The sequence below is a fragment of the Burkholderia gladioli genome, assembly GCF_000959725.1.
Classification (GTDB): Bacteria; Pseudomonadota; Gammaproteobacteria; order Burkholderiales; family Burkholderiaceae; genus Burkholderia; species Burkholderia gladioli.
The window spans coordinates 57,672-113,612 of record NZ_CP009322.1; the positions used below are offsets into that span (position 1 = coordinate 57,672).

51 protein-coding genes (1 of these 51 cut by a window edge) are annotated in these 55,941 nt (G+C 69.4%); 24 read left to right on the forward strand and 27 right to left on the reverse strand.

All coding sequences use genetic code 11. From position 1 onward, the window contains the following. The first annotated feature begins 32 nt into the window (after positions 1-32). Both BM43_RS01610 and BM43_RS01615 read left to right on the forward strand, forming a co-directional pair. Positions 33-275, forward strand: a complete 243-nt coding sequence (locus tag BM43_RS01610; RefSeq protein WP_013689375.1) for a DUF3717 domain-containing protein — start codon at positions 33-35, stop codon at positions 273-275. A gap of 189 nt (positions 276-464) precedes the next feature. Further along, positions 465-1,889: a DHA2 family efflux MFS transporter permease subunit gene (locus BM43_RS01615; RefSeq protein WP_036054454.1), complete on the forward strand. Its 1,425-nt coding sequence runs from the start codon at positions 465-467 to the stop codon at positions 1,887-1,889. A 7-nt stretch (positions 1,890-1,896) separates the two neighbouring features. Here BM43_RS01615 and BM43_RS01620 read toward each other — a convergent pair whose 3' ends face one another. From BM43_RS01620 to BM43_RS01630, 3 genes are all read right to left on the reverse strand, one after another. After that, entirely contained in the window at positions 1,897-2,673 is a 777-nt protein-coding gene (locus BM43_RS01620; protein WP_230676363.1) for a 2OG-Fe(II) oxygenase, read from the reverse strand. A 117-nt stretch (positions 2,674-2,790) separates the two neighbouring features. Next, positions 2,791-4,371 carry an inorganic phosphate transporter gene (locus BM43_RS01625; RefSeq protein ID WP_036054451.1) on the reverse strand — a complete coding sequence of 527 codons (1,581 nt, stop codon included), beginning with the start codon at positions 4,369-4,371 and terminating at the stop codon, positions 2,791-2,793. A 179-nt stretch (positions 4,372-4,550) separates the two neighbouring features. Beyond that, positions 4,551-5,438, reverse strand: coding sequence for a DMT family transporter (locus BM43_RS01630; RefSeq protein ID WP_036054447.1), 888 nt, complete (start codon positions 5,436-5,438; stop codon positions 4,551-4,553). A gap of 184 nt (positions 5,439-5,622) precedes the next feature. On the opposite strand from BM43_RS01630, the gene BM43_RS01635 reads away from it, so the two are divergent. Further along, positions 5,623-6,981 carry an aminotransferase-like domain-containing protein gene (locus tag BM43_RS01635; protein WP_036056962.1) on the forward strand — a complete coding sequence of 453 codons (1,359 nt, stop codon included), beginning with the start codon at positions 5,623-5,625 and terminating at the stop codon, positions 6,979-6,981. 90 nt (positions 6,982-7,071) lie between these two features. On the opposite strand, the gene BM43_RS01640 is transcribed toward BM43_RS01635, so the two are convergent. Both BM43_RS01640 and speB read right to left on the reverse strand, forming a co-directional pair. Further along, positions 7,072-8,415 (reverse strand): MFS transporter, encoded by a 1,344-nt coding sequence (locus BM43_RS01640; protein ID WP_036054444.1) that lies wholly within the window; start codon positions 8,413-8,415, stop codon positions 7,072-7,074. Positions 8,416-8,467: 52 nt separating this feature from the next. Next, complete coding sequence (gene speB / locus BM43_RS01645; RefSeq protein ID WP_036029109.1) at positions 8,468-9,424, reverse strand: agmatinase; 957 nt, start codon at positions 9,422-9,424, stop codon at positions 8,468-8,470. A 159-nt stretch (positions 9,425-9,583) separates the two neighbouring features. On the opposite strand from speB, the gene BM43_RS01650 reads away from it, so the two are divergent. Beyond that, positions 9,584-10,498 (forward strand): LysR family transcriptional regulator, encoded by a 915-nt coding sequence (locus BM43_RS01650; RefSeq protein WP_036054442.1) that lies wholly within the window; start codon positions 9,584-9,586, stop codon positions 10,496-10,498. Positions 10,499-10,567: 69 nt separating this feature from the next. Here the strand turns inward: BM43_RS01650 and BM43_RS01655 are convergent, their stop codons facing one another. Continuing rightward, positions 10,568-11,032 carry an Lrp/AsnC family transcriptional regulator gene (locus BM43_RS01655; protein ID WP_025100722.1) on the reverse strand — a complete coding sequence of 155 codons (465 nt, stop codon included), beginning with the start codon at positions 11,030-11,032 and terminating at the stop codon, positions 10,568-10,570. Positions 11,033-11,215: 183 nt separating this feature from the next. Between BM43_RS01655 and BM43_RS01660 the strand changes: the two genes are divergently transcribed. Continuing rightward, positions 11,216-11,848, forward strand: a complete 633-nt coding sequence (locus tag BM43_RS01660; protein WP_036054440.1) for a LysE family translocator — start codon at positions 11,216-11,218, stop codon at positions 11,846-11,848. A 22-nt stretch (positions 11,849-11,870) separates the two neighbouring features. Here BM43_RS01660 and BM43_RS01665 read toward each other — a convergent pair whose 3' ends face one another. The 4 genes from BM43_RS01665 to BM43_RS01675 form a co-directional block, all read right to left on the reverse strand. Next, positions 11,871-12,128 (reverse strand): PAAR domain-containing protein, encoded by a 258-nt coding sequence (locus tag BM43_RS01665; RefSeq protein WP_036054438.1) that lies wholly within the window; start codon positions 12,126-12,128, stop codon positions 11,871-11,873. Between the two features lie 27 nt (positions 12,129-12,155). Continuing rightward, positions 12,156-12,764 carry a hypothetical protein gene (locus tag BM43_RS01670; protein WP_124083623.1) on the reverse strand — a complete coding sequence of 203 codons (609 nt, stop codon included), beginning with the start codon at positions 12,762-12,764 and terminating at the stop codon, positions 12,156-12,158. A gap of 20 nt (positions 12,765-12,784) precedes the next feature. Beyond that, on the reverse strand, positions 12,785-12,940 hold the full coding sequence (locus BM43_RS42545; protein ID WP_308729544.1) for a hypothetical protein: 156 nt from the start codon (positions 12,938-12,940) through the stop codon (positions 12,785-12,787). A gap of 228 nt (positions 12,941-13,168) precedes the next feature. Continuing rightward, a complete protein-coding gene (locus BM43_RS01675; protein ID WP_036054436.1) occupies positions 13,169-14,341 on the reverse strand; it encodes a gamma-butyrobetaine dioxygenase in 1,173 nt (390 codons plus the stop codon). Between the two features lie 139 nt (positions 14,342-14,480). On the opposite strand from BM43_RS01675, the gene BM43_RS01680 reads away from it, so the two are divergent. The 3 genes from BM43_RS01680 to BM43_RS01690 all read left to right on the forward strand — a co-directional run bounded on the left by BM43_RS01680 (position 14,481) and on the right by BM43_RS01690 (position 19,142). Continuing rightward, entirely contained in the window at positions 14,481-15,392 is a 912-nt protein-coding gene (locus BM43_RS01680; RefSeq protein WP_017920667.1) for a LysR substrate-binding domain-containing protein, read from the forward strand. Between the two features lie 228 nt (positions 15,393-15,620). Continuing rightward, complete coding sequence (locus BM43_RS01685) at positions 15,621-17,234, forward strand: S53 family peptidase (RefSeq protein ID WP_036054434.1); 1,614 nt, start codon at positions 15,621-15,623, stop codon at positions 17,232-17,234. A gap of 231 nt (positions 17,235-17,465) precedes the next feature. After that, positions 17,466-19,142, forward strand: coding sequence for a S10 family peptidase (locus BM43_RS01690; protein WP_036054432.1), 1,677 nt, complete (start codon positions 17,466-17,468; stop codon positions 19,140-19,142). A gap of 123 nt (positions 19,143-19,265) precedes the next feature. Here BM43_RS01690 and BM43_RS01695 read toward each other — a convergent pair whose 3' ends face one another. From BM43_RS01695 to BM43_RS01720, 6 genes are all read right to left on the reverse strand, one after another. Continuing rightward, positions 19,266-20,837, reverse strand: a complete 1,572-nt coding sequence (locus tag BM43_RS01695) for an amidase (RefSeq protein WP_036054430.1) — start codon at positions 20,835-20,837, stop codon at positions 19,266-19,268. A gap of 164 nt (positions 20,838-21,001) precedes the next feature. Next, on the reverse strand, positions 21,002-22,174 hold the full coding sequence (locus BM43_RS01700) for a porin (RefSeq protein ID WP_036054427.1): 1,173 nt from the start codon (positions 22,172-22,174) through the stop codon (positions 21,002-21,004). A 320-nt stretch (positions 22,175-22,494) separates the two neighbouring features. Beyond that, positions 22,495-23,124 carry a LysE family translocator gene (locus BM43_RS01705; RefSeq protein WP_013689392.1) on the reverse strand — a complete coding sequence of 210 codons (630 nt, stop codon included), beginning with the start codon at positions 23,122-23,124 and terminating at the stop codon, positions 22,495-22,497. A gap of 44 nt (positions 23,125-23,168) precedes the next feature. Then, the gene (nadE, locus tag BM43_RS01710) at positions 23,169-24,023 is read right to left on the reverse strand and encodes an ammonia-dependent NAD(+) synthetase (RefSeq protein WP_025100713.1); all 855 of its coding nucleotides are present in this window, start codon (positions 24,021-24,023) and stop codon (positions 23,169-23,171) included. A 118-nt stretch (positions 24,024-24,141) separates the two neighbouring features. Beyond that, positions 24,142-25,026 (reverse strand): DMT family transporter, encoded by an 885-nt coding sequence (locus BM43_RS01715; RefSeq protein WP_036054425.1) that lies wholly within the window; start codon positions 25,024-25,026, stop codon positions 24,142-24,144. Positions 25,027-25,251: 225 nt separating this feature from the next. Next, complete coding sequence (locus tag BM43_RS01720; protein ID WP_025100711.1) at positions 25,252-25,431, reverse strand: hypothetical protein; 180 nt, start codon at positions 25,429-25,431, stop codon at positions 25,252-25,254. 199 nt (positions 25,432-25,630) lie between these two features. Here BM43_RS01720 and BM43_RS01725 point away from each other — a divergent pair, with 199 nt between their 5' ends. Then, positions 25,631-26,392, forward strand: coding sequence for a DeoR/GlpR family DNA-binding transcription regulator (locus tag BM43_RS01725; RefSeq protein WP_036054316.1), 762 nt, complete (start codon positions 25,631-25,633; stop codon positions 26,390-26,392). A 208-nt stretch (positions 26,393-26,600) separates the two neighbouring features. Further along, a complete protein-coding gene (locus BM43_RS01730; RefSeq protein ID WP_036054314.1) occupies positions 26,601-28,400 on the forward strand; it encodes a phospholipase D-like domain-containing protein in 1,800 nt (599 codons plus the stop codon). A 61-nt stretch (positions 28,401-28,461) separates the two neighbouring features. On the opposite strand, the gene BM43_RS01735 is transcribed toward BM43_RS01730, so the two are convergent. Further along, positions 28,462-29,154: a TetR/AcrR family transcriptional regulator gene (locus BM43_RS01735; protein ID WP_036054312.1), complete on the reverse strand. Its 693-nt coding sequence runs from the start codon at positions 29,152-29,154 to the stop codon at positions 28,462-28,464. A 141-nt stretch (positions 29,155-29,295) separates the two neighbouring features. On the opposite strand from BM43_RS01735, the gene BM43_RS01740 reads away from it, so the two are divergent. Continuing rightward, positions 29,296-30,033, forward strand: coding sequence for a polysaccharide lyase family 7 protein (locus BM43_RS01740; protein WP_052409092.1), 738 nt, complete (start codon positions 29,296-29,298; stop codon positions 30,031-30,033). A gap of 27 nt (positions 30,034-30,060) precedes the next feature. Here BM43_RS01740 and BM43_RS01745 read toward each other — a convergent pair whose 3' ends face one another. The 4 genes from BM43_RS01745 to BM43_RS01760 form a co-directional block, all read right to left on the reverse strand. Then, positions 30,061-30,261: a DUF1289 domain-containing protein gene (locus tag BM43_RS01745; protein WP_036054311.1), complete on the reverse strand. Its 201-nt coding sequence runs from the start codon at positions 30,259-30,261 to the stop codon at positions 30,061-30,063. Positions 30,262-30,264: 3 nt separating this feature from the next. Beyond that, a complete protein-coding gene (gene dmeF / locus BM43_RS01750; protein ID WP_036054307.1) occupies positions 30,265-31,266 on the reverse strand; it encodes a CDF family Co(II)/Ni(II) efflux transporter DmeF in 1,002 nt (333 codons plus the stop codon). A 9-nt stretch (positions 31,267-31,275) separates the two neighbouring features. Then, complete coding sequence (locus BM43_RS01755; protein ID WP_013689401.1) at positions 31,276-31,548, reverse strand: metal/formaldehyde-sensitive transcriptional repressor; 273 nt, start codon at positions 31,546-31,548, stop codon at positions 31,276-31,278. Positions 31,549-31,768: 220 nt separating this feature from the next. Continuing rightward, complete coding sequence (locus tag BM43_RS01760; RefSeq protein ID WP_036054305.1) at positions 31,769-33,040, reverse strand: NAD(P)/FAD-dependent oxidoreductase; 1,272 nt, start codon at positions 33,038-33,040, stop codon at positions 31,769-31,771. A 276-nt stretch (positions 33,041-33,316) separates the two neighbouring features. On the opposite strand from BM43_RS01760, the gene amaB reads away from it, so the two are divergent. After that, positions 33,317-34,852, forward strand: a complete 1,536-nt coding sequence (gene amaB / locus BM43_RS01765; protein WP_042283984.1) for an L-piperidine-6-carboxylate dehydrogenase — start codon at positions 33,317-33,319, stop codon at positions 34,850-34,852. Positions 34,853-34,945: 93 nt separating this feature from the next. Here the strand turns inward: amaB and BM43_RS01770 are convergent, their stop codons facing one another. Further along, positions 34,946-35,950 (reverse strand): LacI family DNA-binding transcriptional regulator, encoded by a 1,005-nt coding sequence (locus BM43_RS01770; RefSeq protein ID WP_013689404.1) that lies wholly within the window; start codon positions 35,948-35,950, stop codon positions 34,946-34,948. A 224-nt stretch (positions 35,951-36,174) separates the two neighbouring features. Between BM43_RS01770 and ptsP the strand changes: the two genes are divergently transcribed. From ptsP to BM43_RS01805, 7 genes are all read left to right on the forward strand, one after another. Beyond that, complete coding sequence (gene ptsP / locus BM43_RS01775) at positions 36,175-38,742, forward strand: phosphoenolpyruvate--protein phosphotransferase (protein ID WP_036054303.1); 2,568 nt, start codon at positions 36,175-36,177, stop codon at positions 38,740-38,742. After that, the gene (gene pfkB, locus BM43_RS01780) at positions 38,739-39,806 is read left to right on the forward strand and encodes a 1-phosphofructokinase (protein ID WP_042283981.1); all 1,068 of its coding nucleotides are present in this window, start codon (positions 38,739-38,741) and stop codon (positions 39,804-39,806) included. Before ptsP ends, pfkB begins: the two co-directional genes overlap by 4 nt. Further along, the gene (locus tag BM43_RS01785; RefSeq protein ID WP_036054302.1) at positions 39,794-41,620 is read left to right on the forward strand and encodes a PTS fructose-like transporter subunit IIB; all 1,827 of its coding nucleotides are present in this window, start codon (positions 39,794-39,796) and stop codon (positions 41,618-41,620) included. Before pfkB ends, BM43_RS01785 begins: the two co-directional genes overlap by 13 nt. A gap of 274 nt (positions 41,621-41,894) precedes the next feature. After that, on the forward strand, positions 41,895-43,316 hold the full coding sequence (locus tag BM43_RS01790; protein WP_036054301.1) for an MFS transporter: 1,422 nt from the start codon (positions 41,895-41,897) through the stop codon (positions 43,314-43,316). Positions 43,317-43,742: 426 nt separating this feature from the next. Further along, the gene (locus BM43_RS01795; RefSeq protein ID WP_036054290.1) at positions 43,743-45,389 is read left to right on the forward strand and encodes a beta-N-acetylhexosaminidase; all 1,647 of its coding nucleotides are present in this window, start codon (positions 43,743-43,745) and stop codon (positions 45,387-45,389) included. Positions 45,390-45,489: 100 nt separating this feature from the next. Then, complete coding sequence (locus BM43_RS01800) at positions 45,490-46,212, forward strand: hypothetical protein (RefSeq protein ID WP_036054289.1); 723 nt, start codon at positions 45,490-45,492, stop codon at positions 46,210-46,212. A 71-nt stretch (positions 46,213-46,283) separates the two neighbouring features. Further along, entirely contained in the window at positions 46,284-46,763 is a 480-nt protein-coding gene (locus tag BM43_RS01805) for a nuclear transport factor 2 family protein (RefSeq protein ID WP_036056933.1), read from the forward strand. A 167-nt stretch (positions 46,764-46,930) separates the two neighbouring features. On the opposite strand, the gene BM43_RS01810 is transcribed toward BM43_RS01805, so the two are convergent. Continuing rightward, entirely contained in the window at positions 46,931-47,272 is a 342-nt protein-coding gene (locus BM43_RS01810) for an ArsR family transcriptional regulator (protein WP_025101097.1), read from the reverse strand. Between the two features lie 78 nt (positions 47,273-47,350). On the opposite strand from BM43_RS01810, the gene BM43_RS01815 reads away from it, so the two are divergent. From BM43_RS01815 to BM43_RS01825, 3 genes are all read left to right on the forward strand, one after another. Continuing rightward, positions 47,351-48,250, forward strand: coding sequence for a hypothetical protein (locus BM43_RS01815; RefSeq protein WP_025101098.1), 900 nt, complete (start codon positions 47,351-47,353; stop codon positions 48,248-48,250). Positions 48,251-48,416: 166 nt separating this feature from the next. Beyond that, positions 48,417-48,647, forward strand: a complete 231-nt coding sequence (locus tag BM43_RS01820) for a hypothetical protein (RefSeq protein WP_013689413.1) — start codon at positions 48,417-48,419, stop codon at positions 48,645-48,647. Positions 48,648-48,914: 267 nt separating this feature from the next. Then, a complete protein-coding gene (locus tag BM43_RS01825) occupies positions 48,915-50,060 on the forward strand; it encodes a DUF2827 domain-containing protein (protein ID WP_036054288.1) in 1,146 nt (381 codons plus the stop codon). Positions 50,061-50,132: 72 nt separating this feature from the next. On the opposite strand, the gene BM43_RS01830 is transcribed toward BM43_RS01825, so the two are convergent. Continuing rightward, positions 50,133-51,014, reverse strand: a complete 882-nt coding sequence (locus tag BM43_RS01830; protein ID WP_036054286.1) for an AraC family transcriptional regulator — start codon at positions 51,012-51,014, stop codon at positions 50,133-50,135. A gap of 234 nt (positions 51,015-51,248) precedes the next feature. On the opposite strand from BM43_RS01830, the gene BM43_RS01835 reads away from it, so the two are divergent. After that, positions 51,249-52,097 carry an oxidoreductase gene (locus tag BM43_RS01835; protein ID WP_186141766.1) on the forward strand — a complete coding sequence of 283 codons (849 nt, stop codon included), beginning with the start codon at positions 51,249-51,251 and terminating at the stop codon, positions 52,095-52,097. 115 nt (positions 52,098-52,212) lie between these two features. Here BM43_RS01835 and BM43_RS01840 read toward each other — a convergent pair whose 3' ends face one another. Continuing rightward, positions 52,213-53,259: an aldo/keto reductase gene (locus tag BM43_RS01840; RefSeq protein WP_013689417.1), complete on the reverse strand. Its 1,047-nt coding sequence runs from the start codon at positions 53,257-53,259 to the stop codon at positions 52,213-52,215. A 114-nt stretch (positions 53,260-53,373) separates the two neighbouring features. Here BM43_RS01840 and BM43_RS01845 point away from each other — a divergent pair, with 114 nt between their 5' ends. Then, the gene (locus BM43_RS01845; RefSeq protein ID WP_036054283.1) at positions 53,374-54,297 is read left to right on the forward strand and encodes a LysR family transcriptional regulator; all 924 of its coding nucleotides are present in this window, start codon (positions 53,374-53,376) and stop codon (positions 54,295-54,297) included. Positions 54,298-54,328: 31 nt separating this feature from the next. Here the strand turns inward: BM43_RS01845 and BM43_RS01850 are convergent, their stop codons facing one another. Then, on the reverse strand, positions 54,329-54,853 hold the full coding sequence (locus tag BM43_RS01850; protein WP_036054281.1) for a DUF4019 domain-containing protein: 525 nt from the start codon (positions 54,851-54,853) through the stop codon (positions 54,329-54,331). A 49-nt stretch (positions 54,854-54,902) separates the two neighbouring features. Beyond that, positions 54,903-55,941, reverse strand: the 3' portion of a protein-coding gene (locus BM43_RS01855; protein WP_036054279.1) for a DUF2827 domain-containing protein. 113 nt of this gene lie beyond the right edge of the window; 1,039 of the gene's 1,152 nt are visible here — the last part of the coding sequence; its start codon lies off the right edge, out of view; the stop codon is at positions 54,903-54,905.

The window sequence follows — 55,941 nt, forward strand, 5'->3', positions numbered from 1 at the left end:
CAGCTATCCAACGGGATAATCAGCAAGGAACCATGACTGCAACTTCCAGCGATAAGACGACCCAGCCGATTTCCATCGTAAGGATCGAATCCGCGATCAATGCATGGCGTGAAATTCATCTGCCCGCCGAGATCGACGAGGACTACGCGCTCGACAGCGCGAGCAGTTGTCTCGCTGAGGTATATGGTTCGATGATTTTCCATGGCGAATCGAGCGTCGAACTCGAGCTGCTGACACAGGACCAGCGCGACGCGCTGCTGGCGACCGAGGTCTGAGCGTCGCCGCGCGCGGCACCTGCGTCGCGCGTTTCCCGAATTCCTGGATGAATGCACCCCTGATGGACCCGCGTCGTCGATAAAACCCGCATCGACACGCGGGCGAAAGCTCGCGTGCGTATCATTCGGAGTACCATCGCCGCTCGGCACGCCTCGCCGGCTCCCACTATCCTCCGCTCGATCAAGCGCATGACCGACTCCAACGTGGATCGTCGCCCGACGACAGGTTTCCTCCCGTATCTCGTGGCCGCCACGTTCTTCATGGAGTATCTCGACACGACCGTCATCGCCACCGCCTTGCCGCAGATGGCCAGGTCGTTCGGCGTCGGCCCGAATGCGCTCAGTCTCGGCATGACCGCCTACATGCTGGCGCTCGCCGTGTTCATTCCGATCAGCGGCTGGATCGCCGATCGTTTCGGCTCGCGCACCGTGTTCGGCTCCGCCATCGCCGTGTTCACCATTGCATCCGTGCTGTGCGGCATGTCCGACGGCGTCGGCACCTTCACGGCCGCGCGTCTGCTGCAGGGCATCGGAGGCGCGATGATGGTGCCGGTCGGCCGCATGATCGTGGTACGCAGCACCGACAAGGCCCAGCTGATGCGCGCCATCGCGACCATCACCTGGCCGGGCATCGTCGCTCCCGTGGTCGGGCCGCCCGTCGGCGGCTTCATCACCACCTACGCATCCTGGCGCTGGATCTTCCTGCTCAACGTGCCGCTCGGCATCGCCGCGCTCGCCTGCGTGCTGCTGCTGGTGAGGAACGAACGCGCCGAGGAGGCACGTCCGCTCGACTGGCTCGGCTTCATCCTGTCGGGCGCGACACTGACCTGCGTGCTGTGCGGCACCGAAGCGCTCGGCCAGCAGGATGCGCACTTCATGGAAGCGCTGGGCCTGATCATGGCCGCCGTCGTGTTCGGTGCGCTCGCCTGGTGGCACGCGCAGCGCACGCCGCATCCCTTGCTCGATTTCAGCACGCTGAAGGTGCCGACCTTTTCCGTGACCATCTTCACCGGCTCGATCACGCGGATCGCGATCAACGCGGTGCCCTACCTGCAGCCGCTGCTGTTCCAGGTCGGCTTCGGCATGTCGCCATTCCAGTCCGGCCTGCTGCTGCTGGCCAGCGCGACCGGCAATCTCGGCATGAAGGCGCTGACCTCGTGGATTCTCGACCGCTTCGGCTTCCGCCGCGTCGCGCTGGTCGACGTCACGATCGCCGGCTTCGCGACCATCGCCTGCGGCTGGCTCACGGCCTCCACGCCGCTGGTGATCACGCTGTTCGTGGTGTTCGTCTACGGCCTGTCGCGCTCGATGCAGTTCTCGACGCTGGCCACCCTGGCCTTCGCCGACGTCCCGCCGAAGCAGACCAGCGCCGCCAGCACGCTGTCGAGCGCCGCGCAGCAGATGACGATCGGCATGGGCATCGCTTTCGGCGCGATGTCGCTGCGCCTCGCCTCGCTGATGCGCGGCGACGAAACCGGCACGCACTACGTGATGGCCGATTTCCGCTGGGCCTTCCTGGCCGCCGGCGTGCTCGCGCTGCTGACGCTGCCCGGTTACGCGCGTCTCGCCGCCAACGCCGGCGATCGCCTGCGCGCGAGTGTGTCGAAGAGCTGAACCCGGCTCACTCGGCGTCGTGGAAGATCAGGCCCAGCGTATGCCGATGTCCGCTGCGCAGCCGGCTCACGCCATGCCGCAGATTCACACGATAGACGCCGCGCACGCCTTGCTGCGGCCGTCCATGCACGGCGAAGATCGCCGCATCGCCGCGCGCGAGCGGCACCACCTCCACGCGTGACTGCATGCGCGGCCGCTGCTCGGTCAGCACGAATTCGCCGCCGGTGAAATCCTCGCCCGGCTGGGACAGCAGGACGGCGACCTGCAGCGGAAACACGTGCTCGCCATACAGGTCCTGGTGCAGGCAGTTGTAGTCGCCATCCCCGTAGCGCAGGATCAACGGCGTGGGCCTCGACTGACCGGCCGCATGACAGCGCGCGAGAAAGGCCTCGTGCTCGGCCGGGAAGCGCGACTCGATGCCGAGCGCGCGATGCCAGTCGTTGGCGATCGGCGCGAGCGGCGCATACATCTCGCGACGCAAGCGAGCCAGCCCATCCGGCAGCGGATAGGCGAAGTAGCGATACTCGCCGCGACCGAAGCCATGACGAGCCATCACCACCCGGCTTCGATAACGCGCCTCGTCGTCATAAGCGGCGATCAGCGCATCGCAGGCGCGTCGATCCAGCAGGCCTTTCACGACCGCCACGCCATGCGCGTTCAGCGCGTCGCGAATCGCGGCCCAATCGAGCGAGGCCGGCGCGAGTGCGCCGGCCAGCACCGGATCGGCCCAATCGAGCGGGGAGGGAAGCGACACCGCGCGGCGTCGCTCGGGGCAGGCAGTCATGATGGCGCTCCGCATCCATACGTCAGGGCGACCATCCTATCGACCGGCGGGGCGCGACGCGCCCCGATTCTTGCGCTGTATTTCCGCGCCGTCATGCACGGCGCCCGGCGTGCCGGATCAGAACAGCGAGTGGAACACCCAATACAGCAGGCCGGCCAGCGCGATCGAGGCCGGCAGCGTCAGCACCCAGGCCATGATCAGGCTGCGCACGGTCGACCATTGCAGGCCCGAGCCGTTCGCCGCCATGGTGCCCGCCACGCCCGAGGACAGCACGTGGGTGGTCGACACCGGCAGCCCGTACATGTCGGCGGCGCCGATCGTGATCATCGCGACCGCCTCGGCCGAGGCGCCCTGGCCATAGGTCAGGTGCTGCTTGCCGATCTTCTCGCCGACCGTCACCACGATGCGCTTCCAGCCCACCATGGTGCCCAGGCCGAGCGCCAGCGCGACGGCCACCTTGACCCAGGTCGGGATGAACTTGGTGGCGTGATCGAGCTGCTGGCGATAGTTGTCGATCGCGGCGTGATCGTCGGCGGAGAAGGCCGGCTGCTTGGCCTTCTCCATCAGGCGGATCGCTTCCGACACCAGGTACATGGTGTTGCGCAGGTTGTCGACATCGCCTTGCGGCACGCTCGCGATCGAGCCCGTCGAGCCGACCGCGGCCGCCAGCGAGTTCGACAGTTGCTGCACGGCCGGCAGCGTTTCCGGCTTCAGCTCGCGCGTCTGCACATAGGTCTCGACCGCCTGGCGCGAGTTGGCCGGCGCCGCGATGCCGTTGGTGTACTTGCCGAAGGAGGCCGCGGCCTGGTGCGCGACGGCGATGAAGGTCTGCGACTCGGCCGGCGTGACGGCCTTGTTCAGCGCATAGGCGGTCGGCACGGTGCCGATCAGGATCAGCATGATCAGGCCCATGCCCTTCTGGCCGTCGTTCGAGCCGTGCGCGAAGGACACGCCGGTGCAGGTCAGGATCAGCAGGCAGCGGATCCAGAACGGCGGCGCCTGGTCCTTGGGCGGCTCCTTGTAGAGCGCGGGCACCTTCAGCACGGCCTTGAGGATCAGCAGCAGCAGGCCGGCGAACAGGAAGCCGACGATCGGCGAGAACAGCAGCGACTTGCCGACGCCGAGCGCCTGGCTCCAGTCCACGCCGCTGGTGCCCGAGGCGCCGTGCATCAGCTGGTTCATCAGGCCCACGCCGATAATCGAGCCGATCAGCGTGTGCGAGCTCGAGGAGGGCAGGCCGAAGTACCAGGTGGCGAGGTTCCAGACGATGGCCGCGATCAGCAGCGCGAACACCATCGCGAAGCCGGCGCCGCTGCCGACCTGCAGGATCAGCTCGACCGGCAGCAGTTGCAGGATGCCAAACGCGACCGCGCCGCTGGAGAGCAGCACCCCGGCGAAATTCCACAGCCCCGACCAGACCACGGCGACGTTCGGGGTCAGCGAATGCGTGTAGATCACGGTGGCGACCGCGTTGGCCGTGTCGTGGAAGCCGTTGACGAACTCGAAACCGAGCGCGATCAGCAGCGCCGTGCCGAGCAGCAGGTAGGGGAAGATCGAGTGTTCGCCGACCGGGGCGAGATCGGCGAGCAGGTGGCTGAGCACGTAGGCGCCACCGGCGACGAGCACGACGAAGAAGATCACCAGACCGAGATGCCGCGAGCGGCCGAGGTCGACTGAGGACGACGCAGGTTGATTCATGGCGGGCAGGGGAGGTGGGTTGCGGGGATCGCCCGATCCTAGCGCCGCGACTTAGGCAGTTTGATGACATTGCAGGAAGCCGCCCGATGTCTTTCGTTCTGCTTTCGAGTGCGGGCGATGATCGCGCCGCGCATACCGCTTGTCGCCGTGCCCCCTGGTTGCCTCGGGCGGCGTCGGCTTCAGCGCGCCGGCCGCGCCGCCGGCGCCCCCGCGAAGCGCCGCGCGCCGGCCACGCAGGCCACCACCACCGCCGTCACCACCAGCATCGAGGCCGGCACCGCCTCGTGCAGGAGCCAGGCGGCCAGCAGGAAGCCGAAGAAGGGCTGCAGCAGTTGCAACTGGCCGACGCCGGCGATGCCGCCGAGCGCCAGCCCGCGATACCAGAACACGAAGCCGATCAGCATGCTGAACAGGGACACATAGGCCAGCCCCCACCAGGCCGGCGCTTCGATCGCGGCGAACGAGGCCGGGCGCATCGCGATCGCGATCGGCAGCATCAGCGGCAGCGACAGCACCAGCGCCCAGGAGATCACCTGCCAGCCGCCCAGCTTGCGCGACAGGCGCGCGCCTTCCGCGTAGCCGAGCCCGCAGACCAGGATCGCCGCCACCATCAGCAGGTCGCCCAGCGGCGAGGCGTCGATGCCGTCGCGCAGCGCGAACGCGACCACCGCCGCGCTGCCGATCGACGAAAACACCCAGAAGGCCGCGCGCGGACGTTCGCCGCCGCGCAGCACGCCGAAGATCGCGGTCGCCAGCGGCAGCAGCCCGACGAACACGATCGCGTGCGCCGAGGTGATGTGCTGCAGCGCCAGCGCGGTCAGCAGCGGAAAGCCGACCACCACGCCGAACGCGACGATCGCCAGCGGCAGCAGGTCGACGCGCGCCGGCCGCGATTCACGGAAGGCGAGCAGCAGGGCGATCGCCAGCAGGCCGGCGATCGCCGCGCGCGCCACCGTCAGGAACAGCGGGTCGAAGCCGTGCACGGCGATCCGCGTGGCCGGCAGCGAGCCGCTGAAGATCAGGACACCGAGGAAACCGTTCAGCCAGCCTTGGGTGGAGTTCTGCATGGCGCATCCGTCGAATGAATGGAAGGAGGAGCGTTCCAGCATCCCATGCCGGGGCGTCCAGGTTAAGCTACGGATCAGCACAATCCAGGGAAACTGTACTGATCGAGGAGCCGGACAGATGGCGAGCGAAAACGAGGTGAGGGCGGCGGAGCCCGCGGCCACGGGCAGCCGCGTCGCGCGGGTGATGGCCACGCTGCGGGCGCGGATCGCCAATCGCAGCCTGATGCCGGGCGCGCGCGTGCCTTCGGTGCGCTCGATGGCGGAGCTGCTCGGCGTATCGAAATCGACCGTGGTCGAGGCCTATGACCGACTGGTGGCCGAGGGCGCGCTATCGGCCCGGCGCGGCGCCGGTTTCTTCGTGGCCGGCCACGCGCCGCCGTTCGCGCTGGCCGACGTGGGCCCGAGCCTGGACCGCGAGCTCGACCCGCTGTGGCTGACGCGGCAATCGCTGGAAGCCGGCAGCGACGCGCTGAAGCCCGGAGCGGGCTGGCTGCCGGCCGCCTGGCTGCCCGACGAGGGCGTGCGCCGCGCGCTGCGGGCCGTGGCGCGCGACGCGCAGGTCGACCTGGCCGACTACGGCGCGCCGCGCGGGCTGCCGGCGCTGCGCCAGCAACTCGCGCTACGGCTGGCGCAGCACGGCATCGAGGCGGCGGCCGACCAGTTGCTGCTGACCGACGGCGGCACCCACGCGCTCGACCTGCTGTGCCGCTTCCTGCTCGAACCGGGCGACACCGTGGTGCTCGACGATCCCTGCTACTTCAATTTCCAGGCGCTGCTGCGTGCCCATCGCGTGCGGCTGGTCAGCGTGCCCTACACCGCCAACGGGCCCGATCCGGAAGCCTTCGCGCGGGTGCTGACCGAGCATCGCCCGCGCCTCTACGTGACCAACTCGGCGATCCACAACCCGACCGGCGCGACGCTGGCGCCGGCCGTCGCGCATCGCGTGCTGATGCTGGCGGCCGAGCACGACCTGCTGATCGTCGAGGACGACATCTTCGCCGACTTCGAGATCGAGCCCGCGCCGCGGCTGGCGGCCTTCGACGGCCTGTCGCGCGTGATCGCGATCGGCAGCTTCTCGAAGACGTTGTCGGCGGCGGTGCGCTGCGGCTACATCGCCACGCGGCGCGACTGGATCGATCCGCTGATCGATCTCAAGCTCGCCACCACCTTCGGCAACGGCGGCCTCAGTTCGGCGGTGGTGCATCGCCTGCTGGTGGACGGCACCTACCGGCGCCATCTCGACGGCCTGCGCGCGCGGCTCGGCGACGCGCGCAGCGAAACCTTGCGGCAACTGACGGCGGCCGGCCTCGAGGTGCCGATCCGGCCGCGCGCGGGAATGTTCCTGTGGGCCGAGCTGCCCGAAGGGCTGGACGCGGCCGTGGTGGCGCGCCATGCGCTCGACGAGGGCGTGGTGCTGGCGCCGGGCAATGTCTTCAGCGTCTCGCGCAACGCGACGCGATACCTGCGTTTCAACGCCTCGCAGAGCAACCGGCCGGCCATCCATGCCGCGCTGCGTCGCGCGATGGCGCGCGCGGCGGGGTAAGGCGGATCATCGGATGAGAAGCGGCCGCGGCTGGCACGACCTCGATCGATACCGGCAGCTGTGGATGAGGCCGTGTTACCTGAGGCGGCCTTACCTCGCCGCCGCGGTCGCCGCGCGCAGCTCGCCCTTGCCGGCGTGCTCGTGCAGGCCACGATCGAGCCGCCCGGCATCGCCGCGCCGCACGATCTTCAGCACGCAGAAGCCCGACAACAGCGCCGCCGCCGTGTACTGCAGCGCGAGCGGCCACCATTGCGGGGCGCTGTTCTGCGCGATCACGGTAGCGACCAGCGGCGTCAGGCCGCCGGCCAGCGCGCCGCAGACCTGGTACGAGATCGAGATCGCCGTGTAGCGGATCCGCGCCGCGAACATGCCGCTGACGAAGCCCGCCACCACCGCGTAATAACCCGATTCGGCCAGCGTCGCGAGGCCGATGCCGAGCGTGATGCTCAGCGGCGTGCCGGCATGCACCAGCGGCAGCATGATGAAGGGCACCACGGCGGCCCAGGCGGCCGTGGCCAGCAGTACGCGATTGGTACCGAAGCGCTGCGCCACCCAGGCCGCGCCGAGCTGCACCACGAACTGCAGGCCCGCCACGATGGTCATGCAATGCAGCACCATCGAGCGATCCAGCGACAGGAACTGGGTCGCGTAGCTGATCATGAAGATGTTGCTGAAATAGACGCCGGCGATGCCGTAGACGTTCGCGCCGATCGCGAGCAACAGCAGCGGCCACTGGCGCAGCGCCTCGCGCACCGGGTTGGCCGCCATCTCGCCGCTCGCCTTGACCTCGACGAACTCGGGCGACTCCGACACGCTCGCGCGAATCGCGAAGCCCACCACCAGCAGCACCGCGCTGGCCAGGAAGGGCAGGCGCCAGCCCCAGCTCATCAGGTCTTCCTTCGACAAGGTGCTGATCGCGCCGAAGGCCACCATCGACAGGATCAGGCCGCTGGCGCTGCCCAGTTGCGCGAACGAGGCGAAGAAGGTGCGCTTGCCTTCCGGCGCGTGCTCGCCGGCCAGCAGCACCGCGCCGCCCCATTCGCCGCCAACCGCGATGCCCTGCAGCACGCGCATCAGCACCAGCAGCACCGGCGCCAGCGCGCCGGCCTGCGCGTAGGTCGGCAGCAGGCCGATCGCCACCGTGGCGACGGCCATCAGCAGCAGGGTGGCCAGCAACGAGCGCTTGCGGCCGTAGCGATCGCCGAGATAGCCGAACAGCAGGCCGCCGAGCGGGCGCGCGAAGAAGCCCACCGCGAACGAGCCGAACGAGGCGAGCAGGCTGACGAGACGGCTTTCGCCGGGAAAGAACAGCGGGCCGAACACGATGGCGGCCGCCGTGGCGTAGCTGTAGAAGTCGTACCACTCGATGGTGGTGCCGACGAACGACGCGAGTGCCGCCCGCCGAGGTTGCCTGACCGGCGTTTGCGTGTGCATCTTGACATCTCCTCCTGGTTCTTCTGGTGCTGGCTGGTGCGGCGCTGGCCGGTCAGTCGCGATACTTGACGCCGGGGAACGCGCAGAGCAGTTCGTAGGCGATGTTCGCGCCGAGCAGCGCGGTGGTGCCGAACGGATCGTAGGGCGGGGCCACCTCCACCAGGTCGGCGCCGACGATGTTCAGGCCGTAGGTACCCCGAACGATCTCGAGCGCCTGTGGCACGGTCAGGCCGGCGATCTCGGGCGTGCCGGTGCCGGGCGCGTAGGCCGGGTCGATGCCGTCGATGTCGAAGCTGATGTAGACCGGCGTGTCGCCGATCTGCTCGCGCACCTCGCGCATCAGCGGCGCCAGCGACTGGTTCCAGCAGGCCTCGGCCTGCACCACCCGGAAGCCCTGCTGGCGGCACCAGTCGAAATCCTCGGCGGCGTAGCCGGTGCCGCGCAGGCCGATCTGCACCACCCGGTCGGTGGCCAGCAGGCCTTCCTCGACGGCGCGGCGGAACGGCGTGCCGTGCGCGATCTTCTCGCCCATCATGGTGTCGTTGACGTCGGCGTGCGCATCGACGTGGATCAATGCGACCTTGCCGTGCTTGCGGTGGATCGCGCGCAGGATCGGCAGCGCGATGGTGTGGTCGCCGCCGAGCGTGATCGGCTTGCAGTCGTGCGCGAGGATCGCGTCGTAGGCCGCCTCGATGCGGGCGATCGAGTCGTGCAGGTTGTAGGGGTTGATCGCCACGTCGCCGACGTCGGCGATGCGCAGCGAATCGAAGGGCGCCGCGCGCGTGGCCATGTTGTAGGGGCGCAGCAGCACCGATTCCGAGCGGATCTGGCGCGGGCCGAAGCGCGCGCCGGTGCGGTTCGAGGTGCCCAGGTCGAAGGGCACGCCGACGAAGCAGACGTCGAGGCCGGCCGCGTCCTGCACGTGCGGCAGGCGCATCATGGTGGCGATGCCGCCGCTGCGCGGCATTTCGTTGCCGCCGAGCGGCTGGAAGTAGCGGGAATCGTTCATGGGGAGCTGTCTCGTTGATTCTGTTTCGTGTGGATCGATAGCCGCCGTATCATTCGACGCGGCGCGACGCACAGTTGTACGCGCTTTGCCGGGCTGGAAAAATGCCAAGGTTTCGACGTCAACATCGATCGGAATCGATGTAAACAAGGGGAGTCATTCGTGCTGGGGAATCTGTCGACGCTGGATCTGCGCCTGATCCGGGTGTTTCTCGCGGTGGCCGACGCGGGCGGCGTGACCGCCGCGCAGGCGGTGCTCAACGTCGGCCAGTCGACCATCAGCGCCCAGTTGTCGTCGCTCGAGACGCGCCTGGGCTACCGGCTCTGCGAGCGCGGCCGCAGCGGCTTCCGGCTCACGCCCAAGGGCGAGCGCTTCCAGGCCATGAGCCGCAAGCTGCTGGTGGCGCTCGACGAGTTCGGCGGCGCCGCGCGCCACATGGACAAGCAACTGGTGGGCACGCTCAACATCGGCTTGATCGGCCACACGCCGATCAGCCAGAACGCGCGGATCGCCGAGGCGATCGCCGCGTTTCGCACCCGCGACGAGGCCGTGAAGTTCTCGATCTCGGTGCGCCCGCCGGGTGACCTGGAGGAAAAGCTGCTCGGCGACGAGATCCAGATCGCGGTCGGCTATTTCTGGCACCGCGTGCCGGTGCTCGACTACACGCCGCTGTTCGTCGAGCGGCAGGTGGCCTATTGCGGGCGCGGGCATGCGCTGTTCGAGCAGGCGGGCGCCCTGGCCGCCGCCGACGTGGCCGGCCACGAATGGGCCTGGCGGACCTACCCGCTGCCCGAGGCGCAGCTCTCGACCTCGCCCGACCGCGTGACCGGCACTGCCGACAACATGGAGGCGGTGGCGCTGCTGATCCTCTCGGGGCACCACCTCGGCTACCTGCCCGAGCATTTCGCGGCGCCCTATGTCGCCCAGGGGCTGCTGGCGCCGCTCAATCCCGAGTTGCTCAACTACGACGTGACCTTCCACATGGTGGTGGCGCGCCGGGCGAAAAAGGACCCGATCGTGGCCGCCTTCCTCGAGGACCTGGCCAGCGCCCACCTGCGCGTGCCGGTTGCGCGCTGAATCTTCGCGGGCCGCGCTCCCAAGGGCGGCTCGCTTCCTCTCGCTGCCGCCGCGTCCGGCGCGGCCGGCTCAGCCGATCGGCAGGCCCTCGTCGGCCTTGACCTCGCGCAGCGACAGCACCGATTCCACCGAAGTGACGCCCGGCAGCACGCGCAGCGCGTCGCGCACGAAGCTGCCGTAGTCGTCGAGGTCGCGCCCGATCACCTGCAGCAGGTAGTCGGCCGAGCCCGACACGTTGTGGCAGGAGAGGATGCGCGGCATCGCCATCACCTCGCGCTCGAAGCGGTCGGCGAGGCTGCGGTCGTGCACGGCGATGCGCAGCAGCACGAAGGCCACCACGCCGTAGCCGAGCCGCTTGCGCGATAGCTGGCCGCGATAGCGCTCCACGTAGCCTTCGGTTTCGAGCCGCTTCAGGCGGCGCGCGCAGGGCGTCTCGCTGAGGCCGACCGAATCGGCGAGGCGGGCGATCGGGATGCGGCCGTCGCGTTGCACCGCGGCGAGGATGGCGCGATCGGTTTTGTCGAGCTCGTTCATGGTGGGAGGGGATTCCTTCGTTTGATCTTAGAAATATAGAGGAATCACGCTCAGATGTGAGTGGTGTCGCCTATAAATGGCTCAAAAACACTCCGGCGACACGGGCAAGATGGAAGCCGTTTCCAGCGTGGCCCGGCGCCGCGCGAGACCTGTCCAACCGTTTCCTGGCCGTCTTCCCGCACCATGATTTCGCTCCACCTGCTTGCCCTCTACGTCGCGGCGCTGGCCGCCATCTACGCCTTGCCCGGTCCCGACATGGCGCTGCTGCTGCAGACCGGCATCAATCGCGGGATGCGCCCCGGTTTCGCGGCCGCCGCCGGGCTCGGCATCGCGCGCGCCGCGCATGTGACGCTGTCGGCCTGCGGGGTGGCGGCCCTGCTGCGTACCGCGCCCTGGCTCTACGATCTGGTGCGTTATGGCGGCGCGGCCTACCTGGTCTATGTGGCCTGGCAGATCTTCCGCTCGCCGCCGTTCGCCATGAACGCGGCGGCGGCAGCCGGCACGGCGCGCAGCGGCGCGCTGCGACAGGCTTTCGTGAAAGGCTTGCTGACCAACCTGCTGAACCCCAAGGCGCTGCTGTTCTGCTCGGTGCTGCTGCCGCAGTTCGTGCGGCCCGAGGCGGGTTCGGTCGGCTTGCAGGTCAGCCTGCTCGGCGCGCTGCTGGTGGCTACCGGCATCGTCTTCGATTCGGCCTATGTGAGCGGCGCCTCGCGGATCGCGGCCTGGATGCGCGCGCATCCACTGGCGCAGACGGTGCAGCGCTATACCTTCGCGCTCGCGCTGTTCGCGTTCGCGGCGCGGCTGTCGATGGATTGAGGGCGGCCGGGCGCCGGCCGTGTCATCGCGGGCCGCCGCTCGGTAGCGTGGAGATCAGCGTGCAGCCGCATTCGCAGCGGTCGCCGTCCTGAGCGATCTCGAGGCCATGGTCCAGCGCGCGCGAACTCGCCCCGGCGATGCGCGTATCGCCATGCTCGGGACAGGACACCGGGTCGCCTTTCCTGGCGACCGCCTTGCCCATGAATAAGCAGGTCGGCGATCCCTGCTTCACCTGACCATGGGAACTGGTGGGATCGCCCACACGAATCACGCCTGCCATAGGTCTTCCTTGGATCAGCCCGATCCGTCAATCGGGATAGTTCTGCTCGGTCAGGGTGAGCGCGCTGCCGTTGACCGAGAATTGATAGGCGAGCGCGTCGCCGCCGCGCAGCGAGCGCGTCGAGAACGTGATGGCCGCGGTGCCCACCGTGAAATGCTTGTCGAGTTCCACGGCGCTGAGCTTGCCGGCGATGACGGCTGCCGAATACGGCGACAGCGGCGGCGGCATGTTAAGGCTCTTGACGAGCTTGCGCATGCGTGCGTTCTGCTCGGCGTCGTTGACCACGCGTGCTTCGTAGATGTACTTGGCGCCGGTGATCGATTTCAGATGAGCGACGTCGTCGTCCTCCCACTGGTACTTCTGGAGCAGTTGCGGCAGCGTCAGCGCCGCGCCTTTCTGCACCTTCACGCAGCACACTACCGCCGCCCGCGTGCCCACGTCGACCAGGCCGCTGAACACGGTGTCCTCGTCGAGCTTCTGGTTGGTGAACACGAAGTCCCTGCGCTGGCGGGCGTGATCGCCTTGCGCGCTCGCGACCGACAACTGCTCCCAGATTCCCACGGCTGGCGAGGCCTGCGCGTGAGCCAGATGACATGCCGCCAGGGCGGCGATCGACACTACGAATTTGCGCATCATGCTTTCCGGTTCCTGCTCGATCAATGGCCCGTGTCGGACCAGTGCATGTTTTCCTTGGGGAAGTACGTGACGCCATAGCCGTCGCCCACGTGTTTCAGGTCGGCGAACGAGTTGATCTTCACGTCGTGGCCGCTGGCATCCTTCATCGTCTTGCCGACATAGCCGCTGATATTCATGTCCACCGCGGCGCCGAAATTGTGCCGCGATTTCCCGGGTCGGACGACCGCCTGCTTGGCGGAATGTGCCCTCTCTTTAAATCGGGAAAATATACATAATTCACGATAATAGAAAAAATTACTTCGACATTAATTGAAAAGGCTAATTAAGGTGGGTATTCGAGAACCTGTCTTTCAAAGCTTTCGGCGACGATCCGGATGGCATGCGGTACACCATGGCCGAACCGGTCAGCCCGATCTTCCCGCCTGTCGCTCCAGCACCCGGATCCGCGAAAGCAACTCGTCCCGATCCACGTAGCAGCCCTGGAAATGCCGCGCGCCGCTGGCCGGATCGAAGGCATCGCGCGCGTGCAGCACGCGCCGGTTGTCGAAGCACCAGGCGCGGCCGGCCTCCAGGCGCATCCGGAAGCGGAAGCGCGGCTCGCGCGTCATCGCCAGGAAGCGCCGATAGGCGCGGTAATAATCCTCCATCCGCTCGGCCTCGACATCGAAGGCGCCGCGCAGGAAGTTCGCGCAGCGGACCTCGGCGATCTCGCCGAGCGCATCGAGCGCGATCACCGGCGCGATGCATCGATAGTCGCTGCGCCGATCCTTGTTGCGAAACTCGACCGGCACCTCGCAGAGCAGCCGGTATAGATCCGGCGCTTCCTCGCGCATCGCCTCGGCGATCGCGAAGCCGTCGACGAAGCTGCTGTCGCCGCCGCGCGCATCGTTGACCAGTGCATGCAGGAACTGCAGGCCCGGCTGCAACTCGCGCGTCGGCAAATCGGTGTGCAGCGGCAGGTTGAACGCGGTATAGGCATTGCTATCGGCATCGACCTTGGAGCGCACGTCGAACAGCGTGCCGAAGTTGGTTTCGCGCACGAAGGCGAAGCGCGCGACCAGGCGCGCCAGCGTGCCCGGCTCGGTCGGCATGCCGCGCAACTGCGTGAGCCCGACATCGCGCGCCGCGCCCAGCCAGGCCAGCAGCGTCGCGTCGTCCTCCATCACCGCGTCGTGCTCGAACACCGGCAGCGCCAGCCCGGCGCGCCAGCGTTGCGGCCGGGCGCGCGCCCGGCGGCGCTCGGCGCGCGAGGCGGCGTCGTAGGCATGCGCGCGCAGCCAGCCCGGATCGAAGCGGCTCGCGTGGCCATCGGCCCAGCGCACCGCGAGCGCGCCGCCTTCGTCCACCCAGGCTTGCGTTGGGCGCAGGTCCTCGGGCGCGTCGACGATCTCGAATACCTGCTCGCGCGTCACGGCATACACGCAGTCGGGGCAGGGGCAGTTGTCGCGCAGCCAGGGATGGTGGAACGGGCTGAGGCGACCGTCGCCCCAGGTCACGGCCAGGTGGCCGGCTTCCATTCGAACGGCTTGCAGGGGGCTGACCAGGGGATAGATGCGGTAATCGGCGATCGTGTTCATGGTGAAAGGCTTCCGGAAGCGGGCGGGGATCGGCAGACCCGTGAGGCGCGGCGAACGTGACCTCACGCCTTGCCGATCTTCAGGCCGCCGCCGGCTGTGCTACAAACGATGTTTTCGTCGCCAGGTATTACCTGCAATCATGAATAAGCTCGGCAAGTCGCTGCCCCCGCTGGCCAGCCTGCTGCCCTTCGAGGCGGCCGCCCGCCTGGGCAGTTTCTCGCGCGCGGCCGACGAGCTGCATTTGACCCAGGCCGCGGTCAGCCGGCAGATCCTCGCGCTCGAGCAGGACCTCGGCGTGCGGCTGTTCGAGCGCCGCAACCGCGGGGTCTTCCTGAGCGCCGCCGGGCAGGAATTTCATATGACCCTGGGTAATGCATTGCGCAGCATCGCGGCCGATGCCGATCGCCTGCGCGGGGTGGCCGCCGATAACGAGGTGGTGCTGCTCTGCCAGCTCAGCGAGGCGTTCCACTGGCTGATGCCGCGGCTGTCGAGTTTTCACCAGCGTTGCCCCGAGGTTGCCCTGAAGCTGGCCACCACCACCCGCCCGCTGGTCGAATTCGAAGGCCATTTCGATCTCGCCCTGCAGAGCAGCAATCGAGACAGCGGCCTGCATCCGCTGCTGTTTACCGCCTCGGACGAGGTATTCCCGGTCTGCAGCCCCGCCTACCTGAAACGTCACGGCGGCCGTGTCGAGCCGGGCCGGCTCGGCGGCCACGTGCTGCTGCACCATCACGCGAGGCCCCCTTACCAGCTCGAATGGGATACCTGGCTGGCCGCCGCCGGGCATGCGTTGCCGGCCGACGCGCGCGGCCTGGTGTTCGACAGTTACGCGCTGATGCTGCAGGCCGCCGTCGAGGGACATGGCCTGGCGATCGGCTGGCGGCGCACCTCGGGACGCATGATCGAAAACGGCACGCTGGTCGCGCCGTGCAACGAATCGATCCGGCTGCCCGAGGCCATCGCGGTGCATCGGCGCCACGGCCTGATCGAGCGCCCCGAGCTCGCGCGCTTCGTCGAATGGCTGCGCGAGGAACTGGCCGGACCCGATTGATCGGGCGGCAACGGTTTGTTGCATTTGTTGCTTTCCACAAGGCTCCGGCGCCACGAAACGCGCGCGCGAGTTTGCCGCCACTGCTTTACACTCGTCTGGCCGTTCCTATCCAGATCGATCGATTGCGGCGTCGCTGAGAGGACGCCGTCAACCTGCCGGAACCGAGTCGGGCAGGGCAGGTCGGATTTTCCGTAGTCCGTGCAACACGGTATCCAGGAGGGTCACAACATGGCAAGGCATCTTCACGCCGGCAGCGAACCTAAGGTCATCACGGAATCGAAGTGCATCGGCGCATGCGATCCCGCCGAGCGGATCCACGTGACGGTGATGCTGCGACGCGAGGGAGAACAGGCGCTCGACGCGCTGGTCGACAAGCTCGCCAGCGGCGACCCGGCCGCCAAGCCGGTATCGCGCGAGGATTTCGCCAAGCGTTTCGGCGCCAGGGCGGACGACATCCAGCACACCGAGGCGTTCGCCAAGCGCCACCAGCTGACGGTGGAGCGCGTCGATCCGGTGCAGAGCGTGGTGGAGCTGGCCGGCACCATCGCCCAGTTCGAGAATGCGTTCGGCGTCAAGCTCGAGAAGTACGAACATCATGCGATCGGCTCGTTCCGCGCGCGCACCGGCGCGATCGCGCTGCCCGACGAGTTGCACGACGCGGTCACCGCCGTGCTCGGCCTCGACACGCGCCCGCAGGCGCATCCCCACTTCCGCTTCCGTCCGCCGTTCCAGCCCGCGCGCAGCGGCGCCGACACCTCGTATACGCCGCTGCAACTGGCCTCGATCTACAACTTCCCGGAAGGCGACGGCGCGGGCCAGTGCATCGCGCTGGTCGAGCTCGGCGGCGGTTATCGCGCGGCCGACATCCGGCAATATTTCGAGCAGCTCGGCGTCAAGCCGCCGAAGCTGGTCGACGTCAGCGTCAACGGCGGGCGCAACGCGCCGACCGACGATCCGAACGGCCCCGACGGCGAGGTCGCGCTCGATATCGAGGTGGCCGGCGCGATCGCGCCGGGCGCGACCATCGCAGTCTATTTCGCGGGCAACAGCGACGCGGGCTTCATCCAGTCGGTCAACCAGGCGATCCACGACAGCACCAACCGCCCCTCGGTGGTGTCGATCAGCTGGGGCGGCCCGGAAGCCTCATGGACGCAACAATCGATCACCGCGTTCAACAACGTGCTGAAGACGGCCGCCTCGCTCGGCGTGACGGTCTGCGCGGCCTCGGGCGACAGCGGCTCGAGCGACGGGCTGCAGGACGGTTCGAACCATGTCGACTTCCCGGCCTCGAGCCCCTACGTGCTGGCCTGCGGCGGCACCACGCTGGACGCGCAGGCCGGGCAGGGGATCCGTCGCGAGGTGGTATGGAACGACGAGGCGGCCAGCGGCGGCGCGGGCGGCGGCGGCGTCAGCGCGGTGTTCCCGGCGCCCTCGTACCAGAAGGGGCTGTCGGCCAAGGCGACCGGCGGCGGCAGCACGCCGCTGAGCCAGCGCGGCGTGCCCGACGTGGCGGGTGACGCCTCGCCGACCACCGGCTACATCATCTCGATCGCGGGCACCTCCGCCGTGCTGGGCGGCACCAGCGCGGTGGCGCCGCTGTGGGCGGCGCTGATCGCGCGCATCAACGCGAACGGCAAGAGCCCGGTGGGCTGGGCCAATCCCAAGCTCTACGCGCAGCCGGGCGCGTTCCACGACATCACGCAGGGCAATAACGGCGCGTTCGCGGCGTCCGAGGGCTGGGACGCCTGCACGGGGCTCGGCAGCCCCGACGGCGCGAAGGTGGCGGCCGCGCTCCAAGGCGGCTCGGGCGGCTCGCAGCAGGGCCGCGCGACAGGCGGATAAGCAGGACAGGCAGGAGCGAGCCGCGGGCGAGCCGGCGCATGGGTGCCGGCCGGCTCGCGGCGAGTGGCGTCGCCGCGCAGGCGGCAGGAAGAAGGCAACACGAGGGCAGGACCGTCGAGATCGGCGGCATGGCAAGGATCACCAGCACCATGGGACCAGCACAGGACCAGCACCCCAAGATCAAGCGCGGTTCATTCAAGCACGTTCGATAAAACCAGAAGGAGCGGCACGATGAGCAACCAATCGGGATCTTCGTCAAGCGGCGGCACCTACCCGCTGCATCATGGCGCGCACAATTCGCACGGCGTGCCGCCGACCGTCAATCCGGTCGCGCTCGCGCACGGCCGCGACCAACCCTTCTTCGATCCGGTCGCCTACGGCAACGGTCCCGACGATTCGGTCACCGACACCACCGAGGGCGAGGCCGTCACGCATCACACCATGACGCTCGACGGCAAGCGGATCGCCTACACGGCCACCGCCGGGCATCTGGTGACGGTCGACCCGAGCAGCTCGCAGCCCAACGCGAAGCTGTTCTACGTGGCCTTCACGCAGGACGGGCAGAAGGAGGAGGCGCGCCCGGTCACCTTCTTCTACAACGGCGGACCGGGTTCGTCGTCGGTGTTCGTGCTGCTCGGCTCGTTCGCGCCGCGCCGCATCCGCACCTCGATGCCGAGCTTCACGCCGCCGGCGCCGTACCAGATGGAGGACAACCCGGACAGCCTGCTCGACAAGAGCGACCTGGTGTTCGTGAACCCGGTCGGCACCGGTTATTCGGCGGCCGTGGCGCCGTTCAAGAATCGCAACTTCTGGGGTGTCGACGAGGATGCCGATTCGCTCAAGCAGTTCATCAAGCGCTACCTGACGAAGAACAATCGCTGGAATTCGCCGAAGTACCTGTACGGCGAGTCCTACGGCACCGCGCGCAGCTGCGTGCTGGCCTACAAGCTGCACGAGGACGGCGTCGACCTGAACGGCATCACGCTGCAATCCTCGATCCTCGACTATCGCCAGGCCGGCAACCCGGTGGGCGCGCTGCCGACCGCCGCCGCCGATGCCTGGTACCACAAGCGGCTCGGCGTGACGCCCACGCCCACCGATCTCGGCGCCTTCGTCGAGGAGGTCGCGCAGTTCGCGCGCACCGACTACCTGGAGGCGCTGCGCAAGTTCCCGCAGACCGAGGCGGCGGTGGTGCAGAAGCTGTCCGAATACACCGGCATCGACACCGCCACGCTGCTGTCCTGGAGCCTCGACGTGGCCGGCTACGACGCGCGCGGCAACTCGGTGTTCCTGACCACGCTGTTGCGCGCGCAAGGGCTTTCGCTGGGTTCCTACGACGGGCGCGTGACGGCGATCTCCTCGGGCATCGCCGGCAATATCGATCCGAACTCGGGCGGCAACGACCCGACCATGACGGCCGTGACCGGCGTCTACACGGCGATGTGGAATTCGTATCTGAACGAGCAGTTGAAGTACACCTCGAATTCCGCGTTCACCGACCTCAACGACCAGGCCTTCGCGAACTGGGACTTCAAGCACACCGATCCGACCGGCGCGCAGGTGGGCCTGGACGACAAGGGCAACGTGGTGCTCTACACGGCCGGCGACCTGGCCGCGGTGATGGCGCTCAACGTCGACCTGAAGGTGCTGTCGGCGAATGGGCTCTACGACTTCGTCACGCCCTTCTACCAGACCGTGCTCGACCTGCAGCAGATGCCGCTCGAGGATGCCGGCGTGCGCAAGAACCTGTCGGCGCGTTTTTATCCTTCCGGGCACATGGTCTACCTGGACGGCGGCTCGCGCACCGCGCTCAAGCGCGACGTCGCGGCGATGTACGAGCACACCGTGGCGGATACCGGCGCGGTGATGCGGATTCGCGCGCTGCAGGCGAAGAAACGCGGCGGCTGAGCATCGCGCCCGCGTGGATGACGGGAAGTGGATGAAGGCCGGGCCTCGCATCGCGCGAGGCCCGGTTTTTTTGTTGGCGATCGCGGCCGATGGCGCGCGCGAGGCTCGCGCCGCCGGCCGCGCTCAGATCGATTCGCCGAGCGGCGGCTCGCTCGAATGCGCGCGGAACGAAGGATCGCGGCGCCATTGCGTGGCCTGCTCGAAGGCGTAGCCGTAGGCGAGCAGCCTTGCCTCGCTCCAGGCCGGCCCGACGAAGGACAGCCCCACCGGCAGGCCGCGCACGAAGCCGGCCGGCACCGTCAGGTGCGGATAACCGGCTACCGCGGCGGGCTGCGAGAAGCCGTCTCCGGCGCTGTCGCCGTTGACGAAGTCGGTCAGCCAGGCGGTGCCGCCGGTGGGCGCGATGATCGCGTCGAGGCGGTGCTGGCGGAACGCGTGGTCGAGGCCGTCCTCGCGCGCCTGTTTCGCGCAGCTCGCCAGCGCCTTGCGATAGACCTCGCTGTCGAGCCCGCCCAGCGCCTGCGCCTGGACGAACAGCTCCTGGCCGAACCAGGGCATCTCGCGGGCGCGATGCGCCTCGTTCCAGGCGATCAGCCCGGCGAGGTCCTTGATCGGCGCCGCCGGCGCGAACTGCGCCAGCCACAGCGGCAGCGCGTGCTTGAACTCGTGCAGCAGCACGCTCATTTCCTCGTCGCCGACATGCAGCTTGGGCAGCTCGATCGGATCGACGAGGGTTGCGCCCAGCTCGATCAGTTGCGCGATCGCGCGTTCGATCTCGCCGTCGATCTCGTCGTGCGAGGTGAAGTACTCGCGCGCCACGCCGATCCGCGCGCCGCGCAGCGCCTGGCTATCGAGCGCGGCGAGGTAGTCGTCGGGCGGCGGCGCGTCGTGGGTGGCCGCATCGCGCGGGTCGGTGCCGGCGATCGCGGCCAGCAGCCGGGCCGCGTCGGCCACCGTGCGCGTCATCGGGCCGGGCGTGTCCTGCGTGAAGGAGATCGGCACGATGCCGTCGCGGCTCACGCGGCCGACCGTCGGCTTCAGGCCGACGATGCCGTTGATCGAGGCCGGCGAGGTGATCGAGCCGTCGGTCTCGGTGCCGATCGCCATCGCGGCGAGGCCGGCCGCCACCGCCGCGGCCGAGCCGGAGCTCGAGCCGCTGGTATTGCGGTCCAGCGCGTGCGGGTTGCGCGTGAGGCCGCCGCGTCCGCTCCAGCCGCTGGTCGAGCGTGTCGAGCGGATGTTGGCCCATTCGCTGAGATTGGTCTTGCCGAGGATCACGGCGCCGGCCTCGCGCAGGCGCGCGACCAGGAACGCGTCGCGCGTGGCGTGCACGCCGTCGAGCGCGAGCGAGCCCGCCGTGGTGCTCATCCGGTCGCCGGTCGCGAGGTTGTCCTTGATGACCAGCGCCGTGCCGTGCAGCGGACCGCGCAAGCGCCCGGCGCGGCGCTCGGCGTCGAGCGTGGCCGCGATCGCTCGCGCGTCCGGGTTCAGTTCGATCAGGCTGTTGAGCCGCGGGCCGCGCCGGTCGATCGCGTCGATCCGGTGCAGGTAGTGCGCCAGCGCCGCGCTCGCGTCGAGCCGTGCCGGCGCATCGGCGTCGGCGCCGACGGGCAGGGCCGCGGCGGCCGCGCCCGGTTTCGCGGCGAGGCCGGCGCCGAGGGAGGCCAGGGAAGCGAGGAAGCGGCGTCGTTGCATGATGGGGATCGGTCAACGCGGAAAGCGCAAGCCTACCCGAAGCGCGGCGACGATCAAAAATCCTCGCTTCATGAACAGGAACGCCCGGCCGATCGGCCGGGCGGCGCGGGCCCTGAGGATGACCGGGCCCGCGCACGCGAGGCGGGGAGCGCCGCGCTGCCGGCTTAGAAGCGATGCAGCATGCCGATCCGCACCACCGTCTGGTTCACGCCCGAGGAGGCGCCGGCCGAGGCGTCGATGATCTGCGCATCGTCGAAGCTGGTGCCGGTATGCGCGCTCACCGCGTGCTGGTAGGCGCCCTGCACGTAGAGCGAGGTGCGCTTGCTGAGGTCGTAGTCGAGCATCAGCGCGAGCTGGTGGTACTTCGGCGTGAAGTCGCCGTCCTGCGCGTGCAGGTGGGCGATCGTGAAGGTGTACGACGCGCCGAGCCAGAACGCCGAATTGAAGTAGTACTGCGAATTGACTTCGATGTTGTCGAACTTCCAGGCGTTCCAGGCCGCGCCGTTCGGCAGCGCGCTGTTGCTGAGCCAGACGTTGCTGGTCGGGTTGTAGACGTCGACGTGCGAATACGAGGCCGCCACCAGCACCTTGGTGAAGCGATAGGACACGGCCGCGCCGATGTTCTGTTCCGAGGAGCCGTTGAACAGGTCGCCCGAGCTGACCGCGCCGGTGCTCGTCGAACCCTGGTTGTTCATGCGCAGATAGGAGGCCGCCGCCGTCAGGCCGCCGTTCTGGTAGTTGAGCGTCGCGCCCCACAGCCGGTTGTTCGAGAAGCCGGTGGTGTTGCTGAAGCCGTACATGGCCTCGAAGGTCAGCCCGTTCCAGGTCGGGCTCACGTACTTGACCGAGTTGTTGACGCGGAAATCCCAGTCTTCGTTGTTGTTGTCGAAGGGCACCGTGGCCACGTCGCCGGCCCAGTTGCCGGCGGCCGTCAGCGAGGTATAGCCGAGCGGGTCGATGGTGATGTCGTACTGGCGGCCCAGCGTGAGCGTGCCGTAGTGGTCCGACGACAGGCCCACGTAAGCCTGGCGGCCGAATTCGCTGCCGTCCTGGCCGAGCTTGCCGGTGTTCACGTTGAAGCCGTTCTCGAGCAGGAACACCGCGTGGTTGCCGCCGCCCAGGTCCTCGTTGCCCTTCAGGCCCCAGCGGCTGCCGCCGGTGTCGCCGCTGGCGAGCTGGTAGGCCGAGTGGCCGCCGGCGTTGCTGGTGAAGTTGAGGCCTTCGTCGATCAGGCCGTACAGCGTCACGCTCGATTGGGCGTGGGCCGTCACGGCGAACAGCGTGGTGACGGCGGCCGCGATGCTGAGGGCGGTGTGCCGGAGCGTAGTGGTTGTCATGAGCTTCCCCTTCCTGATTGGTGGTCGTATCCGGGCTGTCTTGCGACGGATGACGGAGTGTAGGTAGAGGGAAAAACGGGTCGGGCGGGAACCCTGAAACTCAGACTTGCGTTGCCCGCAAGAGCGCGCCGGAGGCCTGACGGTGAAGGGATTTCATGAAATCGATGCGGGCGCGGCCGGGATGTTTCGTTGTATTTACGTTTTCGAACCCTTGACGGCCAATTGTTTCCTGCTCGTTGACGCCCGGAGATGCGATGTGATGCGCAAATGATGCCGCGCGCCGGCGCCGCGACGGGCGCCGGCCGGGCTGGCCCGGCGGATCAGCGGATCAACTGGCGCAGGCCGAGCGCGACGATCACGCCGCCGCAGATGCGATCGGCCCAGGCCTTGCCGCGCCGGTAGGCGCTGGCCACTTCCGGGTGCGAGAGCACCACGGCGACGAAGCCGTACCACGAGGAGGCGACCACCAGCACCATCGACAGCATCGCGCCGAAGGTCGGCCAGGTGACGTGGGCGGGCGTGGCCGAGGCGAACACGGCGGCGAAGAAGGCGATCGACTTGGGGTTCGCGATATTGGTGGCGACGCCCTGCACGAAGGCGCGGCGATGATCGACCGGGCCGGCCGCCTCGGCGGCGGCGGGGGCCGGCGAGGGCGCCGCCTTCGCGTTCAGCACCAGCCGCGAGCCGAACCAGATCAGGTAGCCGGCGCCGAGCAGCTTGACGGCGATCGCGATCCACGGGAAGGCGGTGAACACGATGCCGACGCCGAGGATCGCGCAGCTCGCCCAGAACAGGTTGACCGAGACGATGCCGCCCACCATCGCGAGCGCGGCCGCGCGCGTCGAGGAGGCCGCCTTGTGGGCGACCGCGACGAAGTTCGGGCCGGGGATCACCACCCCGACCACGTAGACGGACAGCACCGTCAGCACCGCATGCCAGTCGATCAGCATCTTTCCAGGCTCCCAGCCATCGAGTCGAAGCAACGGCGCGGCGCTCAGGCGGCGGCGCCGGGCCAGTCGTGCAGCGTGTACGGCAGCGCGCGCTTGTGGCGCGTCGCATCGTAGAAGCGCAGCACGGTCTCGTAGACGTGGTCGTCCACCGGCTTGCCTTCCAGGAAATCGTCGATCTGGTCGTAGGTCACGCCGTAGGCGGTCTCGTCCGGCAGCAGCGGGCGCAGTGCCTCGAGGTCGGCGGTCGGCACCTTCATCACCAGCGCGTCGGCGCCGCCCAGGTGGCGCGCCACCGCGCGCACGCGGCGCTTGGTCAGGCCGGCCAGCGGCAGGATGTCCGCGCCGCCGTCGCCGAACTTGGTGAAGAAGCCCATCACCGATTCGGCCGCGTGATCGGTGCCGATCACGATGCCGCGCCGCGCGCCGGCCACCGCGTACTGCGCGATCATGCGCTCGCGCGCCTTGATGTTGCCGTGCACGAAGTCCTGTTGCGCCTCGTCGCGGAACACCAGGCCGCTGGCGGCGGTGGCGGCCAGCATGCCGTCGGCGGCCGGCCGGACGTCGACCGTCAGGTTCTCGTCGGCGGCCACGAAGGCCAGCGCGCGCTGGGCGTCTTCCTCGTCGCGCTGCACGCCGTAGGGCAGGCGCATCGCGATGAAGCGCGCGTCGTAGCCGCTCGCGCGCAGGCGCTCGACGGCCAGTTGGGCGAGACGGCCGGCCGTCGACGAGTCGACGCCGCCGCTGATCCCGAGCACGTAGGTGGACAGGCCGGTCGAGCGCAGGTAGTCGGCCAGGAAGCCGATGCGGCGCTCGGCCTCCTCGGCGGCGTCGAAGCTAGGCGCCACCAGCAGTTCGGCGGCAATCGCGCGCTGCCGCGCGGCGTAATCGGGACGGGTCATCACGGTGTAGCTCTCCGGAACGGGGATCGGTCAGACGCGCATCATAAGCGCAATCGCGCGAGGCCGGCGCGATCCCGGGGCTGGCGTTGGGGGCAAGCGGGCCACGGGGTGGCCCCGTTCAGCGCGACCAGCGCGCCAGCGCCACGCCCGCCAGCGCCACCGCGAAGCCGGCCAGTTGCAGCGCGCCGAGCGTCTCGCCGAACAGCCAGTAGCCCTGCAGGGCGGCCAGCGGCGGCGCCAGGAACATCAGCGAGGTGGCGCGCGCGGCGCCGCCGTGGCGCAGCAGCCAGACGAACAGCACGATCGCGCCGCCCGAGAGCATCGCGATGCCCCAGGCTAGGCCGAGCCAGAGCGTCGGCGCGGGCTGCCAGTGCGTTTCGCCGAGCGCCAGCGCGAAGGCGGCTGCGACCAGCGCCGCGCCGGCGTTCTGGAGCGCCACCGCGGTGCACAGGTCGGTCCGTGCCACGGCGCTCTTCTGGTATAGCGAGCCGGCCGTGATCGAGGCGATCGACAGCACGGCCACCAGCACTGTGAAGGCCGAGGCGCCTGCGGCGCCATGTGCGGTGGCCGTCGCGCCCGGCGCGGCCAGCTTCGGCGCCAGCACCAGCGCGACGCCCGCCACGCCGAGCGCCATCCCGGCCCAGCCGCGCGCGGGCAGGCGCTCGCCGAACAGCGGCACGGCCAGCACCGCGGTGGCGAGCGGTTGCAGCGCGCCCAGCAGGGCCATCACGCCGGCCGGCAGCCCTTGCGCCACGGCCCAGTAGCTGGCGCCGAGGTAGACACCCTGCAGCAGCGCGCCGGCCAGCAACTGGCGGCCCCATTCGCGCCGCGCCGGCCAGCGCGCCCGGCTGGCCAGCGCGATCATGGCGAACAGCAGCGCGGTGCCGCCGAAGCGGGCCAGCAGGTAGAGATTCGGGTCGGCGTAAGGGTGGATCGCGCGGGCGACGATGAAACCGGTCGACCAGAGCGCGACGAACGCGGCGGCGGCGAGCAAGGCGGACATGCGGGGAAAGCCGGGTGGGGCGCAGCGGAGGAAAGCGCGCAGTATCGGCGCGATGGCGCCGGGCGTCTTGTCAAAAACTGCAGCGAGGCAGAGGGATGCGAGGCGGGAATGAAGCGGGGGGGGATCGAGGCGGCGCCGCGGTGAACGCGGAGCGCTCGCGCGCGGGCGCGGCGGTGGTTTGCGCCTTACCCGCGCCATGACGGCGCGGTTCGCCTCCCGGCTCGCTCAGCCGAGCGCGAAGACCTGGTCGCCCTCGGCCGGCGCCAGGCCCAGGCGGCCGGCCAGTTGCGCGTGCAGGCGTCGCGCTTCCTCCAGCGTCAGGTCGATCCAGTAGGGATCGCCGGCGCCGTCGTTGAGGCGTTCTACGGGGAAGCGGATTTCAAGGGCGGCGGGCGATTCGGACATCGGGAGCTCCATGGACAAGCCTGATCAACAAGCCCGGAGTGTAGCAACGCCATCGCGCCCGATTCACGCGACGTTGGCAATACACCGTTTCAGGTAGCGCGGGGGCCGGGGGGACGGCTTGCCGAATGCTCACAGTCCTGTCAAGTTCACGTACTACAATAGGCCGCCCCTGGTTTTCGGTGCGTTCCCGGACCGTTTCATGCTTGCAGAACAACGTCATCAATACATCCTGTCGGAACTCTCCCGTTCGGGCGCCCTGTCGGTCGCCGAACTGGTGCGCACGCTCGGCGTCTCGCGCGAGACCATCCGTCGCGACCTGAACGCGCTCGCCACGCGCGGGCTGGTGGTCACCACGCACGGCGGCGCGCTGGCGGCGGACCGCCGCGAGCCCAGCCTGTCGGAGCGCGAGGCCGCCAATGCCAACGCCAAGCAGGCGATCGGCCGCCGCGCCGCCGACTTCGTGCCCGACGGAGCCTCGCTGCTGCTCGACTCGGGCAGCACCACGCACGCGGTGGCGCTGGCGCTGACCGACCGGCATCGCCTGACGGTCTATACCAACGACTGGCGCATCGCCTTCGCGCTGGCGCGCCGCAACGAGAACCGCGTGACCCTGCTGGGCGGCGAGCTGTCCGACGACGAGGACGCCACCTTCGGCCTCGACACGATCCAGCAACTGGCCCAGTACCACGTCGATTTCGCCTTCGTCGGCGCCGGCGGCGTGACGCCCGACGGCGACCTGACCGACTATTCGCGGATCGCCGCCGAGGTGCGCAGCCGGATGCTCGCCTCGGCCGCCACGGCGGTGGTGGTGGCCGACCATTCGAAGTTCGGCCGCGTCACGCCGGTGCGCATCAACGGCATCGAGAGCACGCGCTACCTCGTCACCGATCGTGCGCCCGAGAAGACGCTGCGCCGCGCCTTCGCCGCGCGCGGTATCGAATTGATCGTGTGTGATGCGTGAGGTGCGATGGGCGGGCGCCTGAAGGCGTGCCGCCCTGGGCCTGCCGGGTGCAGCACCGCGTGGATTACCCACCACCCGCCACTCAATCGAGCGCGTCCTCCCGCGACCCCGTCTTCATGCGATCGACACGAAAACGTCATCGCATCGTCATTGCGCTGGCAAGCGGCCCCGCGACACTGGCCTCTCCACCGAGCCGAGGAGCGAGCCGATGTCCGTCACCGTGCGCAGTTACCTGTCCCCGACCCTGGTCCTGCTGGCCTTCGATTGGCCGCAAGCCGCGAGCCGCGACGACTTCCTGGGTTTCGCGATCCGTCGCACGCCGGGCTTTCGCAGCACCGACGGCCAGACGCGCGCGGCCAGCAGCTGGCTGCCCAACCGGCTGACCTTCGACGGACCGGTGGCCGACACGCAGCGCGACGCGCCCACCGACCAGGCGCCGATCCAGAAGTTCATGTGGTGGGATGCGCGCATCGATCCGCCCGATCGCGGCCAGTCGTTCCGTTACGACGTCTACCCCGTGGTCGGCCATCCCGACCAGTTGCAGGTGCTCGACGCCGAGGCCGGCCATTGCGCGATCACGCTGCCCGAGCACGTGGTGGACGGCATCGGCACCTGGTTCAACCGTGCCGTGGTCAGCTCGCAGGCCTTCTCGCGGCAGGTGGCGGCGCTCGGCCTGGGCCAGCACGACAAGCCCAGCGACGCCCAGGCGCTGGCGCTGCGCACCTGGCTGGCGAACGACCTGCAGCAGGTGTTCGAGCTGATGCTCGAGCCGGCCACGCGCGCGGCTTCGGCCGTCTATCACCTGACCGACACGCTGTGGGCGATCCCGGCCTTCGAGGCCTTCGGCAAGCGGCATGGCAAGCAGGCGCTGGCGATCGTCTACGACGCGCACCTCACCCAGCGCTCGGGCGGCAAGCCGCCGCTGCCCTCGCCGAACCAGCCGGCCGTCGACCTGCTGAAGGACCTCGCGAGCCTCGCGCCGCGAGACCGCACGCGCATCATGCACGACAAGTTCATCGTGACCGATGCCGCAAACGGCGATCCGCAGCCGGCTCGCCTGCTGACCGGCTCGGCCAACTTCACCACCGAGGGCATCACCGAGCAGGCCAACGTGCTGCACAGCTTCGACTCGGCGATCCTGGCCGGGCTCTACAACGATCGCGCGCGCTCGCTGGCCGCCAATCCCTCGATCGCCGACACGGCGAAGCTGAGCCACGGCTGGTCCGAGCCGGCCCGGGTCGGCAGCGCGAGCGTGCGCGTGGCCTTCTCGCCCGAACCCGGCAAGCAGCGCACCGAGATCGACACGATCGTGGCGGCGATCCAGGCCGCCCGGCATTCCGTGGTGTTCTGCCTGTTCATGCCGACCGACGCGCCGCTGCGCGATGCCTGCTTCGCGGCCGGCGACGCGGGGCGGATGATGTTCGGCCTGGTCAACAGCATCAGCGTGAAGGGCGCGCAGGCCGCCGAGGCGAACCAGCAGGACGGCAAGACGCTGAACAGCTCGCAGCTCGCGAACCTCTCGCTCTACCATCGCAGCCGCGAGCAGCGCGACGTGATCGACGCCGAGTATTTCTCGCCGGCCACCGTGCCCGAGGGCTTCGAGCCCGAGATGCGCGTATTCCCGGGCGAGGCCGCGCCGCCGTATCCGCCGGTGGTGATCCACCACAAGTTCATCGTGATCGATGCCGAGGGCGAGAATCCGATCGTCTACACGGGCTCGGCCAACATGAGCTCGAACTCGGAGCACTACAACGACGAGAACCTGCTCGAGATCCGTGACCGCCGCATCGCCGGCACCTATCTGGCCGAATTCCTGCGGCTCTACGAGCACTACCGCGCACGGGCGCTGGCGATCGAGGCCAGGCGCAGCGGCGGCGCCACGCACGCCGACGCGCACCCGAGGCTGAACCTGCAGCCCGATTCACGCTGGGCGAGGAAGTATTTTGTCGAGGGCAGCCCGGAGGCGAAGGCGCGGATCGCGCTGGCGACGCCGGTGCGGGACGTCTGAGGCGGGGAGCGGGATGGGGCGACGGCGCCGCGCCGCGAGGCGCGCGCCGTCCAGGCACGGCTCAGCGCGCGATATGGCCGAGCACGCAGTCGGCGATCATGGTGCGATGCCGCACGCGCAGGCGCGGTGCCGACGGATCGCGGCCGAACGCGGCGCCGAAGGTGTAGCGGTTCGCGACGCGATGGAAGCAGAACGAGCTGATCATCAGATGCAGGTCGAAAGCGTCGACGTCGGCGCGGAAATCGCCGGACTCGACGCCGCGCGCCAGCAGTTCCTCGATGGTCTTGATGATGCTGACATTGCGGTTCTTGAAGGACTTCAACTGCTCGATATACTTCGCGCCATGGATGTTCTCGATCGACACCAGGCGAACGAAATCGCGATGCCGGTCGTGGTAGTCGAAGGTGAACTCGACGAGCCGGCGCATGCCCTCGACGGGGGGCAGTTCGCCCACGTTCAGCTCGAGCTCGAGCGCGCGGATGTCGCCGTAGACCTTCTCCAGCACCGCCTCGTACAGCCCTTCCTTGCTGTCGAAGTAGTAGTAGAGCATCCGCTTGGTGGTGTTGGTGCGTTCCGCGATCGCGTCGACACGCGCACCCGTGAGGCCCATCGCCGAGAACTCCTGGGTCGCGACCTCGAGGATGTTGCGCTTGGTCTGCTCCGGGTCGTACTTGCGACGGGATTCGTCGCGGCGCGTACCGCGGGCCGGCTGCGCGCCCTCGCCGGGCGCGTCGGTGTTGCTACCTTGTTTCATGTGATTGTGTCGGCGGCTGGATCCGGCGCATTCTAGCACGCGGGTTCCGGCGCTCCGGCGCGGTTCCGGGGCGCGTTTCGCGTGCGCCGCAGCGGCGGTGTCATGATCGCTTTCCCCCATTCCGTCGCGCTCGAATCCCGCATGAAGGCCTCCCGAATCCCATGGATCCCGCTGCTCGGCTGGAGCTGCATCGCCCATGCCGGCCCGCTCTCGCCGAGTCTCGCCCCGGGGCAGAATCTCGATCTTTCGTCCTATCGGCTGCAGACGCTCGACGAGCAGCGCCGGTTCAGGGAAGTCGAGCCCGTGGGCACTTATCAGGATGCCTATTTCTTCACCGACGGCGGTACCGGCGAGATGATGTTCCGCGTGCCGTCCGGCGCCGGACATTCGGCGAATTCGGAGTATCCGCGCGTCGAATTGCGCGAGAGCGGAAGCTGGATGATGGACCCGGCCAGCCAGCAAGTGCATGCCGAGAGCATCGAGCTGCGCGTGATGGCCGAGCCGGCCACCGGCAGCCTGATCTTCGCGCAGATCCACGGCGAGAAGGCAGGCGGCTCCGAGGCCCTGAAGCTGCGCTGGCTGAACGGCGACGTGGTGATGGGCGTCAAGCCGCATTACGGGGACCCGGAGCAACGGATTCCCCTGCTGCGCCAGGTGCCGCTGGGCGCGCCGATCGACTGCCGCCTGCGCCTGGTGGGCGACACGGTGTCGGTCGAGGTGAGCAGCGGCACGGCCCGGGCGGCGCGCGATTTCCAATACGCGGCCGATTCGTGGCGCGACATCCCGGTGTACTTCAAGGTGGGGAATTACTCGCAGGACAGGCGCGAGGACGGCAGCACGAGCGTGGTGGCGGTGCGCCGCCTGACGCTGACTCGCTAAGCGGCCCGCCTCGGCCGCGAGGCCGGCTCAGCCCTGGCCCTTGGCGGGCGGCGCCGGGCGCGCCAGCCTGGCTTGTCGGCGCGCCCTCTCGTTGATGACCTGATGACGGCGGTGGTCCGTCATCTTGTTCCAGCCCCGGATTTCCTCGCGCGTGCGCAGGCAGCCGATGCAGAGCCCGGTCTTGCCGTCGAACCTGCAGATCTCGACGCAAGGCGATTTGACCGCCATCGCTCAGGCTCCGGCGGGGGCCGCGTTGACCTCGATCGTCAGGTGCGACAGATCCTGGAAGCGCGCGAGCGCCGAGCGATAGAAGCCCGGGTCGCGCCGCGCCTCGCGGGTGGCCACCGAGACGATCGCGCTCATGTGGCCGGGGCCGACGCGCCAGACATGCAGGTCGAGCACGGTATCGCCCTGGTCCTCGATCACGTGGCGCACGTTCTCGGCCATGCGCTGGCCGGGATCCATGTCGAGCAGGATGCCGCCCGTGTCGCGTATCAGGCCCCACGACCAGTTGGCGATCACCAGCGCGCCGATCACGCCGGCCAGCGGGTCCATCCACAGCCAGCCGAAGGCGCGCGCCAGCAGCAGGCCGACGATGGCCAGCACCGACACCGCCGCGTCGGCGATCACGTGGAAGTAGGCGGCGCGCAGGTTGTGATCGCGATGCGTGGCGGCCGGAGCCTGGTGGTGATCGTGATCGTCATGATCCCGATGTCCGCCGTGAGGTTCGTGAGCATGACCGTGAGCGTGGCCATGGTCGTGGTCGTGATGCCCGCCGCCCAGCAGCCAGACGCTGGCGAGGTTGACCAGCAGCCCCAGCACGGCGATCGGGATGGCCTCGCCGAAGTGGATCGGCACCGGCGCGAAGAAGCGCGCGACGGCCTCGTAGCCGATCAGCAGCGCGATCATGGCGAGCACGATCGCGCTGCTGAAGCCCGCCAGGTCGCCCAGCTTGCCGGTGCCGAACACGAAGCGCCGGTCGGTGGCGTGGCGGCGCGCATAGGTGTAGGCCAGCGCGGCGATCAGCATGGCGCCGGCATGGGTGGACATGTGCAGGCCGTCGGCGACCAGCGCCAGCGAGCCGAACAGGCTGCCGCCGACGATCTCCGCCACCATCATCGCGCCGCACAGCGCGATCACCATCCAGGTCCTGCGTTCGTTGTCCCGGTGAGACTCGCCGAGGAATACATGCTCGTGCCGCGCGCCGGCGGCGGACTGATTGGTTCTGCCCATGCTCGCCCCTTACTTGAAATAGCTGTGGATGATCTCGACCAACTGCTCGGTGCCGCTGCCGTGCCCGTGGTCGGGCTGCGCGTCGACCAGGTGCGTGCGGATGTGATCCTCGAGCACCACGGCCAGCAGGCCGTTCATCGCGCCGCGGGTGCTGGTGACGAGCTGCAGCACATCCATGCAGCCGCGCTCCTCCACGAGCGCGCGCTCGATCGCCTCGACCTGCCCCTTGATGCGGCGGATCCGGTTCAGCAGTTTCTGTTTTTCGCGAATCGTGTGGCTCACGATCGATACCCTCTGAATACGTCAGGGCGTCATCTTACTCTAGATAGGGTAGGGGGGTATACCTCTCAGGGCAAAGCCAGCCGACGCGTTGTCATCGGTATCGCGTCCGGGATGAGGCTTGCCGCGCTTGTTCGCGTCCCCGGCCGGCAATCGCGGCCGCGCCTCGTCCCTTTCCAGACGCCGCCGACCGGGATCGCGCGGCACCGGCGGCGCCTGCCGCTCAGCGCCGCTGTGCCGCCAGCGCGTCGCGCGCCTGCCACGCGCTGTAGGTCAGTTGCGCGGCCGCCAGCCCGGCCAGCCCATAGGCCGGCACCAGCCCGAAATGCGCGAACGCGGCGGGCACCGGCGCGGTCCCCGCGATCGCATCGGCCAGCACCTCGCCGGCCACCGTGGTCGGCGCCATGCCATGGCCGCCGAAGCCGACCGCGTGCCAGATGCCGTCGGCGTCGCGGCCGATCTGGGGCATCTTGTGCCGCGCGTAGCTCATCAAGCCGCCCCAGGCGAACTGCACCTCGACGTCGCGCAACTGCGGATAAACCAGCGCCAGGTCGCGCTTGAGCAGCCGAGCGATCGCCTCGGGGCCGCGCTCGCGGATCGAGATGCGGCCGCCCCACACAATGCGCGTGTCGGCCATCGGGCGGTAGTAGTCGAAGGCGAAGCGCGTGTCGTAGACGGCCGAGCGGCAGGCGATCGCATCGGCGAGCCGCGCGCCCAGCGGCTCGGTGGCGATCACGTAGGTGGCGATCGGCAGCACCGCGCGCTCGACGCGGCGATGCACGCCGCGCGCGTAACCGCCGCCGGCGAACACCACGTCCTGCGCATGCACCTCGCCATAGGCGGTGGACACCACCATTCCGGCGCCGCGCCGCCGGATCGACAGCGCCGGCGTGCGTTCGGCGATGCGCGCGCCGCCTTGCCGGAGCGCCCGCGCGATGCCGAGCACGTACTTGAGCGGATGGAAGTGGAAGGCGTTGCGCTCGAACAGGCCGCCGTGATAGCGCGAGGTCTTCAGGCGCTGCTGCAGCTCGGCGGCGGCGAGCGGCTCCCAGTCGACCCCGAAGGCCTGCTTCATCAGTCGGCGCGGCGCGTCGAGCCGCGCCGGATCGGCGAACCAGTTGGCGAGGATCACGCCCTCGTCGACCAGCTCGCAATCGATGCCATGGCGCGCCACGCGCGCGCGGATCCGGTCGACCGCATCGAGGGTGAGGCCATAGAGGCGGCGCGCTTCGACCGGGCCGAGGCGGGCCAGCAGCTCGGCGTTGTCGAGGCTGTAGCCGCCGAACACGAAACCGCCGTTGCGGCCCGAGGCGCCATGGCCGACATGCTGTGCATCGAGCACGATGACGTCCGTGATGCCGCGCTCGACCAGCCCGAGCGCCGTGGAAAGGCCGGCCAGGCCACCGCCGACCACGCAAACGCGCGCCTCGGCGCGGCCCGACAGCGGCGCGTCGGCGGCGGGGCGGGTGACGCTGGCTTCGTAGTAGTTCTGCATCGTGACGCGACTCCGCGGGAACGGGACGTGCCGGCATCCTAACCCGCGAGCGGCGGCCCGGCGAGATCGGGCAAACACGCGCGGGTCGGGATGTCGGCGCGAGCCGATCCTCGCGCGCGGGCTCTGGTATCTTCTGCCGATCGGCATCGTCACCGGGCGGCGCCGCGCGTCGCCTATCCGGAGCGCGCCGCCGCCCGGTCCGCCCCGTGCCCGGCGCCGGCATGCACCGCGCCGCCGCACGGATCCACGCGAACCCTCATACATGGCCAACCCATCATGACCGCCACGACGACTCCCTCCCTGTCCATCCAGCCCCTGCTCGCCGAACTCGGCGTCGAGCTTGCCGCCTGGCGCGGCGACGCGCTGACGGCGCGCTCGCCGCTCGACGGCAGCGTGCTGGCCACCCTCGCCACCGACAGCGCCGCCGACGTGACGCGCAAGATCGACGCCGCGCATGCCGCCTTCACGCGCTGGCGCACGGTGCCCGCGCCCTTGCGCGGCGAGCTGGTGCGCCGCTTCGGCAACGTGCTGCGCGAGCACAAGGCCGCGCTCGGCCGCCTGGTCACGCTCGAGGCCGGCAAGATCGCCTCGGAAGGGCTGGGCGAGGTGCAGGAGATGATCGATATCTGCGATTTCGCGGTGGGCCTGTCGCGCCAGCTCTATGGCCTGACCATCGCCTCGGAGCGCCCCGGCCATCGCATGATGGAAACCTGGCATCCGCTCGGCGTGTGCGGCGTGATCTCGGCCTTCAATTTCCCGGTCGCGGTGTGGTCCTGGAACACGGCGCTGGCGCTGGTGTGCGGCGATCCGGTGGTCTGGAAGCCCTCGGAGAAGACGCCGCTGACGGCGATCGCCTGCGATGCGCTGTTCGCCCGCGCGGTGCGCGAGTTCGAGGCCGAGCATCCCGGCGTGGCGCCCGAGGGCCTGAGCCAGCTGGTGATCGGCGGGCGGGAGGTGGGCGAAGTGCTGACCGCCTCGCCGAAGGTGCCGGTGGTCAGCGCGACCGGCAGCGTGCGGATGGGGATCGAGGTCGCCAAGGTGCTCGGCGCGCGGCTCGCGCGCAGCATCCTCGAGCTGGGCGGCAACAACGGCATGATCGTCGCGCCGAGCGCCGATCTCGACCTGGTGGTGCGCGCCGTGACCTTCGCGGCGGTCGGCACGGCCGGGCAGCGCTGTACCACGCTGCGCCGGCTGATCGTGCATCGCGAGGTGGCCGCCGCGTTGCTGCCGCGCCTGGAGAAGGCCTTCGCCTCGGTGAAGGTGGGCGATCCGCTCGACGCGGGCACCCTGGTGGGCCCGCTGATCGACCGCGCGGCCTTCGACGCGATGCAGGCGGCGCTGGCCGATGCGCGCGAGCAGGGCGGGGTGGTGACGGGCGGCGAGCGGGTCGAGGTGGCCGGCGCCGAGGCGTTCTACGTGCGTCCCGCGATCGTGCGGATGCCGAAGCAATCGGCGGTGGTCGAGCGCGAGACCTTCGCGCCGATCCTCTACGTGCTCGAATACGATGCGCTCGACGAGGCGGTGGCGCTGCACAACGGCGTGCCGCAGGGACTGTCCTCGTCGATCTTCACCAACGACATCCGCGAGGCCGAGCAGTTCATGTCGGCCGCCGGCAGCGATTGCGGCATCGTCAACGTCAATATCGGCACCAGCGGCGCCGAGATCGGCGGCGCCTTCGGCGGCGAGAAGGAAACCGGCGGCGGCCGCGAATCGGGCTCGGATGCGTGGAAGGCCTATATGCGCCGCGCCACCAACACCATCAACTACAGCCGCGAGCTGCCGCTCGCGCAGGGCGTGAAGTTCGACGTCTGAGCGCGGCCGGGGCTCCCGTCGGCGCGCGTCGCGAGCGGCGCGCGCCTTCCATCCATCTTGCGCATCCCGCGCGGTGGAACGGCGCCGGCGGCATCAGGCGCCGCCGCGTGCCGCCGTCGAGCCCCGCACGATCAATTCCCCCGGCAGCACCAGGGTGCGCGCCGACATCGCCGGCTCCGCCAGCCGTTGCGTGAGCAACTGCATGGCGTTCTTGCCGATCTCGTAGACGGGCTGCGCGATCACGGTCACGCCGGGCGTGACCAGGTCGGTCCAGGCGTCGTTGTCGAAGCCGGCCAGCGCGAGGTCCTCGGGCACGCGCGCGCCGGCCTCGCGCAGCGCGCGGTAGGCGCCGAGCAGCAGCAGGCCGTTGCTGGCCACGATCGCCTCGGGCCTTCCCGCCGCGGCGGCCTCGCCCAGCCAGGCGCCCACGCGCTGGCGCGCGGTTTCCGCGTTCGGCTCGACGAATTCGGCGCGCCCTTCCAGGCCGTGGCGGGCCAGCGCGTCGAGGAAGGCCGCGTGCCGTTCGCGGCCGGTGGTGCTGGCATTGCCGAACAGCCCCGCCACTCGGCGATGACCGCGCGCGATGAGGTGCTCGACCAGCCTGCCTGCCGCGTCGCGGTTGTCGAGCGTGACCGCGTCGGCGGTGCCGGGCGGCCCGGCGCGATCGATCATCACCACCGGGAAGGCGTAGGCGCTCGCGTCGAACCGCTGCGCGGCCGCGTGGGTCGGCGAATAGATCACGCCCGTGACGCGCTCGCCGGCCATCAGGCGCAGGTACATCGCCTCCTTCTCGGGGTTCTCGTCGGTGTTGCAGAGGATCACGCGCATGCCCTGCGCGTAGGCGGCATCCTCCACGGCGCGGCTGACCTCGGTGAAGAAGGGGTTGCGCACGTCGGAGACGATCAGGCCGATGGTGGCCGTGTCGCCCGAGCGCAGCCGGCGCGCGGCCGCGTTGGGCCGGTAGTCGAGCCGCTCGATCACCTCGAGCACGCGCCGGCGCACGCTGTCGCGCACCGGGCCGTTGTTGGACAGCACGCGCGAGACGGTGGTGACCGACACGCCGGCCGCCTCGGCGACATCCTTGATGCGTAGTGCCATATCGACTGGTATCGATTTCAGTGTCTGGATCGGGAGATACCCTGATTCAGCGGAATCTCGGCGGCGGCCCTGAACCGCCGCCGAGGCCCGGAAACAGGCGTGCCTGCGCATTCTAGCGGGGCTTGCCGCGAATTTCAGCCGATTTTCAATTCTCCGGCCCGGCTTGACGGCAAAAGTGGTATCGATTCCAATACGCCCATTCCAACGAATCGTCAGGAGACGCGATGTCGTCCTTGCTTACCGCGGGGCAGGTCCGGCTCGCCGCCCGGGCCGCCTCCCGCCACGATGCGATCGACCAGGCCGGCGCGCTGCTGGTCGAGGCCGGCGTGATCGAGCCGGCCTACGTGGCCAGCCTGCACGGCCGCGAGCAGGTGTCGAACACCTATCTCGGCCATGGCGTGGCGATCCCGCATGGCCTGCAGGAGGACCGTCACCTGATCCGCCGCACCGGCGTGGCCGTGCTGCAACTGCCCGATGGCGTCGAATGGCGCGACGGCGAGCGCGCCCGCCTGGTGGTCGCGATCGCCGCGCAATCGGACCAGCACATCGTGCTGCTGCAGCGGCTGACGCGCCTGATCGGCGATCCGGCACGCCTGGCGGAACTGCTCGCCACGCGCGATCCGCTGGCGATCGTGAACGTGCTCGACGGCGATGCCGGCGCGGCGCCCGCCGCCGGCTCGGCCGCGATCGTCCATGCTACGCCGGCCGACTACGCCGAGCGCGTCGAGCTGGTGCTCGACTATCCGCATGGCCTGCATGCGCGCCCCGCCAGCGCCTGGGTGGCCAGCGCGAAACGCTTCCAGGCCGCGCTGCGCGTGCGTCACGGCGATAGCGTCGCCGATCCGAAGAACCTCGTCAGCCTGCTGCAACTGGGCGCCACCGCGAATGCGGAGTTGGTGCTGTCGGCGCAGGGCGTCGACGCGGCCGAGGCGCTGGCCGCGCTGAAGCGGACCATCGAGGCCCTGTCGGCCGAGGAGCACGCGCGCGCCGACGCGGCGAAGCTGCGCCGCCAGCAGGCGCAGCCGGCGCTGTGGACGCCGCGCGATCCGGCCACGGTGATCGAGGGCGTCGGCGCCGGGCCCGGTTTCGTGGCCGGGCCGGTGCGCCTGATGCGCTCGCGCACGCTCCAGATCGAGGACCGCGCCGACGATCCGCTCGACGCCGCCACTCGCCTCGAGGCGGCGCTGGCGAGCACCGCCCGCGAACTCGAGGCACTGGCGCGCGAGACCGGCGCGCGGCTCGGCGAGGCCGAGGGCGCGATCTTCGCGGCGCAGCGCGAATTGCTCGACGACGCCGCGCTGCTCGACGAGACGGCGCGGCGGGTGGTCGACGGGCACGGGCTGGCCTGGTCCTGGCATCGCGCCACCGAGCAGCAGGCGGCGAAGCTGGCCGCGCTGCCCGACCCGCTGCTGGCGGCGCGCGCCGCCGACCTGCGCGATGTCGCGCGCCGCGTGCTCGGCCATCTCGGCGATGCCGACGTCGAGGGTTCGGCCGATGTGTCGGGCGACGGCGCCGGGCAGGGCGCGCCGGCGATCCTGATCGCCGAGGACCTCACGCCTTCCGACACGGCCCAGCTCGACCCGGCCGTCACGCTCGGCTTCTGTACCGTGGCCGGCGGCCCGACCTCGCACACGGCGATCCTGGCGCGCACGATGGGCGTGCCGGCGGCCGTGGCCTGCGGGGCCGCGCTGCTGGCGCTGCGCGACGGCGAGCACGTGGTGCTCGACGGCAACGCGGGGCGGCTCTATGCCGGCGTGTCGGCGGCCGATCGCGAGCGCGCGGCCGAGGCGCAGCGCCGCTTCGTCGAGGCGCAGCACCGCGCGGCCGCCAATCGCGCGCTGCCGGCCGCCACGCTCGACGGCCATGTGCTGGAGATCGGCGCGAACATCACGCGCCCGGCGCAGGTGAAGGCGGCGATCGAGAACGGCGCCGACGGCGTCGGCCTTATGCGCACCGAGTTCCTGTTCCTGGAGCGCCACGACGCGCCCGACGAGGAGGAGCAATACGCCTGCTACCGGCAGATGGTGGAAGCCAGCGGCGGGCGGCACCTGATCATCCGCACGCTCGACATCGGCGGCGACAAGCAGGTGCCCTACCTGAACCTGCCGCACGAATCGAATCCCTTCCTCGGCGTGCGCGGGCTGCGGCTGTGCCTGCGCCGGCCCGAGCTGTTCGTGCCGCAGTTGCGCGCGCTCTATCGCGCCGCCATGCACGGGCCGCTGTGGATCATGTTCCCGATGGTGTCCACGCTCGACGAGGCGCGCCAGGCGATCGCGCTGGCCGAGACGGTGCGCGCCGAGCTCGACGCGCCCAAGGTGCCGCTCGGCATCATGGTGGAGACGCCCTCGGCGGCGGCGCTGGCCGACCATTTCGCCGAGCTCGTCGACTTCTTCTCGATCGGCACCAACGACCTCACGCAATACGTGCTGGCCATCGATCGCGAGCATCCCGAACTGGCGCGGATGGCCCAGAGCCTGCATCCGGCCGTGCTGCGCATGATCGCGCAGACGGTGGACGGCGCGCGCCGGCATCGCAAGTGGGTCGGCGTGTGCGGCGGGCTGGCCGGCGAGCCGCTGGGCGCGGCGATCCTGGCAGGGCTGGGCGTCGACGAGCTGTCGATGAGCGTGCGCGATATCCCGGCCGTGAAGACGCGGCTGCGCGCCTCGCGGCTCGATGCGCTGCGCGCGCTGGCGCGTCGCGCGCTCGATGCCGCCGATGTCGACGCCGTGCGCGCGCTCGACGGCGGCGAAGTCGGCCCGGCCGGCGAGACCCGGGACGAGGCGGCCGCATGAGCATCACGATCCGATCGGCGACAAACGCCGCGCCCGTGGTGGTGACCGTCACGCCGAATCCCGCGCTCGACCAGACCGTGCGCGTGGCCGGCCTCGCGCTGGGCGCCGTGAACCAGGCCGAATCGCTCGAGATCAACGCGGGTGGCAAGGGCGTCAACGTCGCCGGCTGCCTGGCCGACTACGGCATCGCCACGATCGCCACGGGCCTGCTCGGCCGCGAGGGCAGCGAGGCCTTCGAGACCATGTTCGCCGGCAAGCGCATCGACGATCGTTTCGTGCGCATCGCCGGGCGCACGCGCACCAACGTCAAGCTGGTCGATCCGGCGCGCGGCCAGACCACCGATATCAATCTCGCCACCGCGCGCGCCACGGCGCAGGACCTGGCGGCGCTGGAGGTGCGGCTCGCCTCGCTGGCGGCGCCGGGGCGCTGGTTCGTGCTGGCCGGCAGCCTGCCGCCCGGCATCGACGCGGACTTCTATCGCCGCGCCACGCGCTCGCTGCACGAGGCGGGCGCGCGCGTCGCGCTCGATACCAGCGGCACGCCGTTGGCCGCGGTGCTGGGCTCGGGCGATCCGCTCGAGCTGCCCGACCTGGTCAAGCCCAATCGCGAGGAACTGGCGGCGGCGCTGGGCCGGCCGCTGGACAGCCGCGAGGCCCTGCTCGAGGCGGCGCGCGAGCTGGTGGCGCGCGGCATACGCCATGTCGCCGTCTCGCTCGGCGAGCAGGGCGCATTCGGCCTCTGCACGACCGGCTCGGCCGAACTCGACGGTTTTCACGCGGCGCCCTTGCAGGTGCCGGTGGCCAGCACGGTGGGCGCGGGTGACGCCTTCGTCGCCGGGCTGGTGGCGAGCCTGGTCGAGGGCCGCGCGTGGGCCGAGGCCGGGCGCCGCGCGAGCGCCTTCGCGGCGGCCAAGCTAGCGCGCGTCGGCCCGCATCTGCCGGATCACGCAACGCTCGACGCGCATGCGGCGCGCGTCGAACTCGATACCTTCACGATCGCGGCCGACGGCGCCGCGCGACCCCGCGCGGGCGGCGCGGCAGCGGAGACATCATGGAAAGACTGATTGGACTGGTGGCGGCGCCGGAGCGCAGCGCCGCGCCGGCAATGGCGGCGCAGGCCCTGCTGCGCGCGGCGCGGCGCCTGGGCGGCACGCTCGAGATCGAGACGCGCAGCGCGCTGGGCATCGGCTCGCCGCTGACGGCCGAGCAGATCGGCGCGGCGCACGCGGTGCTGATCGCCGCCGACGACACGGCCGGCATCGACGAGGCGCGATTCGCCGGCAAGGCGATCCATCGCGTCTCGATCGAGCGCGCGATCCGCGAGGCCGACGCGTTGGTGGCGCGGATCGCGCACGCGGCGGCCGATGCGGACGGCGCGGTGCCACCGGCTTCGATGCGTGCGCAAGCAACCGATGCTTCGACGCGGCCGGCCGCGAACACGGCCGCACCGGCGCGTGCACTGAAGATCGTCGCGATCACCTCCTGCCCGACCGGCATCGCCCATACCTTCATGGCGGCCGAGGGGCTCGCGCAGGGCGCGCGCCAGCTCGGCCACGCGATCCACGTCGAGACGCAGGGCTCGGTGGGCGCGCAGAACCGGCTCAGCGAGGCGCAGATCGCCGAGGCCGACCTGGTGGTGATCGCCGCCGACACGCAGGTCGACAAATCGCGCTTCGCCGGCAAGCGGCTCTACGAGACCGGCACGAAGGGCGCGATTAGCGGCGGCGCCGCGCTGCTCGAACGCGCCATCGCCGAGGCGAGCCGCGACGCCGCCGCGCCGGGCGCCGCGTCCGCGGCCGGCGCCTCGCTGGCCGACCAGGCCGCGGCGGCCAAGCAGGCCCGCAACGCGAAGGCGCCCGGCGCCTATCGCCACCTGATGACGGGCGTGTCCTTCATGCTGCCCTTCGTGGTGGCGGGCGGTCTGTTGATCGCGCTGTCCTTCGCGCTGGGCGGCATCTACGCCTTCGACGACGCGCACAAGGGCACGCTGGCCTGGTCGCTGTTCCAGATCGGCGCGAAATCGGCCTTCGCGCTGATCGTGCCGGCGTTGTCGGGCTATATCGCCTACTCGATCGCGGACCGGCCCGGCATCGCGCCCGGCATGGTCGGCGGGATGCTGGCCGCGAGCCTCGGCGCCGGTTTCCTCGGCGGCATCGTGTCGGGCTTCCTGGCCGGTTATGCGGCACTGCTGATCAATCGCCACCTGCGGCTGCACCGCAACCTGGAAGGGCTGAAGCCGGTGCTGATCATCCCGCTGCTGTCGACGCTGATCGTCGGCCTGCTGATGCTCTACGTGGTGGGCACGCCGGTGGCGGCGGCGCTGCATGCGCTGGAAGGCTGGCTGCGCTCGATGCAGTCGGGCAGCGCGGTGGTGCTCGGCGCGATCCTCGGCGGGATGATGGCGGTGGACATGGGCGGCCCCGTCAACAAGGCCGCCTATGCCTTCAGCGCCGGGCTGATCGCGAGCCAGGTCTATACGCCGATGGCGGCCACCATGGCGGCCGGCATGACGCCGCCGCTGGGCATCGCGCTGGCCACCTGGCTGTTCCGCTCGCGCTTCGGCGTCGAGGAGCGCGAGGCCGGCAACGCGGCCGCCGTGCTCGGCATCGCCTTCATCACCGAGGGCGCGATTCCGTTCGCGGCGCGCGACCCGATGCGGGTGATTCCGTCGTGCATCGTCGGCTCGGCGATTACCGGCGCGATCTCGATGGCGGCCGGCGTCGAGCTGAAGGTGCCGCACGGCGGCATCTTCGTGCTGCCGATCCCGAACGCGGTCACGCACCTGGGCACCTATACGCTGGCGATCGTGGCCGGCACCGTGGCGACGGCGCTGCTGATCGGCCTGCTGAAGCGGCCCGCGCCGGCGAAGGCCGCTTGAGCGATCCGGCGCGGCAGGGCGCGACGCGCCTGCCGCGTTCGGCGCGTTCGGCGCGTTCGGCGCGTTCGGCGCGTTCGGCGCGTTCGGCGCGTTCGGCGCGTTCGGCGCGTTCGGCGCGTTCGGCGCGTTCGGCGCGTTCGGCACGCTCGGCACGCTCGGGCCGCTCGGGCCGCTCGGGCCGCTCGGCCAGCCGGTACAATGCGCGACGGACCGACCGCCGCCGTATCGAGGCGAGCCGGTCGCGACGACAAGACCGCACCGGAGACACGCCGCCATGGCTTCCACCGATCGACCCTCATCTACCGCCTTCACCGCCGCGGCGCCCATCGACGCCGGCGCGATCGCGGCGCGCCTCGACCGCCTGCCGCCCACGCGCACCGTCTGGAAGCTGGTCGCGCTGCTGAGCCTCGGTTTCTTCTTCGAGCTCTACGACCTGCTCTACAGCGGCTACGTCGCGCCGGGCCTGGTGAAGAGCGGCATCCTCTCGGCCTCCACGCATGGCCTGTTCGGCACCACCGGGGTGGCGAGCTTCATCGCCGCGCTGTTCGCGGGCCTGTTCATCGGCACCATCTCCTGCGGCTTCCTGGCCGACCGCTTCGGGCGGCGCGCCGTGTTCACCTGGTCGCTGCTCTGGTACACCGCCGCCAACATCGTGATGGCCTTCCAGGACAGCGCCGCGGGCCTGAACTTCTGGCGCTTCGTGGTCGGCCTCGGGCTCGGCGTGGAGATGGTGACGATCGGCACCTACATCTCCGAGCTGGTGCCCAAGGAGATCCGCGGCCGCGCCTTCGCCTGCGAGCAGGCGGTCGGCTTCTGCGCGGTGCCTGTGGTGGCCTTCCTCGCCTACCTGCTGGTGCCGCATGCGCCGCTCGGCCTGGACGGCTGGCGCTGGGTGGTGCTGATCGGCGCGCATGGCGCGATCTTCGTCTGGTGGATCCGCCGCGCGCTGCCGGAAAGCCCGCGCTGGCTCGCCCAGCAGGGCCGCCTCGAGGAAGCCGACCGGGTGATGCGCGAGCTGGAGCGCAAGGTCGAGGCCGAATACGGCCGGCCGCTGCCGCCGCCGGGCCCGAGCGAGCCGGTGATCGCGCGCGGCAGCTTCCGCGACATGTGGGTGGCGCCGTATCGCAAGCGCACCGTGATGATGACGATCTTCAACGTGTTCCAGACCGTCGGCTTCTACGGTTTCGCGAACTGGGTGCCGACCTTGCTGATCAAGCAGGGCATCACGATCACCACCAGCCTGATGTATTCGAGCCTGATCGCCTTGGCCGCGCCGATCGGCCCGCTGATCGGCCTGGCGATCGGCGACCGCTTCGAGCGCAAGAGCGTGATCGTGGCGATGGCGGGCGCCGCGATCGTCTGCGGGCTGCTGTTCAGCCAGAGCGGCACGGCCGGCGTGCTGGTGCTGCTTGGCATCGGCCTCACGCTCGCCAACAACATCATGTCCTACAGCTTCCACGCCTATCAGGCCGAGCTGTTCCCCACCGCGATCCGCGCGCGCGCGGTGGGCTTCGTCTATTCGTGGAGCCGCTTCTCGGCGATCTTCACCTCGTTCGTGATCGCCTCGGTGCTGAACGGCTTCGGCACGGCCGGCGTGTTCGCCTTCATCTCCGCCGCGATGCTGATCGTGATGGCCTCGATCGGCCTGATGGGCCCCCGCACCAAGGGCATCGCGCTCGAGAAGATCTCGCACTGAATGCGGGACTTCCTGCTCCCGGTGATCAATCCGGGCACGATGCGCGAGCATTGGCCCGGAGTCGAAACATAATGTCGTTGCCCGCCGCCCGGCGTGCCGAATCCCGCGGCGCACCGGGGCGGCGCCGACCTTCCTCGCTTGCCGGCCGTGCCGTCGATTTTTCATTGCCAATGAAAAACGAAGCGTGTACGTTACGCTGGTATCAAACTGGTACGAGCCATTCGCAGGCCAGGCTTCGCGGGCCGCGGCTGTCGTATCCAGCCTGTTTCCCCGTCGAAGCAAGCCTCGCGTGATGTCGACGGAAAGCGATTTCCGCTGGTTGTGAATGCACCCGAATTGCTTCGCATTGCGAAGTAGTGCGCGCGAACGAAGCCACCTCGAAGCGTGGCCGTCGCCTCCATGAACCTGAGAGAGAGGGAAGGTCCGATGCGTATTTCGCGTTCGATGACATCCTGGCTGTCGATGCTGCTGGCCGGCGGTCTGGTCGCGCTTGGCGGCCAAGGCGCGGCGCTTGCCGCGTCCGGCGCGAGCCGGCCGGCAGCGGCGGCCCCGCTGGCCTGCAGCGAGGCCGAGCTGGGGCAGGCGCCGGCCGGCGCCAATGCCAAGCCGATGGTGATTCCCACCTTGCGCGACTGGACCGGCGGCAACGGCACGCTGAGCTTCGATGCCGGCAGCCGGATCCTGGTCGACCCGGCCGACGCGGCCGCGCTCGCGGATACCGCCACGCAGTTCCAGGCACAACTGAAGACCGTGTCCGGTCTCGCTCTTCCGATCGTGATCCGGGCGGCCACGCCGGCCGCCGGGGACATCGTGCTGAGCCTCGCGCCTTGCGGAGCGAGCGCCGCCCAGCTCGGCGAGGAAGGCTACAGCCTCGATCTGGAGGACCACGCGGTGCTGCGCGCCAAGGGCGCGGCTGGCGTGTTCTACGCGACGCAGACGCTGCTGCAGATGCTCTCGCTGGACGGCGCCGCCGCGGGCGCGCATCTGCGGGTGGCGCGTGGCTTCGCGGTGGACGTGCCGCGCTACGCGGAGCGCAGCATCATGTTCGACGTCGGCCGCAAGTACGCGAGCGTCGATTTCCTTGCGGCCTACCTGCGCTTCATGGGTTGGTACAAGCTCAACACGCTGCACCTGCACCTGAACGACCAGGCCAAGGCGAAGGACGGCAGTTGGGGTTTGCGCGCTTTCCGCCTGAAGAGCGACAAGCCGGAATTCGCCGGCCTGGTGCCCGCCGATGGCCTGGTCTATACGCGCGACGACTGGGACAAGCTGGAGACGATCGCCGCCGCCCATCACGTGCGGATCGTGCCGGAATTCGACACGCCGGGGCATGCCGGCGCCTTCGCCGCGGCCAATCCCGCGATCGCCTATGTCGGCGATACGCCGCCCGGCGGCACCATCGACCCGACCAAGCCGGCAACGCTGCAGTACGTGGAGTCGGTGTTCGGTGAATTCCTGCCCTGGTTCCGGTCCTCGACCGTGCATATCGGCGGCGACGAGGTCAATGTCAACTCGGGCAGCATCACCACGGCGAGCCAGGTCGACTACCTGAACCAGCTCGGCAGGTTCCTGCAGTCGAAGCACAAGCGCGTCGAGATGTGGGGCGACGCGAGCTACCTGCCGCGGCTCGACAAGTCCTTCATCATCCAGCGCTGGATCAACTGGGGCAGCGAGGCCTCGATCAACTGGGCGGACAAGGGCTACCAGTGGACCGAATCCTACGGCGACTGGTACATCGTGCCGTTCGGCCCGAGCTACTTCAATCCGGACGGCATCAAGGGCGACACGCTGTACGCCAAATGGAGCCAGGCCACGGGCGCCAACGCGCCGAGCGGCGGCCAGATCGCCGTGTGGAACGACAATGCGCTGCTGGACAGCTATACCTGGGAGCGCAAGGTGAACGACCTGCTCAAGGATGCGGTGCCCGCCGCCGGCCAGGTGTTCTGGCGCGGGCAGGCGCATGACGCCCAGGGCCAAACCGTCGACTACGGCGTGCTACGCCGCTCGGTGGCCACGCTGCAATACGGGCCCGACGTCACGAGCTTTTCCGACTCGCCGATTCCGGCCAGGTAGCGCAACGGCGCGCCGCATGGCGCCAGACCGAAACCGGAGCGCCCGGCGGCAAGGCGCTCCGGCGGATCGAATCCCCATCGTCCTCACCGAGCCCGAACCCATGACCGCCAATACATCCGCGCCGCTCGACGCACTCGCCGCGACCCGCGTCAGCGGCCGCGACCTCCTCGTGATGCTCGACGGCGAGCACGGTTACGAGGCCCATCAACTGGCCAGCCGCCTGGGCGTGCCCACGCCGCGCGTGAAGATCCTGCTGGGCCGCCTGATCGCCGAGAGCCTGGTGGTCGTGCGGCGCGACAAGCTCGATTCCGCGCGTCACGCGCGGATCCGCTACTACGCCAGCGACAAGGCGCGTTCGCGTCGCGCCGAGCTGATGCCGCCGCCGCCCGCCGAGCACGACGCGAAACAGGCGAGCGCCCATGCCGAGCAGGCACGGCAACGGCGGCGCGCGCGTGCCGACGAAACCTATCGACGCGACCTCGTCGCGCTGCTGGCCTGCATGACGCCGGGCGTGCCGCACAGCGCGGCGGCGCTGGCCAGGACGCGGAAGTCGAGCGGGCCGCGCGTGGTGGCGCTGATGCAGCAGCTCATCGCCGATCGCAAGGTGGAAGCGGTCACGCGGATCTGCAAGGGCGGTGCCTCGCGCTACGTCTACTACGTGGCCGGCAGCCGGCCCGAGGAGAGCGCGGCGAAGCCGCGACGGCAGGCGGACGGCACGCCGCCTCGATCCATTTTCGAGCGGCCCGAGTTCGACGCGGAATATGGCCGCGCGCTGGGCACGCTGCGCGAGCTGAGCCAGGCGCAGCGTTGCCGCCGCAGCTGAGCTCGATGGCGGGCGGCTCGCCGCTGGCGCGCGGTGCACGTATATTCCGGTTTTCTGCCGAGGAGATTCTCATGCGACGTATCCCGCGCTTCCTGTCCGCTGCCCTGATCGGCTGCGGCCTGCTGGTTTCGACCGTCGCCGTGGCAGCGCAACCGGCGGCGCCACGCAACCTGGCCGTGGAGGACGGCAACCTCCGGCTCGTCGTCGACTTCTACGAGCGCTTCTTCAACCAGCACGACGTGCAGCACGCCGCCGCCGTGGTGGCGCCCGACTACCGACAGCACAATCCCGGCGTGCCGGACGGCAAGGCGCCGTTCGTCGAGTTCTTCACGGGCTATTTCAAGGAGCACCCTCGATCGAGGGCGAGGATCGTGCGCAGCGGCAGCGCCGGCGACCTGGTGTTCCTGCATGTGCATTCGACCGACGGGCCGGCCGATCGCGGCCAGGCCGTGGTGGACATCTTCCGCGTGCAGGGTGGCAGGATCGTCGAGCACTGGGACGTGATCCAGGACGTGCCGGCCGAATCGGCCAACGGCAACACGATGTTCTGACCAGCGGCCGCGCGCCCCCGGCCAGGCGCCGGGGCGACGCGGCCATCGCGATCGATCGAATCGGTTCATGCCTCGATCGATGCGCCGACGCGGCCGGCCAGGCCGCGTCGCATTTCTCCTTCCCTTCTTCGGCTCGAGCGAGCCGTCGCGCCGCGCGTGACGCGGCGCTATCCCGGCTTGCCGCCGAGCCCCTTCAGCCCCTGGATCACCACCATCAGCGCGCGGCCGTGCTCGTCCGAGCCGTCCCAGGCCTCGACGATCGCCTCACGCAGGCGCTCGTCGTAACTGCCGGTGCGCATGCCCGAGGCAGGGGCCTCCATTCCGTAGAAAGTGCATAGCTTGATGAATGGTTCGCTGCGACGAAGACGCTGCCCATCGGACAGGCGAAGCCGCGACACGGTAGGCTGGCTGACGCCGCAAAGCCGCGCTATCTCGCTTGATGAGCGCGGATCTCCACGAAGCTTGTCGAGCAGCTCCTGAACGGAAAAATTGGTGTCTGGGGCTTCCATGTCATGCATTATAACTATACAGTAGCGCTTATTGAAATGCCCCATCGCAAGATCGGGCCGCGGTACCCGAGAGAGTTGATGACACTGAAACACCTGCCCCCGACGTTTTGCTGGACCCGGATCGGCGCCGAATTCGGCGAGGATCTCTCGACCACCGTGCTCCGCAAGGAGTGGGAGCGTCGGCTCGGCGGCGGGCGGTTTCTGTGGGGCATCGGGCAGTCGCTGGGCAGCAGCGTGCAGGTGGCCGCGCATCGCGCCGGTTCGCTGGTCGCGCTGTTCACACCGGTGGTGAGCCGCGCGCCGGTGGTCAACCCGGGGCGCATGCTGCTCTGGAACGCCTGGGTCGATGCCGGCGGCCAGGTGCGCCAACTGCCGCCCTACAGCTTCATCACCAGCCGCGCGACGCTGCCTTCGGGGCGCCGTCGCGAGCAGCACTACGCGCTGGTCTGCGCCTCGGCGGCGCCGCTCGGCGTCGGCACGCGCCTGCGCGTGACGCCCGAGAACCTGCGCAGCGCCGTCACCGGCAAGCCGCTCGGCGCGGCGCAGTCGGCGGTAGTGGTCGATTGCGTGGCGCGCACGGCCGAGCCCGGCGCGCGCAGCTATCCGGTCGCGCTGTCGGTCGAGCTCGACGCGCCCTACACGGTGCGCCTGGCCGAGCCCTCGGTGATCAAGGCACGCGATCTCGCGCGCGTGAACAAGGCCGCGCGCGACGGCGATTTCGAAACCTATGTCGAGTTGGTCGGGCGCCTGCGCGGGCGTTCGGCCGAGGCACAGTCGCGCGGCTTCACGCGCGACCTGTTCGACTTGCCGGCGGTGGAGCCGGCGGCCGTCTACACGGATTTCGTGAAGCGGCTGCGAGCCCGCCCGCCGGCCGAACATGCGCGCGGTATCACGCGCGACCTGTTCGAGCTTCCCGCGCCCGATCCGGAGCCCGCATTCGGCACGCCTGGCCATGGTCAGGGCAAGCTGCTGCTCTAGCGTCGAGCGGCCTGGCCGCGCGATCGAATGACGGACCGGTCCGGAAGTCGCTTCCGCTGCCGCAGCCTTCGGGCGCGGCGCGGCGAGCGGGATTGATGCCCGCGGGCGTTCCTCCCTGAACGCCCGCCGCTGGCTTGCCGACGGGCGAGCCCGAGGAGGACGGTTGATGGCTCATGGTGCTCATTCGCGCGAGGCGCTTGCCGCCCAGCGTTACGTCGAGGCGACGCGCAACGTCGATCTCGCTTTCCGCGCGGTGCGCGGCGATCAGGAAGAGGGCGCGCGAAGCGCCGAATACGCGGCTGCGCAATCGCGGCTCGACCACGCGCTGGACGAGCTGGCCCGCGCGCAGGAGTTGTTCGATACGGCCGTCAACGTGCGCGGCACCCGGCATTACTGATCGGCAGGGCGCAGCGTGGGCGAAGGCCCGCGCCGACGCTCCCGCGCCTTGCCGTGCCATCGTGCCATCGTGCAACCGGGCGTCTGGGCCCGGTTTTTGCGCTGCTCGTGCCGTGGCGGCCGGCGGCGAATCCTGTGACCATTTATGACAGTCCAGGCGCGGCGGCTCGGTTAGACTGCGGCCCTGAACCCAGGCGAGTGCGCGGCCGGCCATGCAGCGCCGGCATTGCGTGCGCGCCGCACCGCGACATTTTTTCGCCCGCCCATAATGACTGCTCCTGTCGATTTGAACGGCCTGCGTATCGGTATCACGATCGGCCTGCGCGAGCCGAACGAAAGCCTCTGGATCAACGGCATCAAGCAGAACGCGCTCTATCTCGCGAAGCTGCTGATGAAATCCTCGCGCGGCTATCGCGTGAGCCTGGTCAATACCACCGACGTCGCGCTCAGCGATGCGCTGCCCTGGGATCGCAGGATCTTCGAGACGCGCAGCTTCACCGAGATGAAGGATTCGCTCGACGTGCTGATCGAGCTGGGCGGGCAGATCGACGGCGAGCAGACCGCCTACCTGAAGGCGCGCGGCGTGAAGATCGTCAGCTACTGTTGTGGCTTCGAATACATCCACGCCACGCAATCGATCCTGTTCGGCCGCAAGCTGTGGGACACGCTGTTCATCAATCGCGGCTACGACGAGATCTGGGCGATCCCGCAGATCGCGCCGTCCTCGCTGCCCTTCCTGCAATCGCTGCGGCGCTGCCCGGGGCGCGTGGTTCCCTTCGTCTGGGATCCGATGTTCCTCACCGAGCGCGCACGGCCGCTGCGCGAGAACGGCGAGTACCGGCCCAGCGGCCAGGCGGCGAAACGCCTGACGGTGATGGAGCCGAACCACGACGTGGTGAAGTTCTGCCTCTACCCGATGCTGATCATCGACGAGGTGTTCCGGCGCGACCCCGATGCGATCTCGTTTACGCACGTCACCAATGCCGAGCACATCGCGCATCACAGCCAGGAGTTCGTGATGCTGATGAATTACCTCGAGATCGTGCGGGCCAGCAAGGCCAGCTTCGTCGGTCGCTACGACACGCCGATGTTCCTGGCCGAGTTCACCGACGTGGTGGTCTCGCACCAATGGGAAAACCCGCTCAACTACTTCTATTTCGACGTGGCCTGGCAGGGTTATCCGCTGGTCCACAACGCGCACCTGGTGCAGGACCTCGGCTACTACTACCCCGAGAACGACGTGCAGGCCGGCGCCGGGCTGCTCGCGCGCGTGCTGCGCGAGCACGACGCTGACTGGGAGCACTATGCGCGGCGCCAGCGCGAACTGCTGCGCCGCTACACCTCGAAGAACCCGGCCCTGGTGGCCGACTACGACCTGCTGCTCGCCAACCTGGTGAACGGCTCGGCTGCCTGAGACGAAGCAGGGCGGCCATCGCCGGCCGCCCTTGTCATCCCTGTTGCTCCTTCCCCCCGCTATCGCCCGTTGTTATCGTCCATTGGCGAGCCGCGCCGTGTCGCTCGCGGGCGGCGCGCCGAACAGGCGCTTGTAGTCGCGGCTGAACTGCGACTGGCTCTCGTAGCCCACCTTCAGGCCGATCGCCCCGGCGCCTTCCCCTTCCGAAATCAGCATGCGCCTCGCCTCGCGCAGGCGGATTTGCATCCGGTACTGGATCGGCGTCATCGAGGTGAGGTTCTTGAAGTGGCGATGGAAGGAGGTGACGCTCATGCCGGCCAGCTCGGCGAGCGCCTCGACGCTCATCGGCTCGGCATAGTGATGCTTGATCCAGTCCGTGACGCGGCCGATCTTCGCCACGTGCGAACTGTTCAGCGCGAACTGCGTGAGCGTCTCGCCGAGCGCGCCCGTCAGCAGGCGGTAGTAGATCTCGCGCACGATCAGCGGCGCCATGAAGTCGATCTCGTCGGGATGGTCGAGCAGCCGCAGCAGGCGCGAGAAGGGCTCGAGCAGCGCGTCGGTCAGCGGCGCGGCCGCCAGCGCGGCCGGCGAGGCGGTGGCCACCGGTTCGGCCGCCACGCGCTGCAGCACCTCGGCGAGCAGGGCGCGATCCAGGCTCAGCGTCAGCGCGAGATGCGGGCGGCCGTCGGGCGTCACCTCGATCTGGGTGGTGACGGGGATGTTGACGGTCACCAGCAGGAAGTTGGCCGGCGTGGCGCGGAACGACAGCTCGCCGAGCGCCACCGACTTCGCGCCCTGCACGATCAGCAGCAGGCGCGGGTTGTAGAGCGCGCGATCGGGCGGCGTGGTGCTGGTCATGCGGAAGATCGTCAGGCCAGGGATGGGCGTGGCCTGGTGCGGCGAGGCGCAATGGCGTTCGATCGCATCGCGTATCGGGTCGAGCAAGGGGTCCATGGTCGTCTCCACTGGGGCCTGGCGAGCCGGCGCTCGTTTCGGCGGATCGCGTCACCCTAAGGCATTCGGCAGGATCGTGCAACGGCACGGCCGATGCTTCGCGATCCTGCCGATACGATTGGCAGGATCGCGCAAAAGATTGGTGCGATCTCGCTGGCGCCGCCGGCGCGCCGCGGCGCAACATACGTCTCATGCAGCCGGGCTGCCGGCTGTCGATCCGATCTTTCCCAAGGAGTGGTGATGAAGAAAGAAGACGTCTGGTTCATTACGGGATGTTCGACGGGTTTCGGCCATGAACTGGCCCGCCAGGTGCTCGAGCAGGGCGGCCGCGCGGTGCTGACGGCGCGCGATCCGGGCAAGCTGGCGGCGCTCGCCGCGCCGTATGGCGAGCGCGCGCTGGTGCTGCCGCTCGACGTCACCGACGAGGCCACCATCGGCCGGGCCGTGGCGGATGCCGAGGCGAAGTTCGGCCGCATCGACGTGCTGGTCAACAATGCCGGCTACGGCTATTTCTCGGCGATCGAGGAGGGCGAGGACGCCGAGATCCGCCGCCAGTTCGAGACCAACGTGTTCGGCCTGTTCTCGCTGACGCGCCACGTGCTGCCCGGCATGCGCGCGCGCCGGCATGGACACGTGGTCAACGTGTCGTCGATCGGCGGGCTGATGGCCTTCGCGGCGACCGGTTACTACCATGCCTCGAAGCATGCCGTGGAAGGCTTCTCGGAGTCGCTGGCGGCCGAGGTCGGGCCGCTCGGCATCCATGTGACGATCGTCGAGCCGGGGCGCTTCCGCACCGACTGGGCGGGCCGCTCGGTGATCGAGTCGAAGATCGTGATCGACGATTACGCGGAGACGGCCGGCAAGCGTCGTGCCCAGGCACGCGCCTACTCGGGCACGCAGCCGGGAGACCCGGTGCGCGGCGCGGCGGCGATCATCCGCGCCGTGGAAGCCGAGCATCCGCCGCTGCGCCTGCTGCTTGGTTCGGATGCCTATCAACTTGCGCAGACCAAGCTCGAATCGCTGCGCAGCGGGTTCGAGCAGTGGAAGGATCTGACGCAGAGCACCGACTTCCCGGCTGCCTGACGAGGGCTGGCTGACCCCGGCCTCGCGCCGGAGGCAAGCGACACGGGCCGGTGCCGCATCATCGCGGCGCCGGCCCGTTTTCACGAGAGCCGACCGAGGTCGGCCCCGCTTTCGTTCAGGCCTTCGGCTCGAACGGCTGCGGCACGCGATGGACCGCCTGGCGCGACAGCATCCAGCCCGGATACTCGGGCGCCAGCGCGCTGGCCTCGTCGAGCTTGGCGAGGTCCTCGGCGTCGAGCTTCAGCTTGACCGCGCCGAGGTTCTGCTCGATCTGTTCGAGCCGCTTGCCGCCGACGATCACCGTCGTCACGAAGGGCTTGGCGAGCACATAGGCCAGCGCCACCGCGGCCACGCTCGCGCCGTGCTTCTCGGCGATCGGGCGCATCGCGGCCACGCAGGCCCAGGCGCGATCCTTGTCGACCGGCGGGAAATCGAAAGTGGCGCGGCGGCCTTCGTTGTCGTTCGAGCCCGGGCCGTACTTGCCCGACAGCAGCCCGCCCGCCAGCGGCGACCAGACCATCAGGCCGACCTTCTCCTCGTTCATCATCGGCACCATCTCGCGTTCGAGGTCGCGGCCGGCGATCGAGTAGTAGGCCTGCACCGATTCGAAACGCGCGTAGCCGCGCCGCTCGGCCACGCCGAGCGCCTTGGCGATGCGCCAGGCCTGCCAGTTCGACACGCCGATGTAGCGGACCAGGCCGCGCGAGATCAGGTCGTCGAAGGTGCGCAGCATTTCATCGATCGGCGTGACCGTGTCGTTGGCGTGAATCTGGTACAGGTCGATGTAATCCGTCTGCAGGCGCTCGAGGCTGGCCTCGAGCGAGTTGATGATGTGCACGCGCGAGGTGCCGCGATCGTTGGGGCCGCTGCTCATCGGGTTGTACAGCTTGGTGGCCAGCACCACGTTCTTGCGCGGTACCGACAGGTTCTTCAGCGATTGGCCCAGCATCTCCTCCGATTCGCCGAACGAGTAGATGTCGGCGGTATCGATGAAGTTGACGCCGGCGGCGAGGCTGCGCTCGACGATCGCGTCGGCCGTGGCCTGGTCCATGCCGGCGATGTTGCCCCACATGCCGTCCTGGCCCGAGCGGCCGAAGGTCATCGTGCCGAGACAGATCTCGGACACGAACAGTCCGGTATTGCCAAGCTGGTTGTAACGCATCGTGTTCTCCGTCGTTCAGCCGGCGGCGCCGGCCGTGAGTCACTCACTATGCGCCCCCGGCTCGATGCGATAAAGTGCGCCAATCTGAACGCACTGTTATTTTCAAACATCACAATGCAGAACCTGGACGCGCTGCGGATCTTCGTAAGGGTGGCTGAGATGGCGAGCTTCACGCGTGCCGCGGAAAGCCTCGGCATCCAGAAGGGGCGCGCCTCGAACACGGTGCGCGCGCTGGAGGCCGAGATCGGCGCGCGGCTGCTGCACCGCTCCACGCGCACCGTGCAACTGACCGAGGACGGCCACGCCTTCTACCAGCGCGCCCAGGACCTGCTGGCCGATGCCGAGGCGCTGCAGTCGATGTTCACCAGCGAGCACGACGTGCCGCTGCGCGGGCGCCTGCGCGTGGACCTGCCCAGCGAGATCGCGCGCAGCGTGCTGGTGCCGGCGCTGCCAGGCTTCATCGCGATGCATCCGGAGCTGGCGCTGGAGGTGTCGAGCACCGACCGGCGCGTCGACCTGATCCAGGAGGGCATCGATTGCGTGCTGCGGATCGGCGGGATCGTCGACGAATCGCTGGTGGCGCGGCGGCTCGGCAGCCTGCGCATGGTAAACGCGGCAAGCCCTGAATACCTGGCTCGCCACGGCGTGCCGCGCAACCTGCGCGAACTGGCCACCCAGGGCCATCGGCTGGTCAACTACACCATGAGCTTCGCCAACCGGCCGACCGTATGGGACTACGTCGAGCGCGGGCGGCCCGCCACGCTGGCGTTGCCTTGCGCGCTCAGCGTCAACAGCGTGCAGACCTATCACGCGGCGGGGCTGGCCGGCATCGGGCTGATCCAGGCGAGCCGCTGGCGGCTGCTGTCCTACCTGGAAAGCCGCGAGCTGGTGGAGGTGCTGCCCGAGTATCGTCCGGCCTCGCTGCCGGTCTGGTTCGTGGTGGCGCACCGGCGCAACCTGTCGCGCCGGGTGCGGGCCTTCATGGACTGGATCGAGGCGCTGCTGAAGCCGCACTTCGACGGCGAGGAGGAGGCCTGAGCAGGCCCCCCGGCCATGAGGCGCCGCGGGCTTACTGGCTGCCCGGAATCGGCCCTTGCGCGACGCGCGGCACGTAGCCCGTCAGGTGCCAGCGGCCGTCGTTCTCGAGGCGGAAGCTGACCTTCTCGTAGACCACCTTGCCCGAGGTCTGCGTGGTGGCGTAGTCGACGTTGGCATAGAGGCCGTCGGGCACGTCCTTGGCGCCCGTGTAGATGATGCGCGTGACGGCGGCCCAGCCGCGGCTCTTGATGGCGCCGACCAGTTGACGCGACTGGCGCGTGTCGTCGGAGAAATGCTGCTCGTCGTAGCGCTGCTTCACGAACGGCGCCACGTCGGTGTAGAGGTCGTGGAAGCGGCCCGTATCGATCATCTGGAGTGCGAAGTCGGCGTTGCGCAGCAGCTCGTCGGCCGAGGTGCCCGCGTTGACGGGCGCGAGCGAGAGCGTCGGCGCATTGCCGGCTGCCGCGGCGGCCGGCGCCGGCGTCTGGGCCTGCGCGAGCTGGGCGAGGGCGGCGAGGGCGCCGAGCGTGGCGCAGCGGACGAGGATCGATTTCAAGTGGCCTCCGGGTTCGAAGTCGATGTGGCGAGTTGGCTAGGGCGCTGCCTCAGCGATAGAGCGCGGCCAGCGCTTCCGTGTAGGCGGCGACGTTGTCCGGGTTGTGGATGTCGACCGAGTGCAGCAGATGGGCCGCGTGCTCGCGGTAAGCCTCGAGATTCGCGTCGTGCTCGCGGAACGCGCGCAGCAACTGGCGGCCGCCTTCCTCGCAGTCGAAATCCGGGTAGTAGTAGCCGCAGGGGCCCAGGAAGGGCGAGTTGTGGACCAGCGGATAGCCGCCGTACAGCAGCTCGTAATAGAGGTAGTTCTGGGCGTTTTCCCAGGTATGGGAGATCACCACGTCGCCGTGATGCGACATGAACTCGTAGATCGCGAAACGCCCCTCGAAGGTCGCCAGGCTGTGGTTGACGATGTCGAGGCTGCGCGCGAAATGCACGAAGGTCGTGTGGTCCTTCATGTGCAGCGTGTTGCACACGCGCACGAACTCGACGAAGGCGGGCTGCTCGCGATAGGCCGCCTCGGCGATCAGCATCGGGATGATGCTGGTCTTCACCATGCAGATGTTCGGCTCGAACATCGTCACGCGCCAGTGCGAACGGCCCGGCTGGTAGCCGTAGGAACGGCCTTCCTCAAGCTGGTTGCGCGCCTTGTCGAACAGCATCGGATGCCAGATGTGCGGCACGATCGTGACCTCGCGGCGCAGGCCCGATTCGAGGTAGTGGCGGCACGAGTGCTCGAACTCGGGAATGGTCCAGACGCCGTCGTAGCGCGCGCCGGAAAACAGGAAGCCCGAGGGCTTGTCGAACATCGCGCGCTCGATGTCGATCACGTAGTCGTTGCCCACGCGCATCGTCACCACCTTGCCGCCGCGCTCGCGGAAGGCCGCGATCCAGTTCGCGTTGAACTGCGCGCTCATCTCGATCAGCACGTCGCAGCGCGTCATGGCCTCGTCCATCGAGACCAGCGGCACCTGCCACTCGTCGAGCATCATCTGCGGATCGGCGGATTCGTTGTTGCCGCCGTTCACCATCAGCACCTCGCCGACCAGCGGCGACTGGCGCAGCAGCAGCACCAGCAGCAGGCAATTC

Bases quoted from the DNA above. Each gene is read 5' to 3' on its own strand.
- BM43_RS01660 (WP_036054440.1), top strand. From the start codon at position 11,216: ATGATTTCGCTCCACCTGCTTGCCCTCTACGTCGCGGCGCTGGCCGCC.
- BM43_RS01845 (WP_036054283.1), top strand. From the start codon at position 53,374: ATGCAGAACCTGGACGCGCTGCGGATCTTCGTAAGGGTGGCTGAGATG.
- BM43_RS01655 (WP_025100722.1), bottom strand. From the start codon at position 11,032: ATGAACGAGCTCGACAAAACCGATCGCGCCATCCTCGCCGCGGTGCAA.
- BM43_RS01805 (WP_036056933.1), top strand. From the start codon at position 46,284: ATGCGACGTATCCCGCGCTTCCTGTCCGCTGCCCTGATCGGCTGCGGC.
- BM43_RS01635 (WP_036056962.1), top strand. From the start codon at position 5,623: ATGGCCACGCTGCGGGCGCGGATCGCCAATCGCAGCCTGATGCCGGGC.
- BM43_RS01820 (WP_013689413.1), top strand. From the start codon at position 48,417: ATGGCTCATGGTGCTCATTCGCGCGAGGCGCTTGCCGCCCAGCGTTAC.
- BM43_RS01705 (WP_013689392.1), bottom strand. From the start codon at position 23,124: ATGCTGATCGACTGGCATGCGGTGCTGACGGTGCTGTCCGTCTACGTG.
- BM43_RS42545 (WP_308729544.1), bottom strand. From the start codon at position 12,940: ATGAATATCAGCGGCTATGTCGGCAAGACGATGAAGGATGCCAGCGGC.
- BM43_RS01625 (WP_036054451.1), bottom strand. From the start codon at position 4,371: ATGAATCAACCTGCGTCGTCCTCAGTCGACCTCGGCCGCTCGCGGCAT.
- pfkB (WP_042283981.1), top strand. From the start codon at position 38,739: ATGAGCATCACGATCCGATCGGCGACAAACGCCGCGCCCGTGGTGGTG.
- dmeF (WP_036054307.1), bottom strand. From the start codon at position 31,266: ATGGGCAGAACCAATCAGTCCGCCGCCGGCGCGCGGCACGAGCATGTA.
- BM43_RS01745 (WP_036054311.1), bottom strand. From the start codon at position 30,261: ATGGCGGTCAAATCGCCTTGCGTCGAGATCTGCAGGTTCGACGGCAAG.
- BM43_RS01770 (WP_013689404.1), bottom strand. From the start codon at position 35,950: ATGGCACTACGCATCAAGGATGTCGCCGAGGCGGCCGGCGTGTCGGTC.
- BM43_RS01810 (WP_025101097.1), bottom strand. From the start codon at position 47,272: ATGGAAGCCCCAGACACCAATTTTTCCGTTCAGGAGCTGCTCGACAAG.
- BM43_RS01670 (WP_124083623.1), bottom strand. From the start codon at position 12,764: ATGATGCGCAAATTCGTAGTGTCGATCGCCGCCCTGGCGGCATGTCAT.
- nadE (WP_025100713.1), bottom strand. From the start codon at position 24,023: ATGACCCGTCCCGATTACGCCGCGCGGCAGCGCGCGATTGCCGCCGAA.
- BM43_RS01790 (WP_036054301.1), top strand. From the start codon at position 41,895: ATGGCTTCCACCGATCGACCCTCATCTACCGCCTTCACCGCCGCGGCG.
- BM43_RS01830 (WP_036054286.1), bottom strand. From the start codon at position 51,014: ATGGACCCCTTGCTCGACCCGATACGCGATGCGATCGAACGCCATTGC.
- amaB (WP_042283984.1), top strand. From the start codon at position 33,317: ATGACCGCCACGACGACTCCCTCCCTGTCCATCCAGCCCCTGCTCGCC.
- BM43_RS01725 (WP_036054316.1), top strand. From the start codon at position 25,631: ATGCTTGCAGAACAACGTCATCAATACATCCTGTCGGAACTCTCCCGT.
- BM43_RS01760 (WP_036054305.1), bottom strand. From the start codon at position 33,040: ATGCAGAACTACTACGAAGCCAGCGTCACCCGCCCCGCCGCCGACGCG.
- BM43_RS01640 (WP_036054444.1), bottom strand. From the start codon at position 8,415: ATGCACACGCAAACGCCGGTCAGGCAACCTCGGCGGGCGGCACTCGCG.
- BM43_RS01795 (WP_036054290.1), top strand. From the start codon at position 43,743: ATGCGTATTTCGCGTTCGATGACATCCTGGCTGTCGATGCTGCTGGCC.
- BM43_RS01730 (WP_036054314.1), top strand. From the start codon at position 26,601: ATGTCCGTCACCGTGCGCAGTTACCTGTCCCCGACCCTGGTCCTGCTG.
- BM43_RS01715 (WP_036054425.1), bottom strand. From the start codon at position 25,026: ATGTCCGCCTTGCTCGCCGCCGCCGCGTTCGTCGCGCTCTGGTCGACC.
- BM43_RS01815 (WP_025101098.1), top strand. From the start codon at position 47,351: ATGACACTGAAACACCTGCCCCCGACGTTTTGCTGGACCCGGATCGGC.
- BM43_RS01665 (WP_036054438.1), bottom strand. From the start codon at position 12,128: ATGGCAGGCGTGATTCGTGTGGGCGATCCCACCAGTTCCCATGGTCAG.
- BM43_RS01675 (WP_036054436.1), bottom strand. From the start codon at position 14,341: ATGAACACGATCGCCGATTACCGCATCTATCCCCTGGTCAGCCCCCTG.
- BM43_RS01610 (WP_013689375.1), top strand. From the start codon at position 33: ATGACTGCAACTTCCAGCGATAAGACGACCCAGCCGATTTCCATCGTA.
- ptsP (WP_036054303.1), top strand. From the start codon at position 36,175: ATGTCGTCCTTGCTTACCGCGGGGCAGGTCCGGCTCGCCGCCCGGGCC.
- BM43_RS01620 (WP_230676363.1), bottom strand. From the start codon at position 2,673: ATGACTGCCTGCCCCGAGCGACGCCGCGCGGTGTCGCTTCCCTCCCCG.
- speB (WP_036029109.1), bottom strand. From the start codon at position 9,424: ATGAACGATTCCCGCTACTTCCAGCCGCTCGGCGGCAACGAAATGCCG.
- BM43_RS01685 (WP_036054434.1), top strand. From the start codon at position 15,621: ATGGCAAGGCATCTTCACGCCGGCAGCGAACCTAAGGTCATCACGGAA.
- BM43_RS01785 (WP_036054302.1), top strand. From the start codon at position 39,794: ATGGAAAGACTGATTGGACTGGTGGCGGCGCCGGAGCGCAGCGCCGCG.
- BM43_RS01690 (WP_036054432.1), top strand. From the start codon at position 17,466: ATGAGCAACCAATCGGGATCTTCGTCAAGCGGCGGCACCTACCCGCTG.
- BM43_RS01695 (WP_036054430.1), bottom strand. From the start codon at position 20,837: ATGCAACGACGCCGCTTCCTCGCTTCCCTGGCCTCCCTCGGCGCCGGC.
- BM43_RS01840 (WP_013689417.1), bottom strand. From the start codon at position 53,259: ATGCGTTACAACCAGCTTGGCAATACCGGACTGTTCGTGTCCGAGATC.
- BM43_RS01800 (WP_036054289.1), top strand. From the start codon at position 45,490: ATGACCGCCAATACATCCGCGCCGCTCGACGCACTCGCCGCGACCCGC.
- BM43_RS01825 (WP_036054288.1), top strand. From the start codon at position 48,915: ATGACTGCTCCTGTCGATTTGAACGGCCTGCGTATCGGTATCACGATC.
- BM43_RS01720 (WP_025100711.1), bottom strand. From the start codon at position 25,431: ATGTCCGAATCGCCCGCCGCCCTTGAAATCCGCTTCCCCGTAGAACGC.
- BM43_RS01680 (WP_017920667.1), top strand. From the start codon at position 14,481: ATGAATAAGCTCGGCAAGTCGCTGCCCCCGCTGGCCAGCCTGCTGCCC.
- BM43_RS01740 (WP_052409092.1), top strand. From the start codon at position 29,296: ATGAAGGCCTCCCGAATCCCATGGATCCCGCTGCTCGGCTGGAGCTGC.
- BM43_RS01630 (WP_036054447.1), bottom strand. From the start codon at position 5,438: ATGCAGAACTCCACCCAAGGCTGGCTGAACGGTTTCCTCGGTGTCCTG.
- BM43_RS01735 (WP_036054312.1), bottom strand. From the start codon at position 29,154: ATGAAACAAGGTAGCAACACCGACGCGCCCGGCGAGGGCGCGCAGCCG.
- BM43_RS01700 (WP_036054427.1), bottom strand. From the start codon at position 22,174: ATGACAACCACTACGCTCCGGCACACCGCCCTCAGCATCGCGGCCGCC.
- BM43_RS01615 (WP_036054454.1), top strand. From the start codon at position 465: ATGACCGACTCCAACGTGGATCGTCGCCCGACGACAGGTTTCCTCCCG.